Origin of the sequence: Pseudodesulfovibrio sp. S3, from assembly GCF_004025585.1 — a bacterium.
Lineage (GTDB): Bacteria > Desulfobacterota > Desulfovibrionia > Desulfovibrionales > Desulfovibrionaceae > Pseudodesulfovibrio.
Window position 1 is genome coordinate 1 of the sequence record NZ_QTZO01000020.1, and the last position, 43,109, is coordinate 43,109.

Annotated in this window: 39 protein-coding genes; 23 read left to right on the top strand and 16 right to left on the bottom strand. The window is 58.2% G+C overall.

The window, feature by feature from the left end:
• Window positions 1-1,040 precede the first annotated feature (1,040 nt).
• A complete protein-coding gene (cfa, locus tag DWB63_RS15025) occupies window positions 1,041-2,195 on the bottom strand; it encodes a cyclopropane fatty acyl phospholipid synthase (RefSeq protein ID WP_128329678.1) in 1,155 nt (384 codons plus the stop codon).
• A gap of 229 nt (window positions 2,196-2,424) precedes the next feature.
• Between cfa and lepA the strand changes: the two genes are divergently transcribed.
• From lepA to DWB63_RS15040, 3 genes are all read left to right on the top strand, one after another.
• On the top strand, window positions 2,425-4,230 hold the full coding sequence (gene lepA, locus DWB63_RS15030) for a translation elongation factor 4 (RefSeq protein WP_128329679.1): 1,806 nt from the start codon (window positions 2,425-2,427) through the stop codon (window positions 4,228-4,230).
• Window positions 4,231-4,258: 28 nt separating this feature from the next.
• A complete protein-coding gene (gene lepB, locus DWB63_RS15035; protein WP_128329680.1) occupies window positions 4,259-4,879 on the top strand; it encodes a signal peptidase I in 621 nt (206 codons plus the stop codon).
• 300 nt (window positions 4,880-5,179) lie between these two features.
• The gene (locus DWB63_RS15040) at window positions 5,180-5,731 is read left to right on the top strand and encodes a hypothetical protein (protein ID WP_128329681.1); all 552 of its coding nucleotides are present in this window, start codon (window positions 5,180-5,182) and stop codon (window positions 5,729-5,731) included.
• Window positions 5,732-6,002: 271 nt separating this feature from the next.
• On the opposite strand, the gene DWB63_RS15045 is transcribed toward DWB63_RS15040, so the two are convergent.
• Both DWB63_RS15045 and DWB63_RS15050 read right to left on the bottom strand, forming a co-directional pair.
• Complete coding sequence (locus DWB63_RS15045) at window positions 6,003-6,797, bottom strand: VacJ family lipoprotein (protein WP_128329682.1); 795 nt, start codon at window positions 6,795-6,797, stop codon at window positions 6,003-6,005.
• Window positions 6,794-8,071, bottom strand: a complete 1,278-nt coding sequence (locus tag DWB63_RS15050) for an alpha/beta hydrolase (protein ID WP_128329683.1) — start codon at window positions 8,069-8,071, stop codon at window positions 6,794-6,796. Before DWB63_RS15050 ends, DWB63_RS15045 begins: the two co-directional genes overlap by 4 nt.
• Before the next feature lie 334 nt (window positions 8,072-8,405).
• Between DWB63_RS15050 and DWB63_RS15055 the strand changes: the two genes are divergently transcribed.
• Window positions 8,406-11,087 (top strand): cobyric acid synthase, encoded by a 2,682-nt coding sequence (locus DWB63_RS15055; protein ID WP_128329684.1) that lies wholly within the window; start codon window positions 8,406-8,408, stop codon window positions 11,085-11,087.
• A gap of 47 nt (window positions 11,088-11,134) precedes the next feature.
• Here the strand turns inward: DWB63_RS15055 and DWB63_RS15060 are convergent, their stop codons facing one another.
• Entirely contained in the window at window positions 11,135-12,805 is a 1,671-nt protein-coding gene (locus DWB63_RS15060; protein ID WP_128329685.1) for a diguanylate cyclase, read from the bottom strand.
• A gap of 408 nt (window positions 12,806-13,213) precedes the next feature.
• On the opposite strand from DWB63_RS15060, the gene DWB63_RS15065 reads away from it, so the two are divergent.
• The 10 genes from DWB63_RS15065 (at window position 13,214) to rsgA (ending at window position 25,408) form a co-directional block, all read left to right on the top strand.
• Window positions 13,214-13,870 carry a CBS domain-containing protein gene (locus DWB63_RS15065; protein WP_128329686.1) on the top strand — a complete coding sequence of 219 codons (657 nt, stop codon included), beginning with the start codon at window positions 13,214-13,216 and terminating at the stop codon, window positions 13,868-13,870.
• Between the two features lie 112 nt (window positions 13,871-13,982).
• Window positions 13,983-14,780: an ABC transporter ATP-binding protein gene (locus DWB63_RS15070; RefSeq protein ID WP_128329687.1), complete on the top strand. Its 798-nt coding sequence runs from the start codon at window positions 13,983-13,985 to the stop codon at window positions 14,778-14,780.
• Between the two features lie 48 nt (window positions 14,781-14,828).
• Window positions 14,829-16,742, top strand: coding sequence for an AMP-binding protein (locus DWB63_RS15075; protein ID WP_128329688.1), 1,914 nt, complete (start codon window positions 14,829-14,831; stop codon window positions 16,740-16,742).
• Window positions 16,743-17,630, top strand: coding sequence for a branched-chain amino acid ABC transporter permease (locus DWB63_RS15080; protein ID WP_128329689.1), 888 nt, complete (start codon window positions 16,743-16,745; stop codon window positions 17,628-17,630).
• Between the two features lie 2 nt (window positions 17,631-17,632).
• Window positions 17,633-18,679, top strand: a complete 1,047-nt coding sequence (locus tag DWB63_RS15085; protein ID WP_128329690.1) for a branched-chain amino acid ABC transporter permease — start codon at window positions 17,633-17,635, stop codon at window positions 18,677-18,679.
• Between the two features lie 106 nt (window positions 18,680-18,785).
• Entirely contained in the window at window positions 18,786-20,000 is a 1,215-nt protein-coding gene (locus DWB63_RS15090; protein WP_128329691.1) for an ABC transporter substrate-binding protein, read from the top strand.
• A 283-nt stretch (window positions 20,001-20,283) separates the two neighbouring features.
• The gene (locus DWB63_RS15095; RefSeq protein WP_128329692.1) at window positions 20,284-21,084 is read left to right on the top strand and encodes an ABC transporter ATP-binding protein; all 801 of its coding nucleotides are present in this window, start codon (window positions 20,284-20,286) and stop codon (window positions 21,082-21,084) included.
• 282 nt (window positions 21,085-21,366) lie between these two features.
• Window positions 21,367-22,605: an AMP-binding protein gene (locus DWB63_RS15100; RefSeq protein WP_128329693.1), complete on the top strand. Its 1,239-nt coding sequence runs from the start codon at window positions 21,367-21,369 to the stop codon at window positions 22,603-22,605.
• Between the two features lie 232 nt (window positions 22,606-22,837).
• Window positions 22,838-23,722 (top strand): class I SAM-dependent methyltransferase, encoded by an 885-nt coding sequence (locus DWB63_RS15105; protein ID WP_128329694.1) that lies wholly within the window; start codon window positions 22,838-22,840, stop codon window positions 23,720-23,722.
• A 609-nt stretch (window positions 23,723-24,331) separates the two neighbouring features.
• On the top strand, window positions 24,332-25,408 hold the full coding sequence (rsgA, locus tag DWB63_RS15110) for a ribosome small subunit-dependent GTPase A (protein WP_206613180.1): 1,077 nt from the start codon (window positions 24,332-24,334) through the stop codon (window positions 25,406-25,408).
• A gap of 172 nt (window positions 25,409-25,580) precedes the next feature.
• Here the strand turns inward: rsgA and DWB63_RS15115 are convergent, their stop codons facing one another.
• Both DWB63_RS15115 and DWB63_RS15120 read right to left on the bottom strand, forming a co-directional pair.
• Window positions 25,581-25,931 (bottom strand): IscA/HesB family protein, encoded by a 351-nt coding sequence (locus tag DWB63_RS15115; RefSeq protein ID WP_128329696.1) that lies wholly within the window; start codon window positions 25,929-25,931, stop codon window positions 25,581-25,583.
• A 261-nt stretch (window positions 25,932-26,192) separates the two neighbouring features.
• Entirely contained in the window at window positions 26,193-26,540 is a 348-nt protein-coding gene (locus DWB63_RS15120; protein WP_128329697.1) for an IscA/HesB family protein, read from the bottom strand.
• Between the two features lie 165 nt (window positions 26,541-26,705).
• Here DWB63_RS15120 and pyrR point away from each other — a divergent pair, with 165 nt between their 5' ends.
• From pyrR to DWB63_RS15140, 4 genes are all read left to right on the top strand, one after another.
• Window positions 26,706-27,248: a bifunctional pyr operon transcriptional regulator/uracil phosphoribosyltransferase PyrR gene (pyrR, locus tag DWB63_RS15125; RefSeq protein ID WP_128329715.1), complete on the top strand. Its 543-nt coding sequence runs from the start codon at window positions 26,706-26,708 to the stop codon at window positions 27,246-27,248.
• Between the two features lie 2 nt (window positions 27,249-27,250).
• Window positions 27,251-27,787 carry a homoserine kinase gene (thrB, locus tag DWB63_RS15130; RefSeq protein WP_128329698.1) on the top strand — a complete coding sequence of 179 codons (537 nt, stop codon included), beginning with the start codon at window positions 27,251-27,253 and terminating at the stop codon, window positions 27,785-27,787.
• Window positions 27,784-28,386 carry a hypothetical protein gene (locus tag DWB63_RS15135; RefSeq protein ID WP_128329699.1) on the top strand — a complete coding sequence of 201 codons (603 nt, stop codon included), beginning with the start codon at window positions 27,784-27,786 and terminating at the stop codon, window positions 28,384-28,386. The genes thrB and DWB63_RS15135 overlap by 4 nt, the downstream gene beginning before the upstream one ends.
• Window positions 28,387-28,588: 202 nt before the next feature.
• Window positions 28,589-28,807, top strand: coding sequence for an Ada metal-binding domain-containing protein (locus tag DWB63_RS15140; RefSeq protein ID WP_241648882.1), 219 nt, complete (start codon window positions 28,589-28,591; stop codon window positions 28,805-28,807).
• A 6-nt stretch (window positions 28,808-28,813) separates the two neighbouring features.
• On the opposite strand, the gene DWB63_RS15145 is transcribed toward DWB63_RS15140, so the two are convergent.
• Window positions 28,814-29,170 carry a hypothetical protein gene (locus tag DWB63_RS15145; RefSeq protein ID WP_128329701.1) on the bottom strand — a complete coding sequence of 119 codons (357 nt, stop codon included), beginning with the start codon at window positions 29,168-29,170 and terminating at the stop codon, window positions 28,814-28,816.
• Window positions 29,171-29,390: 220 nt separating this feature from the next.
• Here DWB63_RS15145 and DWB63_RS15150 point away from each other — a divergent pair, with 220 nt between their 5' ends.
• On the top strand, window positions 29,391-30,233 hold the full coding sequence (locus DWB63_RS15150; protein WP_128329702.1) for a class I SAM-dependent methyltransferase: 843 nt from the start codon (window positions 29,391-29,393) through the stop codon (window positions 30,231-30,233).
• Between the two features lie 91 nt (window positions 30,234-30,324).
• On the opposite strand, the gene DWB63_RS15155 is transcribed toward DWB63_RS15150, so the two are convergent.
• Window positions 30,325-31,158 carry a WcbI family polysaccharide biosynthesis putative acetyltransferase gene (locus tag DWB63_RS15155; protein ID WP_128329703.1) on the bottom strand — a complete coding sequence of 278 codons (834 nt, stop codon included), beginning with the start codon at window positions 31,156-31,158 and terminating at the stop codon, window positions 30,325-30,327.
• Window positions 31,159-31,316: 158 nt separating this feature from the next.
• On the opposite strand from DWB63_RS15155, the gene cobT reads away from it, so the two are divergent.
• A complete protein-coding gene (gene cobT, locus DWB63_RS15160) occupies window positions 31,317-32,384 on the top strand; it encodes a nicotinate-nucleotide--dimethylbenzimidazole phosphoribosyltransferase (protein WP_128329704.1) in 1,068 nt (355 codons plus the stop codon).
• 447 nt (window positions 32,385-32,831) lie between these two features.
• On the opposite strand, the gene DWB63_RS15165 is transcribed toward cobT, so the two are convergent.
• The 3 genes from DWB63_RS15165 to DWB63_RS15175 form a co-directional block, all read right to left on the bottom strand.
• Window positions 32,832-33,029, bottom strand: coding sequence for a hypothetical protein (locus DWB63_RS15165; RefSeq protein ID WP_128329705.1), 198 nt, complete (start codon window positions 33,027-33,029; stop codon window positions 32,832-32,834).
• A gap of 205 nt (window positions 33,030-33,234) precedes the next feature.
• On the bottom strand, window positions 33,235-34,167 hold the full coding sequence (gene hemC / locus DWB63_RS15170; RefSeq protein WP_128329706.1) for a hydroxymethylbilane synthase: 933 nt from the start codon (window positions 34,165-34,167) through the stop codon (window positions 33,235-33,237).
• Between the two features lie 33 nt (window positions 34,168-34,200).
• Complete coding sequence (locus tag DWB63_RS15175; RefSeq protein WP_128329707.1) at window positions 34,201-34,449, bottom strand: zinc ribbon domain-containing protein; 249 nt, start codon at window positions 34,447-34,449, stop codon at window positions 34,201-34,203.
• Between the two features lie 231 nt (window positions 34,450-34,680).
• Between DWB63_RS15175 and DWB63_RS15180 the strand changes: the two genes are divergently transcribed.
• Together DWB63_RS15180 and DWB63_RS15185 are read left to right on the top strand one after the other, a co-directional pair.
• The gene (locus DWB63_RS15180; protein ID WP_164879912.1) at window positions 34,681-35,601 is read left to right on the top strand and encodes a tetratricopeptide repeat protein; all 921 of its coding nucleotides are present in this window, start codon (window positions 34,681-34,683) and stop codon (window positions 35,599-35,601) included.
• Window positions 35,602-35,814: 213 nt separating this feature from the next.
• On the top strand, window positions 35,815-36,900 hold the full coding sequence (locus DWB63_RS15185; RefSeq protein ID WP_128329709.1) for a tetratricopeptide repeat protein: 1,086 nt from the start codon (window positions 35,815-35,817) through the stop codon (window positions 36,898-36,900).
• Window positions 36,901-36,962: 62 nt separating this feature from the next.
• On the opposite strand, the gene lon is transcribed toward DWB63_RS15185, so the two are convergent.
• From lon to lptE, 5 genes are all read right to left on the bottom strand, one after another.
• Window positions 36,963-39,497, bottom strand: a complete 2,535-nt coding sequence (gene lon, locus DWB63_RS15190; protein ID WP_206613181.1) for an endopeptidase La — start codon at window positions 39,495-39,497, stop codon at window positions 36,963-36,965.
• A gap of 131 nt (window positions 39,498-39,628) precedes the next feature.
• A complete protein-coding gene (locus DWB63_RS15195) occupies window positions 39,629-39,901 on the bottom strand; it encodes an acylphosphatase (protein WP_128329710.1) in 273 nt (90 codons plus the stop codon).
• The gene (gene radC / locus DWB63_RS15200) at window positions 39,902-40,582 is read right to left on the bottom strand and encodes a DNA repair protein RadC (RefSeq protein ID WP_128329711.1); all 681 of its coding nucleotides are present in this window, start codon (window positions 40,580-40,582) and stop codon (window positions 39,902-39,904) included.
• 2 nt (window positions 40,583-40,584) lie between these two features.
• Window positions 40,585-41,577 carry a DNA polymerase III subunit delta gene (locus DWB63_RS15205; RefSeq protein WP_128329712.1) on the bottom strand — a complete coding sequence of 331 codons (993 nt, stop codon included), beginning with the start codon at window positions 41,575-41,577 and terminating at the stop codon, window positions 40,585-40,587.
• A 15-nt stretch (window positions 41,578-41,592) separates the two neighbouring features.
• Window positions 41,593-42,090: an LPS assembly lipoprotein LptE gene (gene lptE / locus DWB63_RS15210; protein WP_128329713.1), complete on the bottom strand. Its 498-nt coding sequence runs from the start codon at window positions 42,088-42,090 to the stop codon at window positions 41,593-41,595.
• 167 nt (window positions 42,091-42,257) lie between these two features.
• Here lptE and DWB63_RS15215 point away from each other — a divergent pair, with 167 nt between their 5' ends.
• Window positions 42,258-42,794, top strand: a complete 537-nt coding sequence (locus DWB63_RS15215; RefSeq protein WP_164879913.1) for an isochorismatase family protein — start codon at window positions 42,258-42,260, stop codon at window positions 42,792-42,794.
• The last annotated feature ends 315 nt before the right edge of the window (window positions 42,795-43,109 follow it).

The window sequence follows — 43,109 nt, forward strand, 5'->3', positions numbered from 1 at the left end:
CGGGAGGGCTTGCTGTCGTAGGGGAAGGTTTGCGCGGGAGGGGGTCGGGGACGAGAGCCGCTGTTGGGAGCCTTTGGCTCCCAAGGTGCTCCAGGTTGACGAAGGGCAATCCGCTTTTTTTTGTGTCCGAACTCGCCACGCCGTTTTTGAAGCATCCTACAGCGATGGGCAATTGGAAGCGGGGCTTAGAGCCTGTTGTGCGCGGCGGAGCGTGGCCCGGAAAGCGTTCGTTCACGAACTTTCTTTCCCGGGCAGTGGAGCCGCGCTACAGGCTCTTGGTCCCGATTCCAGGATCACAGCCCAAAAAAGGCGTTTTTGCCTACTTTTGTCGCCTTGAACAAAAGTAGGGCGCTGCAAGAGCGCAACACTTCAAAAGGATATAGAGCCTAGCTTCCACCGCGAATGCGCTACGAACAAAACAACCAAACCCACCCTGGAGGGGATACGCGCTCATCACCACCGCGGATGCGCGCACATCCTCCCTTCAACAAATATAACAAACCATCCACCCCCCCCTTACAAAGTCGAACAATTGGTCCCGAAGCTTAGAGCCTGTCTTGGGCGGCGAAGTGTGGCCCGATTGAGTCCACAAGGTGGACAATCGTTTCGGGCAGCAAAAGCCGCCTACTGGCTCTTGGCTTCGGGGCCAGGCTCACAGCGCAGAAAAGCGTTTTATGCCTATTTTTGTCGCTTCGTGTTGATTGTCAAACCAAACTGAACACCGAGCTGAGGCCTTGTTGCTCAACGACTTCCCAGGTTGTCCGGTATCCGAATTTCTTCCTTGGTCGATTGTTTATGAGATCAACTGCCCAGCGCAGCCTGTCCGGGTCCGCAAAATCTGAACGTTTTCGTTTTGGGTAGAACTGACGCAGCAATCCATTTGTTTGTGCGTTGAGAGCTCTTTCGTTTGGCGCTTGGGGGCGTCAAAAAGGTTGGGGGAGCGGCAGCGAGGGCTCTGCAACGCAGCCGCTTCTCAATCCATCGCCGCCCTAGGCGGCATCCCTGTCTCCTTCAGGGGCGCTGGCCCAAGCGCCTCCTCCTCATGCGATGCGGCAACTGGGCTGCTCCCGCCCGATGGGCGAAAACACGAACTGCCACAATTGGATGTCCCTGGCCCTGAACGCTCCGGCGCAGGATTGCAGATAATACTCCCACATGCGCCGGAACCGGTCGTCGTACTGTTCTCGCAGGTCCGGCCATGCGCGGCGGAAGGTGCGCAGCCAGCTCATCAGGGTACGGTCGTAGTCCGGGCCGATGTTGTGGAGATCCTCCACCACGAACCATTTTTCCGAGGCGCGCCCGATCTGGGCCACCGAGGGCAGGCAGCCGTTCGGGAAGATGTAGGTGCTGATCCAGGGGTCGATGTTCAGGTCGGTGCAGTTGCTGCCGATGGTATGGAGCAGGAAGAGTCCGTCGGGTTTGAGGCAGCGGGCGGCGGAGTGCATGAATGTGCGGTAGTTTTTCGGTCCCACGTGCTCGAACATGCCCACGGATACGATCTTGTCGTAGCAGCCGTCCAGCAGCCGGTAGTCCAGTTCGCGTATTTGCACGTCCAGCCCGGCGCAGAACTCGCGGGCGAACGCGATCTGCTGTCTTGAGATGTTCACGCCCGTCACGGTGCAGCCATACTCTTCGGCCATGAAGCGGGCCAGCCCGCCCCATCCGCAGCCGATGTCCAGCACCGTGTCGCCTGGGCCGAGTTTGAGCTTCTCGCAGATCAGCCGCATCTTGGCCTGTTGCGCCCAGGCCAGGGCATCGGCCACCTCTTCGTCGCGCTGGGTGTCCGGGCTGCCGTCCATGTCTTTAAAATACGCGCAGCTGTACTGCATGTAAGGGTCGAGAAACCCTTGGAAGAGATCGTTGCCCAGGTCGTAGTGGCGTTCGGCAACGATCCTGGCGCGCGACAGGTCTTGAAGGTTGAGGAGCACTGCGGGCAGGGCGCGCATGAGCATGCGCCAGCATCCACGGATGCGGTCTGCCGTGCCGGATTTCAGCACGCGGCAGATGAGTTCGTCCACGCGCTCGCACTCCCACCAGCCGCGCATGTACCCCTCGCCCAGGCCCAGATTTTTCCTGAGCAGGATGTCGTGAAACAATCGTTCGTCCTTGACGCGGATGTCCCAGGGATCGTTGCCGTCGACCACCACGTCGGCCTCTGCCAGCAAGTCAGCCATGATCTCCTTGCTTGCTGTCATAACGAAGACTCCTTGTACGTCAGGCCCGGTCCCCCTTCCCTGTGGTCCGGGCATGGGTTTTTCAAGCATCGGCAGTTTAGCACTTCAAGGCGACCTCGACAAGACGTCGCTTTTCCTGTGCCCATATATATTAGACAACCACCCTCAAATACCTTACAAGACCTTCCTGTGCCTGGAAGAGGGGTCTTTGCCCCTGTCCGGCGGAATAATATGATAGCAATTGGAAATCATGAGCAAGATCGATAAAATACGCAATTTCAGCATTATTGCCCACATCGACCACGGCAAGTCTACTTTGGCGGACCGCATCCTTGAGATTACCGGCATGGTCGGTGATCGCGATAAAAAGGAACAGTACCTCGACAAGATGGACCTGGAGCGGGAGCGCGGCATCACCATCAAGGCGCAAACCGTGCGCATCCCGTATACCGATCACGATGGCAAGAAGTACATCCTGAATCTCATCGACACGCCCGGTCACGTGGACTTCTCCTATGAAGTCTCGCGGTCCCTGGCCGCCTGCGAGGGCGCGCTTCTGGTGGTCGATTCCACCCAGGGCGTGGAGGCCCAGACCCTGGCCAACGTGTACCTGGCCCTGGACAACGACCTGGAAGTGCTGCCGGTGCTCAACAAGATCGACCTGCCCAGCGCCGAACCCGAGCGGGTCAGCCGCGAGATCGAGGACATCATCGGCCTGGACTGTTCGCACCCGATCATGGTTTCGGCCAAGACCGGCCTGAACGTGCAGGAGGTCCTGGACGCGGTCATTACTTTGCTTCCTGCGCCCAACGGCGACCCGGATGCGCCGCTCAAGGCACTCATCTTCGATTCCTGGTACGACTCGTATCAGGGCGTGGTCGTGCTCTTCCGCATCATCGACGGTACCCTGAAAAAGGGCACCCGCATCAAGATATTCTCCAGCGGCAAGAACTTCGAGGTCACCCGGCTCGGTGCGTTCATGCCCGAGGCCGTGGACATCAAGGAGATGGGGCCGGGCGAGGTCGGGTTTCTGTGCGCCTCCATGAAGGAACTGGGCGATGCGCCCGTTGGCGACACCATCACCAATGCCGAGAGACCGGTGACCCAGCCGTATCCGGGCTTCAAGCCGGTCAAGGCCATGGTCTTCTCCGGCCTGTATCCCATCGAACCAAACGAGTACGAGACCCTGAAGGCGGCGCTGGAAAAGCTCCAGCTCAACGATGCGGCCTTCAGCTACGAGCCGGAGACATCCCAGGCCCTGGGTTTCGGGTTCCGCTGCGGTTTTCTGGGGCTGCTGCATATTGAGATCATTCAGGAACGGCTGGAACGCGAGTTCGAGGCCAAACTGATTACCACGGCTCCGTCGGTCATTTACGAGGTGGTGGGCAATGATGACGTGGCGTTCACCATCGACAACCCGTCCAAGCTGCCCGATCCCAGCAAGATCAAGGCGATCCGTGAGCCGTATGTGCGGCTTGAAGTGCATGTGCCCAACGAGTATGTGGGCGCGGTCCTGGCCCTGTGCGAGGAGAAGCGCGGCATCCAGAAGAACATGGCGTACATCACCTCCAAGCGCGTGGTCATCACCTATGAGATCCCGTTTGCCGAGGTCATGTACGATTTCTTCGACAAGCTCAAATCCTCCACCAAGGGGTATGCGTCTCTCGATTACGAGATCATCGACTATCGCCAGGCCGATCTGGTCCGTCTGGACATCCTGATCAACGGTGATCCTGTGGACGCGTTTTCCAGCATCGTGCACCGCGAGAATTCCGCCCGCATCGGCCGGTCCCTGGCGCTCAAGCTCAAGCGCAGCATCCCGCGCCAGATGTTCGAGGTGGTCATCCAGGCCGCCATCGGCAGCAAGGTCGTGGCCAAGGAACGCAATGCTCCGTTCCGCAAGGACGTCACTGCCAAGTGCTACGGCGGCGACATCTCCCGTAAGCGCAAGTTGCTTGAAAAACAGAAAGAAGGTAAGAAGCGCATGCGTCGCATGGGCAACGTGGAAATCCCGCAGGAAGCATTCCTGTCCGTACTCAAAGCAGACGAAGAATAATCGCCCGCATATATTCCCAAGGAAACTCATGACTCAAAGTTCACTCAAATCGTTCCGCGACACCTTCGAGGCCGTGGTGGTGGCCTTGCTTCTGGCTTTTTTTATCCGCGCCTTCGTGGTCCAGGCCTTCAAGATTCCGTCCGGTTCCATGCTCGACACCCTCCAGATCGGCGACCACCTGCTGGTGACCAAGTTCGCCTATGACATGCGGCTGCCTTCCAACCTCTGGCTCGACACCACGGACGGCAGGGTGTTGATGAAGACCGGCGATCCCGAGCGGGGCGACATCATGGTGTTCAAGTTCCCGGAAGACGAGACCAAGGATTTCATCAAGCGCGTCATCGGCCTGCCCGGCGAGACCCTGGAAGTGCGCAACAAGGTGGTCTACATCAACGGCCAGCCCATTGACGAACCGTATGTCCGGCACACCAAGGCGGACACCCTGCCCATCCGCGACAATTTCGGTCCTGTGGTCATCCCCGAAGGCCGGTACTTCATGATGGGCGACAACCGCGAAGGCTCCTACGACTCCCGCTGGTGGGGTCCGGTCAAACGCCAGAAGATCGTGGGCAAGGCCCTGGTCATCTACTGGTCCTGGGCCTCTGTCACGGATATCAGGTTCAACCGCATAGGCACGATGTTCAACTAGATCGAGTCGAGAAGATTTGCGGCTAAGTATCAATAAACGCGATTCTTATAACGATACGCGCTGGAGGAGGCCTGTATGCCAACAACATCTCTAGCGATTCGAGAATGATCAAAGGATAGTCGAAGCTGGCGAGTGAATTGGCTTGGAGCGCAGACAATTATATGCTCGGTAAATGAACTGGGAGCATGTTGTTCAATCCAAGACGTTTTCCGTAAATATTGAACCCTTTAACGCAAAAACAATTCCTCCAAGTGTAATGCTCGGAGGATTTGATTCAATACTATTATCCGGGGATTATAGATGAAACAATTTATCTTGATTTTAATTTGTCTCTTTGTTGTCGGTTGCACTTCTGCGAAGAAAAAACTGAGTTCAGATTCCATTGTGAAACCTTCAGAACTATCGGACATGAGTGCTTCGGAAGTGGAAAGTGCGCTGGTCAAAGGACACCCTGCAAATTATTTTACACTCGCAGCCAAATTGTTTTCGGAGGGAAAGAAGCAGGAGGGAGTTAAGTGGTTTTATGTAGGACAAATCCGTTACAGGGCTTATTTGCAAGCCAATCCTTCGCTCAAGCCGTCGGAAGACCCTGCTCTGTTCTCCTCTTTAATGTATTCCGTTGGGACACCCTTGAATGAATATATTGGGGGCGACATTGACGAATGGATCGCGACTATTGATGAAGCCGTTCAATGGCACAACAATAATCCCGATTATTTCCTTGATAAAGATAAAAATGAAGAAGTTTATGAATCGGTATTGTCTGGAGTGGAAAAGTTAAAAAAACATATAGTCGACAATCAGGATTCCATTCGGAAGAAACGTGTTGAGAATGGATTGGAAAATCGTTAGGTGGTTGACGTTTTATTTTAATAAAAAAATCTATATAAGTGTCCATGCCATGGTTGCGGCGTTTGCAATAACTGTTGCGGCCGCTAATGCAAGAACAAATCTTCAAGTGTAATGCTCGGGGGGGGCTTGTTCTCGGTGCATGAAACATATAGCCGGGGGAAATATGGGGACACAATATTTATTTTTACTCATAATGTTTGCGCAATGAAAAAGCCGCCCATTTGGGCGGCTTTTTTTGTGATCAGCAGGCTTTCCTGTTTCGTCCCCGCCCTTACCGCTTGATGTCCAGCTCCCGTTTCTTCGTATAGATGAACCGGACCATTTCGTATTCGAAGGGGGAGCCGGTGGAGTGGTAGCTGAAGGCGGTGTTGGCGCGCAGGTTGAGGCCGCGGATGGCCAGGCTCGACAGGTCCAGGAGGGTGGCGTCGTCCATGCCGGCGGATTGGTATATTAATTCCATCTCGATATACAGCAGCAGGATGTCGCCGCCGAAACCGGCGGTGTCGCGCAGGTTGGACGGTCCCATGACGGGCATGACGAAGTACGGGCCGTTGCCCACGCCCCAGTGGCCCAGGGTCTGGCCCACGTCCTCGTGTTGGCGCGGGTAGGATTTGTTGTCAGATGCCAGGTCCATGGTGCCGCCCAGGCCGAAGGTCGTGTTGATCAGGAAACGGGAAAAGGTGATGGCCGCCTTTTTCATCCGAAACTGCAACAGGCAGTTGAAAAAGACCGGCACCTCGTTGATGTTGTTGATGACGTTGTCCACTCCGGTGCGTATCGGCGCGGGAATGACGGCCTTGTACACGTTGGCCGCAGGGTACATGACGTACTTGTCCAGGGTGGCGTTGACCTCGTACAGGTTGCGGTTCATGGGCTCCCACGGATCGTAGACTTCGAGAAAACGCAGTTCAGGAGCGTTCTTCTGAGGCCATCGGTGGACCGAGGTCTTGAATTTTGCAGGTTCCAGGTTCGCCGTCGGGTCGGTCACGTCCACAACCTTGGGGCCGCAGGCCCCGACGAGCATGGCGGCCAGGAGCAGCAAGGGGATGAGGACGCGCCGGGTCATGGTTGGACCTTCCCGATCTTTTCGACCATGGCCTGGACAAAGGCCGGGAACATCAGGTTGCCGCAATGCCCGCCGTGGGGAAAGAGCTGGGCACGGTCGCCAAAGACCTCTTCAAGGAAGCGTACGTCCCCTTGGTCCAGGATGACATCGTCCCGGTTGCCCACGACCATGATCTTGTCCGATTGTTCAAGATAGGGACGGATGGCTTCCAGGCTGCTCTGTCGGACCACTGTGTCGTGGTCCATACCCGGGTCCATGTATTGCAGGAACGGCACAAGGTACTCGTCCAGATAGTTCTCGAAGCTGATGTTGAATGCCTGTTGGGCGTAGGGCATGAGCGGGCTGCTGGTCTTGAGCGGGTAGTCTTGGGGCGGAACCAGGTACTCTGCTTGCAGGCAGACGTCCGAGGTGAAGATCATGGATGCCGAGGACACCCGGAAGGCGGCTCCGATGAGCGTTTTCAGATCCCGTTCATTGAGGTTCATGTTCGTGATCATCTCGTAGAGGAATTCGTCGTCCAGATCGGTGACGTCCGCTTTCAGGTAATATTCGGAGAATCTGTCGATGAATTGTTCGATCTGCTGATGCACCGTGACCTGGCCGAGATTCTCGCTGGTCAGCCAGGAGTCCAGGCGGGTGACGGACCGGTAGAGCGACACGGGCGGGTTGATCATCAGCACTTTCTGGAAATTGAAGGTTTTCTGTTCTTCGTCCATCTGGGCCAGGAAGGCCGAGTGCAGGGCGCCGAGGCTGTACCCGGTCAGGGAATAGCCGGTGACCGTGCATTCCTTTTCGACTTCCTCCTTGACCCAGCGCATGACCCGGTTGAGGTCGGCCACATCAAAGGGCACGTAGCCCGGCACGCCGTGCTCGGAGGCGCTGACAACGAAATTCATGTGGGTCGGAGAAGACAGGGCCACCACATGGAACCCGGCTTCAAAGAAGACCTGGGTCAGGAAGGCCATTTTGGAGGAATTGTGCTCCGCACCGGTGCCGGCGATGACAAAGATCAGCGGGGCAGGGGTGTCTTGCAGGGCCGTGGTGAAGAACATGTCCCGGGTGTAGGAGAAGACCTCAGGTGTCTGGCGGTCTTCGATGCGTATGGCGCGAACTTCGGGCCGCACGGGATTCTCGAAGACATAACTGATGCCGGAAGGTGTTCCATAAACCGTGGCTTTGTATGGGTTCTCAATGGGATACGCGGCTTCTTCGGCCGCCAGTGAAACTGTCGGAAGAAGCAGGATCGTGAGGATGAAGGCAAGTATTGTTCGCATGCTCTCGCAGGGTGAAAGGGCCAGTCCGACACCGGGAAGCCCTATACTATTACCCTGATGTTTCGGGGAAAGCAATGGCGCAGGTAGGTTGCGCGTTGGGGGAGAGCTTCTCGGTGGGGCGAGGCTATGACGCTGTCCGTCGGGTCCGAACGTGTTGCGGATCGTTTTCATCGGCATGGCCCCGAGTCGGCCCGGGCATTCACGGAATGATTGCGGCCGCCTCTTTTGGGGGCGGTTTTTTTGTCTTCCTGAAGTGGACACCCGAACGCTTTCCGCGTATTTAATTCAGAAGTCTTGAATTTCTCTAGACTTGAAGCGCGGATGGCGATTTTTCATGGCGAAGCAGAGTCTATTTGCGGGGATTCCCGATATCCTGGATGAACAGAAATTCGCTCATGGCGGGAACGTGCGGCGCATGGCCGAGACCGCCGGGTGTTCGCCCGAGGAGATTCTCGATTTTTCCGCCAACGTGAACCCGCTCGGACCGCCGCCGTGGCTGGGGCAGGTGGTGGGGCAGGCGCTGCAATCCGTTGATTCGTACCCGGACCCTGAGAGCCACGACCTGATCATGGCCGCCTCGGAAAAGTACAAGGTCTGGCCCACGCAGGTGGTGGCCGGCAACGGCGCGTCCGAACTGCTTTTCGCCATCGCGGGCATGGGACGGCACCGCCAGGCCATTATTCCTTCGCCCACCTATGTGGATTATGCCCGTGCCTGCAAGGCGCACCGCCTGTCTGTTGTCGAGGCGGGCATGAGCGAGGATTTCCAGGTGGATTTCCCGGCCATGGGGTCGCTGCTGACCACGCCGTCCATCGTGTTTCTGTGCAGCCCGAACAATCCCACCGGTACCCTGGTGTCCGCCAGCGACCTGCGCGAAGTGGCGGCCATGTTTCCGCAGTCGCTCTTTGTGGTGGACGAGTCCTTTGCCGATTTCCTGCCCCAGGATGCGGACCGGCTCGTGCGTGACCGGCCTGCCAACGTGATCACGGTCCTTTCCCTGACCAAATTCTATGCCATTCCCGGCATCCGGCTCGGCCTGGCCTTTGCGGACCCGGACATCATCTTGCGCATCAGGCAGCGTATGCCCGCTTGGTCCGTGAATGCCCTGGCGCAGAAGGTCGGGGTGCGCTGCCTCAAGGACACGCAGTATGCGGTCCATACCCGCGAGCAGACCAGCCTGTTGCGTGAAGGTCTGGCCGCCGGGTTGCGCCAGGTACCCGGCATCAGGGTTTTTCCCGGCACGGCCAATTATCTGTTCTGCCGCATGGAACGGATCGGTCGTGACGCGGTCTGGCTGCGCGACCGGCTCCTGGCCGAGCACCGAATCGGTATCCGGCTGTGCGGCAATTACACCGGCCTGGACGACAACTGGTTCAGGGTGGCCGTGCGGGACAAGGACGACAACGAGCGGCTGATACGGGCCATGGAGGCGGTCAGCGGCACGGCTCGCGCCCCGCTGGTCACCCGTACCAGGAAGACGCCCGCCCTGATGATCCAGGGCACCAGCTCCAATGCGGGCAAATCCGTGCTGGCCGCGGCCTTTTGTCGCATTTTCTTGCAGGACGGGTACAACGTGGCCCCGTTCAAGGCGCAGAACATGTCCCTCAATTCCTACGTCACGGACCAGGGCGGGGAGATGGGGCGCGCTCAGGTGACTCAGGCCATGGCCTGCCGCCTCAAGCCCGATGTGCGTATGAACCCGGTGCTGCTCAAGCCCGGCTCGGACACCGGTTCCCAGGTCATCGTCATGGGCCAGCCCGTGGGCAACATGGCCGTGCGCGAATATGTGGAATACAAACCCCGTGCCTTTGAAGCGGTCAAGGCTGCCTACGATTCCCTGGCCAACGAATATGACATCATGGTTCTTGAAGGGGCGGGCAGTCCGGCCGAAGTGAACCTGAAGCACCACGACATCGTGAACATGGCCATGGCCGAGTATGCGGACGCCCGCGTCCTGCTGACCGGCGATATTGACCGGGGCGGCGTGTTCGCTTCCATGGTCGGGACCATGAACCTGCTCACGCCCGCGGAACGGAACATGGTGGAGGGCTTAATCATCAACCGGTTCAGGGGGGACGCCTCGCTGCTGGACCCGGCCTTTGGCCAGATGTTCGAGCATACGGGCAAGCCGGTCATGGGCACGGTGCCGTATATCCATTCCCTGGGACTGCCCGAGGAGGACTCGGTCTCCTTCAAGGACGGGTTCAGGCCGGAATCGAACAAGTTTCCCGACGAGCAGTGTGTGGAGATAGTGGTCCTTGATCTGCCGCGCATCTCCAATTTCAACGACATCGACCCGCTCTACGCTGAACCGGACGTGAAGGTGCGTGTGGTCTCCGATGCACGCGACGTGGGTATCCCGGATGCGGTCATCATCCCCGGCTCCAAGTCCACGGTGCCGGACATGCGTGTTTTGAAAGGCATGGGCATGGCTGCGGTCCTGCGCGAGTTGGCGGGTGACGGTCACCGGACCCGTATCGTGGGTATCTGCGGCGGTTTCCAGATGCTCGGCCAGACCGTTGACGATCCCTTTGGACTGGAGTCCGAGACCACCCGCGTGGAAGGCTTCGGCCTGCTGCCGGTGCAGACCGCCCTGGCCCCGGAAAAGACCCTGACCCGCACCTGGGGCGTGCACTCCGCTTCGGGCCGGTCCGTGCACGGTTATGAAATTCATCACGGCAGGACAGAGCCGCTCTCCGACTCCCTGCGCGTGGCCCTGCGCGACAATGCGGGTGAGCCGATGGGATACATGCGGGCCGACAACCGGGTGCTGGGCACCTACCTGCACGGGCTGTTCGACGCGGACGGTTTCCGGCGCTGGTTCATCGACCAGTTGCGTATGGACAAGGGACTCTCGCCCCTGGAAGAGATCCAGACCACCTTCGACCTGGAGGACGCCCTGGACCATCTGGCTTCGGTCGTGCGTGAGGCCATATGCATGGACCGGGTCTACAAGGCGCTGGGCCTGTCCGGCTGCTGCACCCAGGCCAGCCTGTTCTACAAGATGGGCGGCTGAGAATCCGGGACCAACCGTTTCGGCGGGGCCGTGTCTTTTTTGTCCGGTTATGCTTTGCGACTGCGGGCGCTGGCCACGGTGCAGGTGTTTTTTCCTTTGGATTTGGATTCGTACATGGCCTGGTCCGCGCTCTTCAGGAGCTCGTTTTCCGTGTCTTCGTGATCCGGGAAAACAGCCACGCCGATGCTGCCTCCGATCTCCACCGTGCCTGCTTTCAGGTCAAAGGAACGGCACAGTTCTCGGACGATCTTTTCACCCACCCGGGCCGCTTCCTCCACGTTGTGAACCTCACTCAGGATGATCGCGAATTCATCACCGCCGAGCCGGGCCACGGTGTCGGTGCTCCTGACGGAGGTGGACAAGGTCCCGCTCACCTTGATCAGCAGTTCGTCGCCTGCCTGGTGCCCCTTGGTGTCGTTGACCTCCTTGAAGCCGTCCAGGTCGATGTAGAGCAGGGCGAGTTTGCGATCATAGCGCCTGGCGTTGGCGATGCCTGCGGTCAGCCGGTCAAAGAACAGCTTGCGGTTGGGCAGGCCGGTCAGGGGGTCGTACAGGGCCAGGGCGATCAGTTGGGCCTGGTACATCCGACGGCGGGAGATGGCCAATGCCAGGTGCCATGCCCCGAAGGCGACCACCATGAACAGGGCACCTCCCCCCATGAACAGCCTGAAAAGAAGGGAATGTGTGTAGCCGTTGAGGATTTCAGGCCGGATATGGGACAGCAGTATCCAGTAGTATCCTCTCCGGGCGTCATCTGCTGAACCTCCGTCAACTTGCGGGTTTAGGCTCGTGCTGAAGGACCGCCCTTCAGCCAGGGGGTAGATCTTTTTGTATGTGAACAAACCGTTGTCAGTGGAGATTTGTCCTTGTTGGGTGGCCGTAATCCGCTGCCACTCGTCAGGGTAGTCCTCGGCAAAGGAGTCTTTTTCCCGGCCCTTGAACATGAATCCCCATTCCCTGCTTTCGTCGGGGTGGAGCAGCCAGTAGCCGCTTTGATTCATGAGCATCTTGGTCCCTTCTGACGCAATCCCGGAGTGGATGATTCGCTTCAGCAGTGTTTTTGCAGTATAGTTGATCAGGACTATGCCCCTTTTGTTGCCGGCGGAGTCGAATACCGGGGTTCCGAACCGCATCATCGGCGTCAAGGGGTGCTCCACCTGGCCGTTTTCGATGTTGAGGTCGAGCGGGGAAATGAAAATGTCCCGGTCCCCGAGGGCGAAGCATTCCTTGAAGTAGTACCTGTCTCCCTTGTTCTGCAGTTGATTCGCAGGAACCGTCTCAATCTGCCCATCCCGGTCATTGACGCGGACCCGCTCCATTCCGGTGGCGTCCAGATAGCGGATTTGGTCGTAGACTTTTTTACTCTCTGCAAGACGGACGTACTCGAGTTGCATGGCCTTGATCTGTTCCTCGCTGCCGGAGCCGAGAAGGAGTATCAACTCGTTTTGCTTGGCAAGAAACAGGACGTCACCGGATATATGGTTAAGCTCCTCCGTGATCGCTGTCCCCTGGAGTTCCAGGGAATGGAATTCGAGCGTCTTGAGTTCCTTCAGGAAGGAATTGATGTCAAAGTAGTAGAGGACCGCTGCGCCGCCGCCCAGAACAAAGCCTACCAGGAGGAAGAGCAGGAAAAAGAGGTTCATCGCCTTCTGGATGACTTTTTGGTCTTCTCTTTGTGCCGCCTTGACACTTTTTGTGTGGGTATTCCTGAGAACCATGTGGATCTCCTTCGTCAACAGAGTTCGTTCCGTATCGGTCACTGAGTGCAGCTGTGGCGGCGAGGCAGTGGCAGATTGCGCTTCTTATTTACTATTGTAACATGGGGAGATAATCAAGAAAAGTAAGGGCGTTCTCTGTCCGGCAGGAGGGAAATGGCCGTTTTGGTGGCTGTCAAACGTCCCTGCGAAGGGGCAAATAAGCCTGGACGAAAGAGTATTTTGTCGCAAACACCTGTTCGAGTATTGACTTGCGGTTCAAAAACAGGTTTTTAGGGATGCCGTCGGCAGGATATGCCGTTCATGGTCGGAATTGCGCCGCTCAATGAAAACGTGTATCCACCCTGAACGAATATATGTCATTTGAGGCTAACAGAGAGTGCCCATGCGGCCACTGCCAAGGAGGAATTCATGTACGTTGGACTGAAAATGCTTCGCGACTTCGTCACAGTCACCCCCCACACTCTGGTCAAAGACGCCCAGAAGCAGCTGGAGGACAGCAAGCTCTGGATGCTCCTGGTGGTGAACGACGACGGCAAGCTGGTCGGCTACGTGCGCAAGGAAGACATCTCCGCAGCCCTGCCCAGCATCATGACCTCCCTTGAAAAACACGAGATCAACTACCTGATGAGCAAGCTCACCGTGGAAAAGATCTATCGCACGGACATCAAGACCGTGGCCCCGGAGACCGAAATCGAGGGCGCGGCCGACATGATGTTCGAAATGAACCTGGCCGGACTGGCCGTGGTCGGCGATGCCGGAGAGCTTATCGGGTATATAAATCGAAACGTCATGCTCGACGTTTTGGCCGAAGAGATGGGATATCGTGAGGGCGGCAGCCGGCTGACCCTTGAGGTCGAGGACCGTTCAGGCGTGCTTTACGAAGTCGCCGGCGTCATCGCCAACATGAAGATGTCCATCATCTCCACCGGCACCTTCTTCTTTAACGGACGCAGAATAGTTGTCGTCCGCATAGATACCGAAGACCCGTCCACTGTCGCTACGGCGCTCAGGGATCGGGGCTACAAACTGGTCACTCCCGAAGATTTCGTGGGAGAATGGACCTAAGGGCTCATCCGCCGATTCGATAGCATATGGACCGGGGCGGTGTTAGCGTATTCACCGACCGGCCGTGCAACGTCGCTTGGGACGGTGTGTCCTTAACCATAATTGCAGGATTATGGCATATCTCGACGTCAGTGACGTAACACTCACCTTCAAGGGCATAGCCGCCCTTATGGGGGTGTCCTTCGCCGTTGAACAGGGGACCATCGCGTCCCTCATCGGTCCCAACGGTGCCGGAAAAACCTCCATGCTCAACTGTATCAGCGGTCGCTACATCCCCGATGGCGGGGCCGGTGGCCCATGCTCCATTTCCCTGGACGGCGAATGTCTGCTGTCCCTGCCCGCGCACAAACGCACGGAGTTGGGACTTTCCCGGACATTCCAGAACATTGCCCTGTTCAAGGGCTTGTCCGTCCTGGACAACCTGATGGTCGGTCGGCACAGCCAGATCAATTACGGGCTGCTCTCCTCCATCTTCTATTTCGGCAAGGCGGTTCGTACCGAACAAAAGCACCGCCGCCGCGTGGAGGATGTCATCGACTTTCTCAACCTTTCACCCTACCGGCACCAACACGCGGGACGCCTTCCCTACGGAGTGCAGAAAAGGGTGGAACTTGGACGCGCACTGGCCGCCGAGCCCAAGCTCATCCTCCTGGATGAACCCATGGCAGGCATGAACCTCGAAGAAACCGAGGACATGGCCCGATATATCCTGGACATTGCCGAAGAATGGGGCGTCACCGTCCTGTTGGTCGAGCACGACATGGGGGTTGTCATGGACATCTCCGACAAGGTCGTGGTCATCGACTTCGGCTCCAAGATCGCCGAGGGCACGCCGGACGAGGTGCAGGCGGACAAGGACGTCATCGCTGCCTATCTGGGCACCGAAGACGCCGCATTCACAGGGAGATAGGAAACAGGAAGGCCCGGCTGTCAGCCGAGATAAAATAAAGGAATTTTCATGGCAAAACCATACAAGACCACGTTGCCCCGGCTGCTCGTCAAGCAGGCCGAGGAGCGCGCTCAGAAGACCGCTCTTCGCGAGAAGGAGTGGGGGGTCTGGCAACCGTTCACCTGGCAGGACAGCCTGCGCACCGCTGCGGAGTTTGCCTGCGGCCTTGAAGCGCTGGGCCTTACGCGGGGCGACATCGTCATCCTCATAGGCAACAACCGTCCGGAATGGATCTGGGCCGAGCTTGCCATCCAGGCCCTGGGCGGCATGGCTTTGGGGCTGTATCAGGACTCGCCCGCAGAGGAAATCGAATACATTTTCGCACTGTCGGAGTGCAAGCTGGTGGTGGCCGAGGATCAGGAGCAGGTGGACAAGATGCTCTCCTTCCGCGACAACCTGCCCAGCCTTGAGTACATTATTTACCACGATTCCAAAGGGCTGAAGGCTTACGAGGCCGAAGTCCCAGGGCTGAAGAGCTTTAAGGCGATACGTCGTCTGGGCCGCGAAAAATGCAAGGACTGCATTTCCCGGTTCCGTGAACTGACCCGCCTGATCAAGCCCGAAGATCCGTGTCTCATCGCCACCACGTCGGGCACCACCGGTCGCCCCAAACTGGCCATGCTTTCGCATAAGAACCTGCTCTCCATGGCCCACAATCTGGGTCAGCATGATCCCAAGTCGGCCACGGACGAGTTTGTCTCCTTCCTGCCCCTGGCCTGGATGGGCGAGCAGATGATGGCCGTGGCTTCGGCCCTGCTGTTCGGGTTCTGCGTCAATTTCCCCGAGACCCCGGCCACGGCTTCTGCCGATTCGCGGGAGATCGGCCCGCATTTCATCTTCTCCCCGCCGCGGGTGTATGAATCCATCGCCGCCAAGGTGGCGGGAGACATCATGGAGACCACTCCGCTCAAGCGGTTTCTCTACAATCTTTTCCTGCCCATCGGTTACGAGTACGTGGACACGGTGTTTGCGGGAAAAACCCCATCCGCCTGGTTGAAATTCAAGTACTTCGTTGCCGATCAGGGGCTGTTCCGCGCCCTGCGAGACCGGCTCGGCTTTTCCCGTATGCGCAGCGCCACCACGGGCGGGGCTGCATTGGGACCGGACATCTTCCGCTTCTTCCACGCCCTGGGCGTGAAGCTCAAGCAGATTTACGGGCAGACCGAAATCGCAGGCATTTCCTGTATCCACAAGGAAGGAGAGGTCGATTTTACCTCAGTGGGCGCACCCATCCCGGAGACCGAGGTCAGGATATCGGACGAGGGCGAGATCCTTTCCCGTTCCCCGGCGGTATTCCTCGGCTATTACAAGAATGAGGGGGCCACCAGGGAGACCGTGACCGAGGACGGCTGGCTGCTCTCGGGCGACGCCGGTTATTTCGACGGAAACGGGCGTCTGGTGGTCATCGACCGGCTGAAGGATGTCATGCATCTCAACGATGGAACCCAGTTCTCGCCGCAGTTCCTGGAAAACAAGGTCAAATTCTCGCCGTTCCTGCGTGAATCCGTGATCCTGGGCAACGGACGGGACCATGTCACGGCCATTCTGTGCATCGACATGGCCATCGTGGGACACTGGGCCGAGACCCAGATGATCACCTACACCACCTATCAGGATCTGGCCGCCAAGGACGAGGTCTATGCATTGGTCAAGCGGGAGATTGCCAAGACCAACGAGACACTGCCCGAAGCAACGCGGATTCAACGGTTCTGCCTGCTCTACAAGGAACTGGACCCGGACGACGGAGAACTGACCCGAACGCGCAAGGTCCGGCGCACGACCATCAGCGAGCGGTATGGTTCGCTCATCAACGCGCTGTATACCGATGCCTGCGCCCTGAATCTGGAAACCGAGATCACCTACCAGGACGGCCGGGTGCGACAGATATGCGGCGACATCCGCATCGAGGACATGGAGGCTTAAGTGGAATATTACCTGCAACTCATCGTCAACGGCCTGGTGGTCGGCGGCATTTATTCTCTGGTGGCCCTCGGGTTCGTCATCATCTACAAGGCAACCAAGGTCGTGAACTTTGCCCAGGGTGAGCTGGTCATGGTCGGGGCATATATCTGCTTCGCCCTCACGGTCCAGCTGCACATCCCGTTCATCTGGGCCTTCCTGATCACCCTGGTCTTCTCGGTCCTGCTCGGCCTGGCCATCGAGCGCATGATACTCAGGCCGCTCATCGGCGAGGAGCACATCTCGGTCATCATGGTCACCGTGGGCATGAGTTCGGTGCTCAAGTCCCTGGTGCAGCTTTTCTGGGGTACCCAGATCAAGGTCTACCCCCAGGTTTTGCCCTCGGAACCGATCATGATCGCGGGGCTGCCCGTGGCCCCGGTCTACATTGCGGCCTTTGCGCTGTCCGCGGTCCTGTTCGCCATCTTCTCGGTCTTTTTCAAGTATTCGCGCACCGGCATCGCCATGCGGGCCACGGCCTTTGACCAGCAGGCCGCCCAGTCCATGGGCATCGGCATCAAGAACATCTTTGCCATGAGCTGGTGCATTGCCTGCGTGGTGTCCGCCGTGGGCGGCGTGATCCTGGGCAACATCAACGGCATCAACTCCCATATCGGCCACCTCGGCCTCAAGGTCTTTCCGGCGGTCATTCTCGGCGGCCTGGATTCCCTGCTCGGCGCGGCGCTCGGCGGTCTGATCATCGGCGTCCTGGAAAACGTCTGTGACGGTGCGGCCCGGCAACTGCTCGGCCTGGGCGGCTTCCGCGAGGTCGCGGCCTTCATCATTCTGGTCGTCATCCTGATGATCAAACCCTATGGTCTGTTCGGGACCAAAGAGATCGAGAGGGTCTAGTCATGCAAGGCAAATGCGGTCTCTTCTTCACCTCCTATCGCGGCGAAGCCCAGATATTCCCGTCCGGGTTCCAGAAAACCATGGTAGGGCTGTTCCTGGCGGCCTTGTGCCTGCTGCCCCTGACCCTCGGAACCCACATGATCTCGATCATGAACCTGATTTTCATTTCGGTCATCGGCGCGGTCTCCCTCAATCTGCTGACCGGCGTTTGCGGCCAGATATCGCTGGGCCACGGCGCGTTCATCGGCGTGGGGGCGTATGCCGCAGGGCAGTGTTCCCTGCACGGCGTGCCCTTCCCCCTGGCCATCCTGACCGGCGGGCTGATCACGGCCATGGTCGGCATGGTCTTCGGCGTTCCGTCTCTCAGGCTCAAGGGTATCTATCTGGCTATCGCCACTCTGGCTGCCCAGTTGGTGCTGGAGTACGTGTTCCTGCACGGAGGGGCTCTCACGGGCGGCTCCAACGGTCTGCTTCTCGAACCGCCGAAGATATTCGGGTTTTCCTTTGATACAGAGATGCGGATGTACTTCCTGCTTTTCACCTTTGCGGCGGCAAGCCTGATCATGGTCTCCAACATCATGCGCAGCAAGTATGGCCGGGCGTTCGTTTCCATCCGGGACTTTTATCTTTCCGCCGAGATCGTGGGCGTGAACCTGTTCTGGTACAAACTCATCGCCTTTGGCGTCAGCTCGTTTCTGGCGGGCGTGGCCGGCGGGCTGTGGGGTCACTACACGGGGTACATTTCCGCCGAGCAGTTCAACATCGGCCTGTCCATTTCCTACCTGGCCATGATCATCATCGGCGGACTGGGATCGGTCATCGGATCGGTCTTCGGGGCCGTCTTCATCGTGCTGCTACCCGAGGTGCTCAACATGCTCGCCAATGTCCTGAATGCCTTCATCCCGGATATCGCCCAGTATATCGTGGCACTGCGCGAAGGCGTGTTCGGTCTGGTGCTCATCCTGTTCCTGATATTCGAGCCGGAAGGGCTGGCCCATCGGTGGCGGTTGGTGAAGGCGTACTGGAAGCTGTACCCCTTTGCGCATTAGGGGCGGCATGGAGCTCAATCCCGCATCTTCGGAGCGGGTCAAGATAGAAACGACGGTTCCTCGCAGTGAGGGAGCGTGTAAACCTTAAATCCCTTAGGAGTTCGAAATGAGGGTTGGTAAAATCATAACTGCGGCTTGTATCATGCTTCTTGCCGGGCTGATGCTGTTTGGCTGCGGAGGCGAGGAACAGAAACCGGCAGAAACCGCAAACAAAGACGCTTCGCCCATCAAGGTGGGCGGTCTCATCGATCTGTCCGGTCCCACTTCTTCCGTGGGCGTACCCTATGCCGAAGGGCTCAAGGGCGGGGTCAAGTACATCAACGACAACGGCGGCATCGACGGCCGCCCACTCGAATTCAACCTCCAGGACACGGCCTACAACGTCCAGCAGGGGCTTTCCATGTACAAGAAGATGGTCAACACGGACAAGGTCGTCTGCATCCAGGGCTACGGCTCGGCTGTGACCGAGGCCCTGGTCCGCACGCTGGCCAAGGACAAGGTGCCGGATATGTCCGCGTCCTATTCGGCCCATTTGACCGACCCCAAGACCGCACCCTACAACTTCTTCATTGCAGCGGACTATTCCACCCAGGCTCGGGCCGCCATCAAGTACTTTCGCGACGCCTGGACCGAAGAGCGCGCACCCAAGATCGCCTTCATCTATCCCGACCATCCGTACGGGCTTGCTCCCATTGCCGGAGCCAGGGCCTACGCACTTGAATTGGGCTTCGAGGTCGTGGGCGAGGCCAACGTCTCCCTCAAGGCCATCGACGCCACCACCGAGCTTCTGCCCCTCAAGGAGCTGGCTCCGGATTACTGCTGGATAGGCGGTACCACGCCGTCCACTTCGGTCATCCTCAAGTCCGCCAAGAACATCGGCATGGACACGACCTTCTTCGTCAATATCTGGGGAGCTGACGAGAACCTGGCCAAGCTGGCAGGCGAGGACGCCAACGGCGCCTATTCCAACCAGGCCGCTGCGGTCTATGGTCAGGATGTGCCCGGCATGAAGGCGATCATGGAGGTCACCGACAATGTGCCGCAGATGACGCACTACACCCGGGGATTCGTCTCCGTGCTGGTCATGGCCGAAGGCATGAAGCGTGCCCTTGCCAACGGTCCGCTCACCGGCGAGTCCCTCAAGACCTCCCTGGAGACCCTGCGCGACTTCGACCCCATGGGGCTGGCTCCGCTCATCTCCTACTTCCCGGATGACCACCGCCCGAACATGGCTGTCTTCCTGTACATCATCAAGGACGGCAAACTGACCTTCGTGAAAGAACAGATCCTGGAACGCCGCGCCGACTGGCTCGGTCATTAATCTAGAATGAAGACCGGGGGAAACCTCCTGAAAGAGGTTTCCCCCGGCTCCCCCTTCCAGAACTTTCCGGTGCCACGCCGCGCGTCAGGAAGGGGAGGGCCGGAAGCTTTCCCGTGCGGCGTGGAGGGCGTGAGTCCGCGAAGGTCGCGCCTCTTGAGAACGAAGACAACCGCCGCCTGCGCCCCGGATGATTCCGTATGTCCACCCAGCGGCGCGACAAAAAGTTTTGGAGGGTTCTTAGGGAACCTTTTTCAAAAGATTCCCTAAGCCGCCGGAGGCAAGTGTGAGTGATATTCTGAAGGTAGAGAATCTGGAAGTCGTGTACAACGACGTGGTCCTGGTCCTGAAGGGGCTGTCCCTGGCCTGTCCCGAGGGACGGATCACGGCCCTGCTCGGGGCCAACGGGGCGGGCAAGTCCACCACGCTCAAGGCCATTTCCGGTCTGCTGCAATGCGAGGACGGCAAGGTCACGGACGGTGTCGTTTTGTACCGGGGCGAACCCATTCAAGGGGTTGTCCCGGAAAAGATCGTACGCAAGGGCATTTTCCAGGTCATGGAAGGCCGTCGCATCTTCGAAGACCTGACCGTGGAGGAGAATCTCAAATGCGGGGCGTTCACCCGCCCGCGTTCAGAAATTGCCGACTCCCTGGCATTGGTTTACGAATATTTCCCGCGTCTCAAGGAGCGGCGCAAACAACTGGCGGGATACATGTCCGGCGGCGAACAGCAGATGTGTGCCATCGGCCGCGCGGTCATGGCCAAGCCCAAACTGCTCCTCCTTGACGAACCGTCCCTGGGGCTGGCTCCGTTGCTGGTGGAAGAAATCTTCGACATCATCAAGAAGTTCAACAGCAAAGAGGGCGTGACCATCCTGCTCGTGGAGCAGAACGCCCGGGCCGCCCTGTCCGTGGCGGAATCCGCCTACATCATGGAAAACGGTCGAGTGGTCATGGACGGCAAGGCGTCCGACCTGCTCAACAACCCGGACGTGCAGGAGTTCTACCTGGGCATGGGACATGCCGGGGCCAAAAAAAGCTACCGGGATGTAAAGCACTATCGCAGAAGAAAACGTTGGCTCGGATGACGGCAGGGGCCCTCTGCACATTTTTCGCGGTTGTTACGGCCGCGAGAAAATGCACAGTTGACCCACTCTCACAAGCCTCTAAGTGTTTTTTTGGGTATTAGGTTGAGGTCCTGGTTGTGAAGAATGAGTGTCGTGGTAGAAATAATTTTCCATCTGTCGTACAGCGAACACAGGGTGATTTCAGGCAGGACTCTCCGCCGATAGGCGGAGCGATAAAAAGTTTTGGAGGGTTCTTAGGGAACCTTTTTCAAAATGTTCCCTAAGCCGCCGGAGGCATTCTTGATGTATTACACCGAGTATGAGACCGAGCCGCGCGAGAAGCGGATGAAGCGCAAGTGGAAGGGTGTCCGGGAGGTGCTCATGGAGGCGGAAAGGGCCTCGGGCGAATTCCAGGCGCGCCTGCAAGCCATGGGCGCCTGTGCCAAGGATTTCAAGGACTGGAACGATTACGGCAAGATCCCGCCCCTGCGCAAGAAGGACATCATCAAGTGGCAAAAGGAACACGGCATCGGCTGGTTCCTCAACTGTACGCCCGGCGAGCTCGGGCGCATCTACCAGTCCCCCGGCCCCATTTTTGATCCCGAGGGCGTGGAACCTGACTACTGGGCCTGGTCCGAGGGGTTCTTCGCCGCCGGATTCCGGCCAGGCGATCTGGCCCAGATGACCTTTTCCTATCACATGACCCCGGCGGGCCTCATGTTGGAGGAGCCGCTTCGGGACATCGGATGCGCGGTCATTCCGGCCGGGCCCGGCAATACCGAAAAACAGATCGAGTTTCTGACGAGCCTGCCGGTCACGGCCTTTGTGGGCATGGCCAGCTACCTCAAGATCATCGGCCAGAAGGCCCTGGCGGCAGGTCTTGATCTCAGAGAGGATTTCCATCTGGAAAAGGCCTATGTGGCAGCCGAACCCTTGTCCGAAGCGTTGCGCGCCGAGGTGGAGGAGATGTTCGGCATCACCGTCCGCCAGGGTTACGGCACGGCGGACGTGGGCTGCATCGCCTACGAGTGCATGGAACTGGGCGGCATGCACCTGTCCAATTACCGCCACGTCGAGATATGCGATCCGGCCACGGGATTGCCCCTGCCCGACGGCGAGCTGGGCGAGGTGGTGGTCACGCCGTTTTTCACCGATTATCCCCTGGTGCGCCTGGCCACGGGCGATCTTTCCTCCATTGATACGGCTCTGTGCACGTGTGGCCGGACTGCCCGAAAACTGACGGGCTGGAAGGGCCGCGCAGACGATACCGCCAAGGTGAAAGGGCAGTTTGTCTATCCCGGCCAGGCTGGGGCGGTTTTTGCCAAGCATCCGGATATTTCCGGCTGGCAGATTCGGGTAAAGAGTGTTATGGGCAGAGACGAGTTGGTGGTCGCGGTGGAAACCGCACAGCCCATTGACGAGGAAAAGTTCATCGCCGACTTTCAGGCGATCATGAAATTGAGACCTGTCGTCGAGACAGTTGCGCCCGGCACATTGCCGGAGAACGCACCCCGTCTTGTCGATGCAAGGACTTTCGATTAACTCCGGTTTGTCAGCCGGGATTGCGGTCCTAATCGAACTGGGCGGTGCCAAGAGCATCGCCCTTTTTGGTGGGCTGGAGCGGGGCAAGGATTTGCCTTCAATTCTCCAGGCTCCTTCGAAGTGTCAATACGTGGTATGCGTACTCCGAGTTGGTTGTTCTTGCGGCTGTAGGCACAGTTTGTTACTGCATCCGACAAACGGTATCAGTTCTGTTCAATGAAGGAGAAAATCAGTGGGACTTAGTTTTCCGGCTGTTCAAGCTATAGTGGGGCTTTGGAAGGACAAGCATTTCGAGGGCAAGAAGAAAGTGCTCGAAATCGGTTCACAAGAGTTGCATCTCACCTTTGATGATTTTAAGAATCTTATGGAATCATACGGAGTTGATGGATTCCAGGAAAAGAATTTTGAGGAATGGGGGTGGGAAGACCGCGGCAAATGCTATTTTGCTGAAAGGCTCTATTCTTTGTTGGGGTTTGAGGACTATGCGTGTTTTGACATGAATGGAGACAACAAGGCTATTGCGCATGACCTTAATTTCCCTTTCATGGACGATTCGCATTGGGGTCAATACGACCTGGTGACTGATTTCGGATGTGCAGAGCATATCTTCAATGTGTCTGAAGTCTACAGAACCATGCATCAGGTCTGTCGCCCCGGCGGCATATTTATCCATTGCCAGCAGATGTTCAATACGAATGGGTACTATTTGTTTGAGCCTTCCTTTTACGAAGATATTGCTGCGGCCAACGGGTATGAAATTCTTTTTTCCAGTTTCATCGTAACAGCCCATTCCTCCATAAAGGAGTCCGGGAAATATTCTTGGCTTCTTCCCATGTCCAGCGAATTAATCGAGATCATGGACTGGACAAAAATAAGCAGCATTGGATTGCTGTATGCCATGAAGAAGACGAAGGATGCAGACTTTCAGCTGCCATACCAAGGCAGCTATATGAGCACCATGTACGGCAACCTGGGGTATGACATAGCTTCCCTTTCGACATACAGGCGCCCCACCAGGACGTATGTCCCTGTGTTTGAGAGAAAGGACGACATTAGTTCCCGTGAATTCAAACGAGTGTGCAGGAGTTATTTTAAGAAAAAACTAGGACTGCGCTAGCCCTCCAAAAACATCTGCTGCACGGGTAAGGAATAGCATTTTCCTGGTTTGAGGATGCCTTGGAAAATAGAAACAACATGGTTTTCCTGTGTGCCGGGATTTTGTACCGTGGTTGTCCCTGTGTGAAGCTCTCTGTGAGGGTACGTGTTTTTCATATAAGTATAGGTTTTATCAAAATCGCATCGAGGAGTTTTTATGTTCATGAGATCATTGGAGATTGTTCCTCGCGTTGCCGACAACAGGTAGCACGTAGGTCACAGAATGATCTGGTTCTGGCCCTGGCGGAACCCTATGATTCCATAAGAGGATTCTTCTGTTTTCCTCCCGGCTTGAGCCGTTTCGGACCACTGTTCGGTGTTCCGTCTATTTTCGTGTTCCCCATTGTGTCGGCAACGTGTCATTGCCTGCGATTCATGACAAGTATGTAGTATTCCGGTTGCTGGACATCCGTGTCCCTTGTAGCTGCCGCAGCCGGACTGCCTGCTTTCCGTTGAACAACCCTGATACGCGGCAGGGATATCGTGCTTATTATTGCCGCGGTGTCGGAGTATCAAGAAATGGTGGTACCAAATGAATGGAACAATTGAATCATACGAAGAATCTTCAAGGATGACGGCACTTATCTCCATGGGGTGGAATGCCTTTTTCCAGGAACATGCTGTAGGGCAGGGTGTTCCCGCCAGGGTTTTCAGTGTGAATAAAAACCAGTTTATCCTGAGTCTGGGCAACGAGACCTGCCAGGTCAGGATATCCGGGAAACTGCGTTATCAGACCGCTTCCGCCAATGCCGGGGTTTTGTATCCCGTTGTCGGTGACTGGGTCCTCGTACAGGACCTGACCATCACCAAGGTTTTGCCTCGGCGGAACATGTTGGCGCGGGGCGCTGCCGGAGGCCGTGGAAGGAACAATGCCCCTGCCACGGGAGAACAGGTCATGGCTGCCAATCTGGATACGGTATGCATTGTCTGCGGCCTTGACCGCGATTTCAATGTGCGCCGGATCGAGCGCTATCTGACCCTTGTCTACAACTGCGGTTTGCATCCTGTGATCGTCCTGACCAAGGCGGACCTGCATGATGCGCCGAGAGCCTGTGCGGACGAAGTGAGGGAAATCGCTGTCGGGGTTCCCGTGCACCTCGTGGCTGCGTCCGAGGAAACCGGACTGCTCGAACTTGAGCAGTATCTTGCCTCAGGGAAAACCGTCACCATGATCGGCTCGTCCGGAGCAGGCAAATCCACGCTTCTGAACAGGCTCTATGGCGAAGCTATCCAGTCGACAGGAGCGGTCAGCCAGAGTGTGGGCAAAGGGAAGCACACCACAACGGGGCGTGACCTGATTGTCATGCCTCAGGGCGGGATGATGATCGACAATCCCGGTATCCGGGAAATCGCGTTTTATGACAATGACGGCGGAGTGGAAAGCGCCTTTGCAGATATCGAACAGTTGGCTCAGGGCTGCCGCTTCCCCGATTGCAGCCATCTGCATGCATATGGTTGTCGTGTTCTCGAAGCTGCCGCAAATGGGGAGCTTTCACAGGAGCGGCTCGAAAGCTACTACAAGATGAAACGGGAACTCGACTACCTCTCTGATCGACAACACAACAGTGCGGACAGGGTGGAAAAGAAACGATGGAAAGGTGTTTCCATGCGTGTGAAGAAAATGAAGAAAACCACGCGGAAGTGGTAAAGATTCATATCCTGGCACAGAAAAGAGTCAGGCCTGTATTGCCAGAGATCTGATTGAACCGGATGAAAAAAGGCCCGGACCCGTTGCGTGTTTCAATGCGCAAGGGTCCGGGTCTGTCTTTGTCTAGGCGATATCTGCGGTTTCAAGGATGGCCTTGAATCATTTGCCGCAATTAGTGACCGCAGCCGCAACCGCCCGAGCCTGCGGAACCGCAGGAGCTTGCCGAGGTGCAGCCGCATCCTGCGCTGCCGCCGCCAACCTGGTTCTCGGATTCGACATTGAATCCGTACTGAGTCATGTCGACGGTGACCGCTCCGGTTGCCTCGGCCAGTTCTTCCTGGATAAGGAAGGTGAAGGCATCCTGCTCAACGGTTTTGTCGCCGTCGCGGACCTCGTCAAGGGCCAGGGACAGGCGCGGTCCTGAGCACCCTCCGTCAGCCAGGTGAACGCGGATGGGCTGGATCTCTTTGCCGTCGAAATATCTGGTCAATTCCTGTTTTGCTGAGTCAGTGACAGTGATCATGTTGTTCTCCTTGGGATAAATAGTATTTCAAAGAGAATAAGTATGATCTATTCCTTGTAAAGAGAAAAGCAATAAAAAAAGGGAGAGAAGGCCGGATGGCGAGAAAATGTGAAGCGCGGGGCGCAAAAAAAGGCCCGGAACCGTCGCGTATCGGAGTACGCATTGGTGCGGGCCTTTTTTCGTGCGCCTGGGGTGCAAGATCATGTACGGCGAAAAATCGTCAACAATTCACTTAACCCGGCAGGTCGCAGCTTATAGTCGTTAGCAGCCGCAGCCGCCTGATCCTGCGGAACCGCAGGAGCTTGATGAAGAGCAGTCGCAGCTTCCGCCGGAACCGCCGCCGACCGGGTTTTCAGACTCGACCACGAAACCGTAGTAGGTCATGTCGATCTTTATGTTGCCGGTCTGGGCTTGCAATTCATTTTCGATGAGGAAGGTTAATCCTGCGGCCTCGAACACTTCGTCTTTATCGGTAGGCTCATCCAGAGCCAAGGTCAGGCGTGGGCCTGCTCAACCGCCAGCCGCGAGATAGACGCGGATGGGGGATGCTTCCTTGTCCTGGAAATAGCCTTCCAGCTGCTTCTGGGCAGCTTCGGTGACTTCGAACATGTATAAATCCTCCTAATTGTGGTCGGGAAATGAAGAGGTAAGGTCTATACCACCCTTTGTCAAATCCAAAGTTGCCGATTCTGTCTGGTGGAAGTTGACCACCCCTCGGGTATGGGCTAATTTCCTACGTTCCTTGAACCGAAAAAGCCATGCGAGGCCGATATGATGAAAGATTGCGGCACCATTTTGTCCGAGAAAGAAATGAGCCGGACACTCGAGCGACTGGCCGTTGAAGTATATGAGCGCAGGGGGGATGATGAATCCTTGGCGATCATAGGCATCCAGCGGCGCGGCGCAGACCTGGCCGAGCGGCTGAAGCTGCTTCTGGACGAGCGCCTGGGCCGCAAGGTGCCCCTCGGCAAGCTCGATATCAATCTCTATCGCGACGACTGGACCACCAACCTGGAACTGTCTCCCACCATCAATTGCTCGGAGATCGGGTATGAGGTGGAGGGGCGCTCCATCGTGCTGGTGGACGACGTGCTGTATTCCGGCCGCACCATCCGGGCCGCGCTGGAGGCCATTCTCGATTACGGCCGCCCCGAGCGTGTGGAGTTGCTGGTTCTGGTGGACCGGGGACACCGCGAGCTGCCCATCCAGGCCGACTACGTGGGCAAGAGGCTGGACACCCTGGGTGACGAGCATGTCAACGTGCTCGTGGTCGAGCGCGACGGCGAGGACCGCGTCTGTCTGGTGCGGGGCGAGTAGCGATGGTCTTCACTCCCCTGGCGCGTGACGAGATTCTGCAGCCGTGCATCACTCTGGTGGGCATGGCCGGGGCCGGCAAGTCCACTCTGGGCGGATTGCTTGCCCGGCGGCTTTGTTGGGGACAGCTCGATACGGATCGGTACATGGAGTCCTATTACGGACTTCCGCTTCAGGGAATCATGGACACCTACGGGCTGGACGAATTCCTGCGCATCGAAGAGCAGTTGGTCTCTGAACTGAATCTGACACGGACGGTTGTTTCCACCGGAGGTTCGGTCATTTATGGCCCCAGGGCCGTGAAGCGGCTCAAGGAGCTCGGCAAGATAGTGCTGCTCGACATCGACGAGTCCACCTTCATCAAGCGGGTCGGGGACGCCGAGAATCGCGGGCTGGCCATAGGTCCGGGCAAGACCATGCAGGACCTTTACAATGAGCGTCAGCCGTTGTACCGCAGGGTCGCCGACATCACGGTCAGAACAGACAAGCTCTCGCCCGAAGCGTGCGTCGACCATATTCTCGAACATATCAGGATCGCATGAACAAGCTTACCCCCAAGGCCTCTTTCCGCAAGCTGGCCGCCATATACGACAAGATGGTCGCCCGATACAACGCGGTGGCCGAACCCATCGGAATGCGTTGCGATGCCTGCACCGACAACTGCTGTCTTTCCTTCTTCCAGCACCACACCTACGTGGAGTGGGCCTACATGTGGGAAGGGTTGAACAAGCTCCCGGCCGACCGGCTGGAGGAAATCAGGGCCAGGGCGCAAGCCTATGTGGAGCAGGGGCAGGACGCTTTGTCTCGTGGTCAGCGTCCGCACATCATGTGTCCGCTCAACATTGACGAGGACCAGGGCATCTGCGGGCTGTACGAGCACCGGCTCATGATTTGCCGCATGCACGGCGTGCCGAACATGCTGGTCAGGAACACGGGCCAGGAAATCCGCTTCCCCGGCTGCTACCGTTGTCAGGATCTGACCCAGGGCATGGACCCGCTCCCCACCGTGGACCGCACCCCCATGTACAAGGACCTGGCCATGCTGGAGATGCAGTTCGTGGGCAAGCATCTCAGGCAACTGCCCAAGGTGGACCACACCATTGCCGAGATGATCGTGCTGGGGCCGCCGCGGCTGAAATAGAGCGCCTGGCTCCGGCGATTCCCTTCGGAAGGATCAGGACGCTGTCCAGGTCCCGTTCAAGGCAGAGGGCCTTGAGCATCCCATTGCTCCAAGCGTGCGGTCGCCAGTTGCCGAGGCAATTGGTCCGGTCTGGATTTTTCCCTGTCAGGGGTGTAGTGGATGGATCATGAAAAAAACTATGGCATCCATCCTCGCCCTGCTTATGCTTGCGGGTGCGATCGTCGCGGCTGGGAGTTTTCCGCTACGGTTGCCGGGGGAGGCGCAGGCTGCCTCGACAGTCTACCACGGAAACAGGAATTCCTACATTTTTCACCAGCCCGCTTGCCGGTATTACAACTGCAAGAACTGTTCGGTGGTCTTTACCTCGCGCCAGGAGGCGCTGGGTGCAGGGTTTCGGCCCTGCAAGATCTGCAAGCCATGAGAAGGCTCACACCGACAGCGTGAATCCGGCCCTGGCAAAGGTGAACTGTCCGGCCTGGAGCAGGCAGATTTCGTTTTCCTTGGCGGAAATCTGGCGGTATTTCTCGTCGTCGGGCAGGGCGGAATTCCAGACCTGGGCGATCTCGGTGCGGACCACGTTGATGCGCTGTTCCATTTGCTTGAGGCTGAAGGTGCCGTTCTTGATAGGTTCGATGGCGGCTTCCTTGAACGCCTGGATGGCCTCGTCGGAAAATTCCACGAAGTCGCCGAGCAGGTGTTCGGCCTGTTCCTGCACCACTTCCCTGAGGTGCCCCTCAAAGCCGTAGCCGCCCTGTATATGGGTGTTGTCCATTTCGATATACATGACCTTCCTCCGTGCTGGTCGCGTATATCTCCTATCGGACTTTCTTGAGAAATCTTAACATTGGTCGGCAACCGGTTCCAGGCCGGGCTTTCCCGCTCCGGGTTGACGGGTTTTTCGGGGTGGGGTAGGCCTCCGGTCATGTGCTCCTAGCCGCACCATACGGACAGTGGTCGCGTGTTGTTGAAAAACACCCTGAAAACACCTTGTTGAGGAGTGCACAATGAAAAATAGTTTGTTCTATACCGATATGATTCCCCCCGATGCCCGTGCCCTGTGGGACGGGATGTACAAGATTCCCTGGAACGACCCTGCGTTCAGCGGGCGCATCCTTGCGGAACACCTTTCCCAGGACCATCATCTTGCCAGCCGCAAGCTGGACGTCATTGAATCCCAGGTGGCCTGGATCAATGCGAACGTCTTGACCGGGGTTTCGGCCTCGATCCTGGACCTCGGCTGCGGACCGGGGCTGTATTCCCGTTGTCTGGCCGGGGTATCGCACCGGTATGTCGGCCTGGATTTCAGCCCGGCGTCGATAGACCACGCCCGGCAGGAGTTCGGTGTTCCCGGCCGGTGCGAGTTTCGGCTCGGCGATGTGGTTGAGGCCGATTTGGGCGGTCCCTTCGATCTGGTCATGATGCTCTACGGCGAGTTGAATGTTTTTTCGCCCGATCAGTGCCGGCGAATACTGGTCAAGGCGTTTGAAGCCCTGGCACCCGGAGGCCGCCTGCTTGTGGAGCGGCAGCGGGTGCACGCCGTGCAGGCCGTGGGCCAGGGGGTGAACACCTGGACGCGGGCCGAATCCGGCGGCCTGTTCGCCGAGGCCCCGTATGTCTGCCTGACGGAAAACCATTGGTTTCAGGAGGAAGGGGTTTCCCTTCAGTGCTTCCAGGTGTGGGTCAAAGGGCAGGATGCACCTGTCCTCTACAGGAGCACCACCAAGGCATGGACGGCATCAGAGATGGAGGGCTTGTTTCGGTCGGCCGGTTTCATCGACGTGGTCCATCACTCGGATTGGCCTGTTCCCGACCAGGGACTGGCCCTGGTGTCAGGCAGGAAAGGGTAACGACAAGGCCCGCAGCATCAGCCGTGGGCCTTTTTTCGTTATGGGATTGGGAGTGGTGGGCGTTGCAGGGAGCCCGCTGTCCCAAGCCGAGTCACAGGGCGACGTCGGCGCCTTGGAGGAAGGCGATGAAATCCCTGACCCCGGCCTGCCGTGCGAACACGTAATTTGACACCCAGCGGGTGAAGGTCATCTTGCGGCCGTAAATTTCATACTTCCGGCCCGGCCCTGCGAAATCCCAGCCGAAGAACTCGGCCACCTTGGGATTGATGGGTTCTTCGAATTCCGGGAAGGGGTCGCCCAGCGCACCAAGGGCCGCTTCTTCCGGTGCAGGCAGGCCGAGTTCGGCTAGAATGCCTTTGGCTGCGTGATCCATGAGCAGGGGGCCGGGGTGGTTGATCGTGTTGAACAGTTTGATATTCCGGTAGTTTGTCTTTATCAGATCCACATACTTGATCGGGGTGTGCGATTCGCGCTCCCGCTCCTGTTTCAGGGTGTCTGCCACCATCGATGTCAGATCGAACTTGGCTCCCATGTCCGTGTGTATGTAGACCAAAACCGTTTCTTCCGGCGGCAGGCCTGCGTCGATGTAGTTGTCGAGCAGTTCGCATCGATAGTCGAAGCCTTGCTTGCCTGTCCAGGTGGGCCAATAGCCCTTGAAGAACATGTTGGGGATGCACAGACTGTGCGCTGTTTCAGGCAGCTTGGCGAGCAGGGTTTCAGAGGCCAGTTCCTCCCATGCGGCGTCGAGGTGTTGGTAGAGGAAAAGGGAGCATTGGGCCAATTCCTGGTCCGGGATCGGTTCGCGAATGTAGTTGGTGTAGAGCCTGCACTCGTAACGCTCCCGGAATTCCGGGCAGCAGTCGAGGCGATCCATGAGCGGTTCGCCCTGGCAGTTGGCGTGTACGATGCAGAGTTTCCTGTCCATATCGACTCCGGAAGCGGTTGAAATCGTGAATGAAAAGCAGTGCGGATTGGATAGCACGGAAGTGTCGCCCCAGCAATGTCTGTATTGGTGGTTTACAGGGGTAGGGCGAGAATGTAACCAAACGCGAAACCAAAACACCAATCCGAGGACTGAACTCAATGGAAAATAGTTTCAAGGACGCATTGAACTCCATCCGCCCCGTGGATCGGACCCTGGCCGAAAAGGGGCAGGCCCATCTCGACAATCTGACCAAACCCCGTGGCAGCCTGGGGCGTCTGGAGGAGTTGGCCCTTCAGTTGTTTCTTATCCAGGGAGGACAACCGCCAAAGGTAGACCCCATGCGCGTCTACACCGTGGCCGGTGATCACGGCGTCTACCAAGAGGGCGTCAGCCCGTATCCTCAGGAGGTGAGCCGTCAGATGGTGCTCAATTTCCTGGCTGACGGTGCGGGCATCAATGTCCTTGCAAAGACGGTGGGTGCACAACTCTTCGTGGTGGACGCAGGCTGCTGCGGCGGCAAGTTCGACGACCATCCGAGCCTGATTCAGGCCAAGATCGCCCCCGGTACCAACAATCTGGCCAAAGGCCCGGCCATGACCCGCGAACACTGCCTGCAAGCATTGCTGCTCGGCCTTTCCCTGGCAGACCGTGCCCATGAGGAGGGCGTCAAGGTGCTCGGCACCGGTGAAATGGGCATCTCCAACACTACCCCTTCCACGGCCCTGTACAGTGCCTATCTCGGATTGGACCCCGAGATCATGACCGGTCCCGGTGCCGGTCTGGACAAGGCCAAGCTGCCCTCCAAGGTCGAAGTAATCAGCAAGGGGCTGGCCGTCAACCGGGCCGCCGTCGATTCCGGCGACGCCATTGAGATTCTGGCCGCGCTCGGCGGTTTGGAGATAGCCGCCCTGACCGGACTCATCCTGGGCGGCGCAAAGAATCGTCAGCTCGTCTGTGTGGACGGATTCATTTCCACGGCCGCCTATCTGGCCGCCTGGAAGCTTTGCCCGGACGTCAAGGACTATTGTCTGATCAGCCATGCCTCAGCCGAACCGGGCCACTCGGCAGCAGTCAAGGCCATGGGCCTTGATCCGTATCTCCATCTCGGCTTCCGCCTGGGCGAAGGCACGGGCGCGGCCTGCGCCATGTTCCTGGTCCGAGCCGCAGCCAATATCTACAACGACATGGCCACCTTTGCCGATGCGGGTGTGTCCGAAAGCGATTAGATTGCCTCCGGCGGCTGGAGGGAAGGGAGAGGACACCTTTTGAAAAAGGTTCTCCTCTCCCTTCCCCCCAGGCCCCCCATCCCTCTCTTTCCAAAACTTTGTGACGCCGCTTGGCGGGGTTCTTCAGAGTGTTTCCCTTGTATCACTTGTCTCCCCCCTTACCGCGGGCTACACACCTTTTTCCCAAATTGGAGCGATTTGGGTGCCAAAGGCACCCAACAGCGGCTCTCTTCCCCCGGTGCATCGAGGTGGTTGAGAGTGGTGCAGATGTGCATTTTCTCGGGTGCAGCTCAACCGGAGGCGTAGCCTGGCTACGGTGAGGATCGAGCAAGCCCGAAAAATGTGCAGATGCGCCGCTGTCGGCCGCCGGCACTACAAAGCGCACCAAAAGAATAGGCCGGTCAGTTAACCTGACCGGCCTATTCTTTTGGTGCGCTTTGTACGCCCCTACGCATCTCCGAGGTCTCCGGTAACGGCTTGTATGACGTCACCCTTGGCGTTGTATGTTCCGGTGGCCTCAACCTTCACGAGTTCGCGGGCCATTTCCGGATTTTCCAGAACCTGTCTTTGCAAGCGGACCTTGCGGATGGACTTGACCTGTTCGGCCAAATTCGAACCTTGTACTTCAAAACCGGCAACTTCCATGATTCTTACCTCCTTGCATGGAGTAGTGAATATGTTCCTTGCAGATTTTATCGGCAAATATTCAGAAACCTTTAGGCTAGGGGTGGCCATGCGGGCGCATTTGCTGCCCGATAGCTTGATTTTATTTATTTTTTTCATATAAAGAAATCTTTAGTCCTCTGTCGGAAAGGGTGTCGGAGCGGTCAGTAGTGCAGCTGGGTCCGAACTATTTGGATTCCCGGGCATAGACTTCGTCGAGAATTGCCTTGCCTCCGGCGTCCAGAACCATTCCGGCCAGGATCATGCCCACGTCCCAGGCGTTGTCCACATGGCCTTCTGCCATCAGGCGGATGGGGCGGGAGCCGTCCACGTCGGCTACGAAGCCGGTCAGTCTGACCTGGTCGCCCTCGATCACGGACCAGGCCGCAATGGGGACTTGGCAACCGCCGTCAAGGCCGGTCAGGAAGCCGCGTTCGGCCATGACCTGGTGTCTGGTGGGCGTGTGGTCCAGGAAGGCGAGCATGTCGCGCACTTCCTGGTTGTCCGAATGGAACTCGATGCCGAGCGCTCCCTGGGCCACGGCGGGCAAAAAGTCCGGCGGTCCGAGGATTTCCTGCTTGGGTGCGGACAGGCCCAGTCGGTTCAGTCCGGCGGTGGCCACCACGATGGCGTCGAAGTCGCCTTTGAGGAGCTTGTTCACGCGGGTGTCCAGGTTGCCGCGCAGGGATTCGATCCTGAGGTCGGGCCTGAGCGTGGCCAGTTGGGACTGGCGGCGCAGGCTGGAGGTGCCGACCAGGGCGCCTTCGGGCAATCCCTTGAGGCCGTCGTATTTGACCGAGAGCAGCGAGTCCGTAGGTTCCTCGCGTTCCGGGATGATGCCGATTTCCAGGCCTTCGGGCAGTTCGGTGGGCACGTCCTTCATGGAGTGGACCGCCAGTTGGGCGCGACCGTCCAGGAGCGCTTCCTCGATCTCCTTGACGAAAAGTCCCTTGCCGCCGACCTTGGCCAGCGGAACGTCCAGGATGATGTCGCCCTTGGTCTTGATCTTGAGCAGGTCGACGGACAGGCCGGGGTGTGCGGTTTCCAGACAGTCCTTGATGTGGTTGGCCTGCCAGAGAGCCAGGGCACTGCCGCGGGTGGCTATGGTGAGTTTCTTCATTATGGTAATGGCCTTGGTCTGTTTCAGTGGGGGTTATCCGCAGTTCGAGCAGTCGCCGCCGGAACAGCCTGCACAGCCGGAAGAGGGCGCGGACGGGGTGGACGGCGTGGAGCCGCCTCCGGCATCCGGGGCAAAACCGCCAACCTTTGACCGGACCGCGCTCATGAGCTTGCCGGTGTTGGCGGATGCACATTTGGGACAGGGGGGGCATTCGTCGCGGTCAAAGACGAGTTCCTCGAACTCCTGGCCGCAGTCGTCGCATTTGTATTCGAATATGGGCATGGTGTGCTCCAAAACAGTAAATTTGTGCCGAATCCGTTCGGCAGAGGGATTCCATAGCTGAAAAGGTGCGGACTGGCAACGTTGCGGCCCGGCATCGACCAAGGTAAGTCTGTTGTAGGCCATGTCCAGACCTTTGGTCTCAAAACACTGCTTTACACGCGTGGTCACAGGTGGAATACTGGAAGGGTAGACAAGTGCCCTGTGATCAAGCAGCCAGTACCGGTGATGAACATGGATGACGATTTTTTTGCACTGCATTTGGATTCCGGAGTCGGAGAAGGCGGAAGTCCGCCTCCTTCCGGTTGGTCCTACCTGGCAGAGGGCCGGGTCAGGTGCGTTTTTTCCACCACGAGACGCGGGCGCAGCAGCCAGACATTCTGGTTCGTGGAGCAGGCGGGGCGCGACAAGTTCAAGGCCAGGCCGCTCAACGATCGCCATATCCCTTCCCTCGATGCCGTGTCCGTCTCCGCCGCGGATCTGACCGGCGACTACACTCCCGAGCTGGCCTATTTCGAGGAACTGGTCATCCCGGCCATGCGCGCCCAGGGCGGGAAAACGAATATTCAGGCCAGCACCATCGACGCCAACGTGGTCAACGCGCTGTTCGGACTCGGATTGGTGTATCTGAATCGCCATGAAACGGATCGGGCCAGGGAACTGCTCGGCGATCTGGTCAGGCTCAAGACGGACTTTGAAGGCAAGAATCAATTTTTGTTTAATGACTTAGGAATCGTGCTCAGAAAGAGCGGGCTGTATCCCGAAGCCATCGCCTTTTTTTCACGCGCCCTTGAATATGTGGGTGACGACGAGAACCTTTATTACAATCTGGCCCGTGCCCATTACGAGAACAATGATTGGGAAAAATGTCTGGAATATCTCATCCAGTCTCACAGGCTCAATCCCGAACTTGAATCCACCAGGAACCTTTTCGGGGTCATGATCGGACTTGATGAGCGTACGGCCCGACTTGAACGGTACCACAAGCCCCCGGTGCCACCCCATGTGGCCTCGCGTGCCCGGCAGATCCTGGCTGCCGGAACCGGCAGGCTGAAGTTGGACGAAGGTTTGATGGGGGTGCCCATCGAACCGGGCCGCGCCCGGTCAGGGAAGGTCGGCACCATCGAAATCAAACGGCACGGCCGCGACGATTGACCCGCATTCCGATGGGCAGTCCCGCTTTTTCCGACTCCGGCCCGAAATCATGTGTTCTGATTTCGGGCTGTTTTTCCCTCTAAAGGACTTGTTGCAAGCCTCCGATAAGAAGGTGAAGTTCAGGGGTGGGAAAGGCCTTTCGGTCGTTGGGCCGGAACCGGCTTTTCTCTTATGATGGCGTTTGGTGTCTGCGGGAGCCACTTTGTAAAGTGCGTGGGCGCATTCCGTGCCGGTCACACCATCACCGTCTCTGGCCAGTGTCAGGGGAAGACATGGGCCGGAGCGGATGGGGCCGGACTGGGAAGGGTCCGCAAAAGGTATCCCATGACACAGGACAGGAACGTTTCCCCGGACGGCCGGGACAGATTGCATCGTATGTCCGTCCAGGGCCATGCAGGTCAGGTCTGCTGCATATTCTCCTCTGCGAAATCCCACCATCCTGGTCAGGGGACCACCCTGCGCGGCCACGGCTCGGTGCACTACTGGCTTGTCCGGCAGGTGGGGAAATCCGCCTATGCCGTCCGCGGCGTGGACGGCGACTTTCTTCCCTTCGGCAGTGAGGTGTCGATTCAGGTCGAAGAGTTGCTTGCACTGTATTCTCCCGAGGTCGCGGTTTTTGAAGACCGACTTGTGCCAGCGGCCTCCCAGGGAGAATATTTGGTTGAAGGCGGTCGGGGACAGGGGGTAAGGCGGTCGGTCATTCGGATCGACGAGGCCAATGTGCGCGCCCTGTTCCGGTTGGCGCAGGAATACATCCTGGCTCGTCGGGTGTCCAAGGGGAAGACGCTGCTCAACGAGCTGCTCCGGCTCAAGACGCCTTTTTCCGGAAAAAACCAATTCCTGTTCAACGAATTCGGCATCAGCCTGCGCAAGATCGGATTCCCCGAGGGCGCTGTCATCTGTTACCGCCGGGCATTGCAGCATACTGAAGTGGACGACCATCTCTACTACAACCTTTCCCGGGCCTATTACGAGCAAGGCCAGTGGTGGGACTGCATGACCGCGCTCGTCCGGTGTTTCGAGTTGAATCCGGCCATGCCCCTGGCCCGCGATCTGCTGGTGCTCATCTCCGCCCTGGCCGGGAATCCGGCCCTGAGGGTGCGCTACGGCAAGCCGCCGGTCCCCACCGGTGTGGCCCGTCAGGCCGGTCTGCTGTGCGAATCGACGTTTACCCATGACGCCGGGGCGCGCGCCCGGGCCGAGGCAGAGAGCCTGGAGGCCGAGGAACGGGATGCGGCCACCGAAGGGCAGGCCGATGCAAATCTGTGGTTGCCGGGGCGGGATGCCGTGGGGGTGTAGGCGGGGAATACGGGAGACGAACACAGCCGCAGCGGGTCTCCGCTGCGGCTGTGTTCTTTAGGCTATTTCAATTTTGCCAGGGGCCAGATTTCATCCACCTTTTCAATGGTCTTGATGGTGATGCGCTTGAGCAGCTCCTCAGGAACCTCGGCCAGATCCTTCTTGTTCTGTGCCGGGATGAGTACCCTGTTCATGCCGCGTGAGACCGCAGCCAGGATCTTTTCCTTGATGCCGCCCACGGGCAGGACGCGTCCGCGCAGGCTGATTTCGCCGGTCATGGCCAGGTCGGGGCTGACCGGCGTGTCGGTCAGGGCGGAGATCAGGGCCGTGACCAGGGTGACGCCTGCGGACGGGCCGTCCTTGGGCGTGGCACCTGCCGGGACATGGACATGGATGTCCAGGTTCTCGGCGAAGTTGGGGTCAATGCCGTAGGAATCCGCCCTGGCGCGGGCAATGGACAGGGCAGCCTGGGCCGACTCCTTCATCACATCGCCGAGCTTGCCGGTCAGGATCAGCTTGCCCTTGCCGGGCATGGTGGTCACTTCGATATGCAGTATCTCGCCGCCATACGGGGTCCAAGCCAGGCCCACGGCCACGCCCGGAGGCAGGGTGGGCTCTTTCTCGTCGTCCAGGAAGCGCGGCGGACCGAGCAGCTTGTACAGGTTGCCGACCGTGATCTTGAACGGTCCCTTGTCGCCTTCGGCCTTTTGACGGGCCATTTTGCGGCACAGGGTGCCGATCTCACGTTCAACGTTGCGCAGTCCTGCTTCGCGGGTGTATTCCCGCACCACCTTGGCCAACAGCTTGTCGGAGATGGTCAGCTCATTTTTCTTGAGCCCGTTCTCTTCGATCTGGCGGGGGAGGATATAGCGTCGGGTAATGACGGTTTTTTCCTGTTCGGTGTAGCCCGGAATGCGGATGACTTCCATGCGGTCCATGAGCGGGCCGGGTATGGAGTCGAGCATGTTGGCCGTGCACACGAACATGACCTTGGACAGGTCAAAGGGCACGTTCAGGTAGTGGTCCGTGAACGAGAAGTTCTGTTCCGGGTCCAGGACCTCGAGCAGGGCCGAGGACGGGTCGCCCCTGAAGTCGGAACCCAACTTGTCGATTTCGTCGAGCATGATCACCGGGTTGCGGGTGCCGCATTGCTTGATGGCCTGGATGATGCGGCCGGGCATGGCCCCGATGTATGTACGCCGGTGGCCGCGAATCTCGGCCTCGTCGCGCATGCCGCCCAATGACATGCGGTGGAATTTGCGGCCCAGAGAGCGGGCGATGGACCGGCCCAGCGAGGTCTTGCCCACGCCGGGAGGCCCCACGAAGCAGAGGATCGGCCCTTTCATCTTGGGGTTGAGCTTGCGCACGCTCAAATATTCGAGGATGCGTTCCTTGACCTTTTCGAGGTCGTAATGGTCGTCGTTGAGGATGGACTCGGCCTTCTTGATGTCCAGCCGGTCGCGGGAAAGCTTTTTCCACGGCAGTTCGGTCATCCAGTCGAGATAGGTGCGGATTACCGTGGCTTCGGAGGATTCGGCGTGCATGGAGTCCAGGCGGCGGAGCTGCTTGAACGCCTCTTTCATCACGTCCTTGGGCATGCCGCTGGTGCCGATGCTTTTCCGCAGCTCGTCCATCTCTTCGGATTCGTCGCCTTCATCGCCCAACTCGCGTTTGATGGCCTTTATCTGCTCGCGCAGGTAGAAGTCACGCTGGGCCTTGTCCATGCCTTCCTTGGCCATGGTCTGGATCTTGTTCTGCATGGAGGCCACTTCCACTTCCTTGAGAAGCTGATCGCTGACCAGCTCAAGGCGCTTCATGGGCTCGACACATTCCAGTATCTTCTGGGCCGCTTCCACCTTCATGCGCAAATTCGAGGCGATGAGGTCGGCCAGCCGTCCCGGTTCGGACACGTTGTTGAGCACGGACATGATGTCCTGGCTCGATATGCCGCGCAGGGAAAGAATGCGTTCGGACTGCTCGCGGGACGAGCGGACCAGGGCCTCCTGCTCTGCGGTCAGGGTGCCGATTTCCGGCTCGATGAGCGGCTCCAGTTCTGCGATGTGGTATGGATCGCTGGAAGTGAACCGTTTGACCTTGGCCCTGGCCAGTCCCTGGACCAGGACCTTGAGACGGCCATCGGGCATTTTCAGCATGCGCATGATCATGCCCACGGTGCCGGTCGTGTAGAGTTCGTCCGGGCTGGGATCCTCCACGGCCTCGTCCTTTTGCGTGAGGATGAGGATGTAGCGATCGCCGGAAAGGGCGGCGTCCACTGCATGGACGGATTTTTCCCGGCCCACGAAGAGCGGCAGGATCATGTAGTTGAAAACCACGATGTCGCGCACGGCGAGCACCGGCAGTGTCTGTGGGATGTCCGCCGGGTTCGGGCTGGGCATGTCGTCGCCGTCGCCGAACAGGGAACCTCCCGACTGGGCTGTCAGGGCTTCGATGATGTCCGGCAATGCCTCGCTGGCTCCGCCTTTGCCGGGTTTTGACGGCCTGGATCGGCGGGCTGGGGATTCGACGCTATCTGTACCCGGTTTCCTGCGCTTGATGTGCGACGGTCGGATAGGGGTTTTGTTCTTTTTTTTGCTCAAGGGTATATCCTCTGATTTGTGTGAAAACAGACGGTGTTACCCAAATATGTCGTCAATCCGGGTTGGCAAGTATATTATTAATGTAAAATATGTGTTTTTAGGGGAGGGGTTGCCTGCGAGAGGAGAGAAGGTCAGCGGCGTATCTCAAATGAGGGGAGGAGGGCGTCAACATCCGTCCGCTTGATGTCGATTCCGCTTACTCGCGCCAGGGGCGGACCTTGTTTGAGCCGCGTCTCGAACTGGTCGAGCTGATCCGGTTTGCCCTGGGCCAGGGTCTCGACCGAGCCGTCGGGCAGGTTTCGAACCCATCCTCTAATGCCGATTTCAAAGGCCACTTCCCGTGTCCAGCCACGGAACCAGACGCCCTGGACCTTGCCGTGCACGATGGCGTGAATCTGCTGCATCTACAGCCTCCCGGCCTCGTTGAAACTGTAATAGTCGTGGTCCGTGACGATGATGTGGTCGCGGACCGCTATATCCAGGCTCTTGCACGCCTCGGCCACCATGGCGGTGAGCAGCGTGTCCTCGCCCGAAGGCTGGGCACTGCCGCCCGGATGGTTGTGGACCAGGATGAGATTGGTTGCTTCCAGCCGGAGTGCGGCGACCACGACCTCGCGGGGGAAGATGGCCGTGGCATTGGTCGTGCCCCTGCTGATCTGCTCCCAAGATATGACACGGTTCTTGGTGTCCATGAAGACCACCCAGAATTCTTCGGTGCCCTTGCTGCCGAGCCGGGCCATGGCGGCCTTGGCCACCGCTTCCGGGTCGGTTACGGATTCGCCGCGGCGTGCCGGGGCTTCGCCCAGTCGGGCATAAAGCTCCTGGAGCAGCACCCATTGTGCCTTGGTGGATTCGCCCACGCCCTTGATCGTCTCGATCTGGTCGGGACGGGCCATGACAGCGTCCTTGAGGGAACCGAACCGGGCGATCAGTTCCTTGGCCAGGGGTTTTGTATCCCGGCGGGGCAGGGTCAGGGCAAGGAGCAGTTCCAGAATTTCATAATCGGCCAGTCCCCGGCTGTTGTCGGCGAGTTTGGCCTTCAGGCGCTGGCGGTGGCCGGTGTAGTGGGGGGCGTCTTGTGTCATGATCAGTGGCGGCGGAGTTGTTGTTTTGGTCTGAACAGATCGATCAGCCCGGCCATAAGCATGTCCAGGGCCTCTTCATACTTGCGTTCGCCGGTTTTGAGCGAGAGTTCGGCTTCCATGGCCAGATCGATCATCCGGGCCACGCCCGCTGCGCCCAGCCGTTTCGCCACAGGGGCCTTCTTCTGCAGCATGTAGGGGTTTCCGGCAGGTTTTTCGCCGTGGGCGAGCATCCAGTACATGCGCGCCTGGCTGGCCAGAAAACCGATCAGGTTGAAGAGCATCTGATCCTTGGCGGATTTGGAATGGTCGTCGATGACCCGCTTCCAGACAGAGGCCTCTGCACCGGGCTGGCCCAGGGCATCCATGAGGTCGAAAAAAGGCATCTCGCCGGTCCGGGCCACCAGGGAGACGTGCTCCTTGCGCACCACCTTGGCGTCACCTGCGGCCAGTTCGATCTTGTCCAGTTCCAGCCGGGCGGCAACGGCGTCCGTGGGCAGGGCATGGGTCAGTGCCTGTCCCGCGCCCGGCTCGAAGGTCAGTCCGGTTTTTGCGGCCCAGCCCTTGACGAAATCCGTCAGGGAACGTTGATCCAGTCCTGGAGATTCCCATATCCATCCTTCATTCTTGGCCTTTTTGAACAGGCCTCGGCGGGACAGGGCCGGCGGGATAGGCGCTTTCTTGCCGCTCCATGCTCCTTCCAAGCAGAAAAACGGATAGATGTCGCTGCCCAGCCCTTTGACCGAGGCGTCGAGTTTGTCCCAGTAGTCCGCCTTGAGGGTGTGGGCGCGGCGCAGGATGAGCGCCTTGGGTTGCGGGAACAGTGATTTGATGGTCAGGTCGGTCCAGAAGGTCTGGGGAAGCGGTTCTTCGTCGTCGGCCCAGAAGGGCTTGCGTTCCCACCCGTCCTGGCCGGACGTTCTGAGGCGTTCGTCGATCTGGGCCTTGAGGAGCTGGGGGTCCGGGCAGACGAGGAAGAAAAATCTTGGGCGTGTCATAGCTATGCGGGCTGCCTAGTAGTTTTGGGACATCTGGTCGGCCAGTCGTCTGATGCCGAGGCGGGTGACTTCCATGTCCGCTTCCTCTTCGTCGCCGGTGAAGAAGGGCCAATCCTGATTGATCAGGCTTGACCGCCACAGCACGGAATCGTCCGTGGTGGAACGGATGGTCGCCTCGAATTGGAATATCGCCACGGAACGCAGGGTTTCGTCATATTCGCCAGCCACGGCGGTGGGCCGGTTGTACCGTTGTATGTCGATGGAAATGACCGCATCCGCACCGGCCTTTGTATCCACCCACGTAATTGAACCCCGGTTGTTCAATTCGTCGCGCAGCAGCTTGCGTACGCGCGGTTCCAGCCACGACAGGGTGGTCGGATTGGAAATTTTTCCCACGGCAATGGTCCGGTATTCGGGCGCGAGGACGGATATATCGCCTTCGCCAAAGGAATAGCCGCCGCATCCGGCCAGCATGAGCAGTATGAAAAGCGTAAAATAACGAAGAGGGGACATTTGGTTCTCCAAGGCAATTCAGTGATTCGGGGCATGGTAATGGGAATCCGCGCAAAGGTCCACACCATGCAGTGCGGATTCGGGCCGATTTTATGTTTTGCGGCTTGACCTGTGTCGGGACTTGCGTGAAAACCGGCCTTGAAGCATCAACCCGCAGGGAGAAAATCATGTCAGGTGCAACTGTTCTTGTCGTTGTGGATGTCCAGAATATCATGTTCGAAACCCCCGGATACGAGCCTTTCGAGGGCGAGCGTGTCCTCAAGACCATTGCAGGTCTTATCGCTGCGGCCAGGCATGGGCACGTCCCGGTCTACTATATCCAGCACACCACCGAGGGCGCGGGGTCCGATTTTGAAAAGGATTCTCACAATTGGCTTATCAGACCGGAAATCGCCCCGAAGAAAGGGGACCATATTACATTTAAAACTTCCTACGATGCTTTCTGGAAGACCGATTTCGATGCCAATCTGAAGCAGCTTGGCGCAAGGAAACTCGTCTTTTGCGGTTTGCAGACCGAGTGCTGTGTGGATACCACGGTGCGCAGTGCCCTGGCGCACGGTTATAAATCCGTGCTGGTGGGCGATGCGCATACTTCGTACGACAATGGCGTGCTTACGGGGGGGCAGATTGTGGCCCACCACAATCAGACGTTGCATCGGCGGTTTTGTACGGTGATGACGGCGGAGAATGTCTGTTTCGACTAACCGGATTGATGAGATAAGGGAGGCCGCCCAGGGGGCGGCTTCTTGTTTTGGGATGCGCGCCTTTGGCGCGAGAGGCATTGTTTGGGGCTTGTAGCCCCAAAGGCATTCCATGTCCTTTTTCGCGGATGTGTGCGTATTCCCCTTGCAGCAAGTTTGAAGAAGAGCCGTCGCTCATCGCTCCTCCATGTTTTTTTTCTGCCCTCCCGGCGGGGTTCTTTTTTGGCTGAGCCGCCCCAAAAAAGAACCAAAAAAATGCGGCTTTGGATTTTGGCCGCCCGGTGATCGGCGGCAAGAAGCTGATCGATTCGGGGTGGC

Excerpts from the sequence above, each read along its gene's own strand:
- thrB (WP_128329698.1), top strand. The coding sequence starts at position 27,251 with ATGGTCTTCACTCCCCTGGCGCGTGACGAGATTCTGCAGCCGTGCATC.
- hemC (WP_128329706.1), bottom strand. The coding sequence starts at position 34,167 with ATGAAGAAACTCACCATAGCCACCCGCGGCAGTGCCCTGGCTCTCTGG.
- DWB63_RS15155 (WP_128329703.1), bottom strand. The coding sequence starts at position 31,158 with ATGGACAGGAAACTCTGCATCGTACACGCCAACTGCCAGGGCGAACCG.
- DWB63_RS15135 (WP_128329699.1), top strand. The coding sequence starts at position 27,784 with ATGAACAAGCTTACCCCCAAGGCCTCTTTCCGCAAGCTGGCCGCCATA.
- DWB63_RS15075 (WP_128329688.1), top strand. The coding sequence starts at position 14,829 with ATGGCAAAACCATACAAGACCACGTTGCCCCGGCTGCTCGTCAAGCAG.
- DWB63_RS15150 (WP_128329702.1), top strand. The coding sequence starts at position 29,391 with ATGAAAAATAGTTTGTTCTATACCGATATGATTCCCCCCGATGCCCGT.
- radC (WP_128329711.1), bottom strand. The coding sequence starts at position 40,582 with ATGACACAAGACGCCCCCCACTACACCGGCCACCGCCAGCGCCTGAAG.
- DWB63_RS15100 (WP_128329693.1), top strand. The coding sequence starts at position 21,367 with ATGTATTACACCGAGTATGAGACCGAGCCGCGCGAGAAGCGGATGAAG.
- DWB63_RS15180 (WP_164879912.1), top strand. The coding sequence starts at position 34,681 with ATGGATGACGATTTTTTTGCACTGCATTTGGATTCCGGAGTCGGAGAA.
- DWB63_RS15195 (WP_128329710.1), bottom strand. The coding sequence starts at position 39,901 with ATGCAGCAGATTCACGCCATCGTGCACGGCAAGGTCCAGGGCGTCTGG.
- DWB63_RS15090 (WP_128329691.1), top strand. The coding sequence starts at position 18,786 with ATGAGGGTTGGTAAAATCATAACTGCGGCTTGTATCATGCTTCTTGCC.
- cfa (WP_128329678.1), bottom strand. The coding sequence starts at position 2,195 with ATGACAGCAAGCAAGGAGATCATGGCTGACTTGCTGGCAGAGGCCGAC.
- DWB63_RS15050 (WP_128329683.1), bottom strand. The coding sequence starts at position 8,071 with ATGCGAACAATACTTGCCTTCATCCTCACGATCCTGCTTCTTCCGACA.
- DWB63_RS15055 (WP_128329684.1), top strand. The coding sequence starts at position 8,406 with ATGGCGAAGCAGAGTCTATTTGCGGGGATTCCCGATATCCTGGATGAA.
- DWB63_RS15045 (WP_128329682.1), bottom strand. The coding sequence starts at position 6,797 with ATGACCCGGCGCGTCCTCATCCCCTTGCTGCTCCTGGCCGCCATGCTC.
- DWB63_RS15040 (WP_128329681.1), top strand. The coding sequence starts at position 5,180 with ATGAAACAATTTATCTTGATTTTAATTTGTCTCTTTGTTGTCGGTTGC.
- rsgA (WP_206613180.1), top strand. The coding sequence starts at position 24,332 with ATGACGGCACTTATCTCCATGGGGTGGAATGCCTTTTTCCAGGAACAT.
- pyrR (WP_128329715.1), top strand. The coding sequence starts at position 26,706 with ATGAAAGATTGCGGCACCATTTTGTCCGAGAAAGAAATGAGCCGGACA.
- lepA (WP_128329679.1), top strand. The coding sequence starts at position 2,425 with ATGAGCAAGATCGATAAAATACGCAATTTCAGCATTATTGCCCACATC.
- DWB63_RS15145 (WP_128329701.1), bottom strand. The coding sequence starts at position 29,170 with ATGTATATCGAAATGGACAACACCCATATACAGGGCGGCTACGGCTTT.
- DWB63_RS15085 (WP_128329690.1), top strand. The coding sequence starts at position 17,633 with ATGCAAGGCAAATGCGGTCTCTTCTTCACCTCCTATCGCGGCGAAGCC.
- DWB63_RS15065 (WP_128329686.1), top strand. The coding sequence starts at position 13,214 with ATGTACGTTGGACTGAAAATGCTTCGCGACTTCGTCACAGTCACCCCC.
- DWB63_RS15115 (WP_128329696.1), bottom strand. The coding sequence starts at position 25,931 with ATGATCACTGTCACTGACTCAGCAAAACAGGAATTGACCAGATATTTC.
- DWB63_RS15165 (WP_128329705.1), bottom strand. The coding sequence starts at position 33,029 with ATGGAAGTTGCCGGTTTTGAAGTACAAGGTTCGAATTTGGCCGAACAG.
- DWB63_RS15205 (WP_128329712.1), bottom strand. The coding sequence starts at position 41,577 with ATGACACGCCCAAGATTTTTCTTCCTCGTCTGCCCGGACCCCCAGCTC.
- cobT (WP_128329704.1), top strand. The coding sequence starts at position 31,317 with ATGGAAAATAGTTTCAAGGACGCATTGAACTCCATCCGCCCCGTGGAT.
- lepB (WP_128329680.1), top strand. The coding sequence starts at position 4,259 with ATGACTCAAAGTTCACTCAAATCGTTCCGCGACACCTTCGAGGCCGTG.
- DWB63_RS15175 (WP_128329707.1), bottom strand. The coding sequence starts at position 34,449 with ATGCCCATATTCGAATACAAATGCGACGACTGCGGCCAGGAGTTCGAG.
- DWB63_RS15215 (WP_164879913.1), top strand. The coding sequence starts at position 42,258 with ATGTCAGGTGCAACTGTTCTTGTCGTTGTGGATGTCCAGAATATCATG.
- DWB63_RS15060 (WP_128329685.1), bottom strand. The coding sequence starts at position 12,805 with ATGGTTCTCAGGAATACCCACACAAAAAGTGTCAAGGCGGCACAAAGA.
- lptE (WP_128329713.1), bottom strand. The coding sequence starts at position 42,090 with ATGTCCCCTCTTCGTTATTTTACGCTTTTCATACTGCTCATGCTGGCC.
- DWB63_RS15070 (WP_128329687.1), top strand. The coding sequence starts at position 13,983 with ATGGCATATCTCGACGTCAGTGACGTAACACTCACCTTCAAGGGCATA.
- DWB63_RS15140 (WP_241648882.1), top strand. The coding sequence starts at position 28,589 with ATGCTTGCGGGTGCGATCGTCGCGGCTGGGAGTTTTCCGCTACGGTTG.